At 38.4% G+C, this 57,671-nt stretch carries 49 protein-coding genes (2 of these 49 running past the window's edge); 47 read left to right on the top strand and 2 right to left on the bottom strand.

The genetic code is table 11. The features are described 5' to 3' along the window. The 10 genes from G628_RS18325 to G628_RS0114535 form a co-directional block, all read left to right on the top strand. Positions 1-1,800: the 3' portion of an Ig-like domain-containing protein gene (locus tag G628_RS18325; RefSeq protein ID WP_027209456.1), read on the top strand. The gene continues 2,535 nt to the left of window position 1, outside the view; 1,800 of the gene's 4,335 nt are visible here — the last part of the coding sequence; its start codon lies off the left edge, out of view; the stop codon is at positions 1,798-1,800. A 201-nt stretch (positions 1,801-2,001) separates the two neighbouring features. Further along, positions 2,002-6,675 (top strand): Ig-like domain-containing protein, encoded by a 4,674-nt coding sequence (locus tag G628_RS0114575; RefSeq protein WP_027209455.1) that lies wholly within the window; start codon positions 2,002-2,004, stop codon positions 6,673-6,675. 268 nt (positions 6,676-6,943) lie between these two features. Further along, the gene (locus tag G628_RS0114570) at positions 6,944-8,197 is read left to right on the top strand and encodes a glycosyltransferase family 4 protein (RefSeq protein WP_027209454.1); all 1,254 of its coding nucleotides are present in this window, start codon (positions 6,944-6,946) and stop codon (positions 8,195-8,197) included. A 26-nt stretch (positions 8,198-8,223) separates the two neighbouring features. After that, positions 8,224-9,312, top strand: a complete 1,089-nt coding sequence (locus G628_RS0114565) for a glycosyltransferase family 4 protein (protein ID WP_027209453.1) — start codon at positions 8,224-8,226, stop codon at positions 9,310-9,312. A 107-nt stretch (positions 9,313-9,419) separates the two neighbouring features. Next, positions 9,420-10,805 carry a sugar transferase gene (locus tag G628_RS0114560; RefSeq protein WP_027209452.1) on the top strand — a complete coding sequence of 462 codons (1,386 nt, stop codon included), beginning with the start codon at positions 9,420-9,422 and terminating at the stop codon, positions 10,803-10,805. 58 nt (positions 10,806-10,863) lie between these two features. Beyond that, positions 10,864-12,033: a glycosyltransferase gene (locus G628_RS0114555; RefSeq protein WP_155833828.1), complete on the top strand. Its 1,170-nt coding sequence runs from the start codon at positions 10,864-10,866 to the stop codon at positions 12,031-12,033. Between the two features lie 42 nt (positions 12,034-12,075). Then, entirely contained in the window at positions 12,076-13,041 is a 966-nt protein-coding gene (locus G628_RS17620; RefSeq protein ID WP_051199236.1) for a glycosyltransferase family A protein, read from the top strand. Positions 13,042-13,047: 6 nt separating this feature from the next. Beyond that, complete coding sequence (locus G628_RS0114545) at positions 13,048-13,995, top strand: glycosyltransferase family 2 protein (protein ID WP_027209450.1); 948 nt, start codon at positions 13,048-13,050, stop codon at positions 13,993-13,995. A 4-nt stretch (positions 13,996-13,999) separates the two neighbouring features. Continuing rightward, positions 14,000-15,439, top strand: coding sequence for a lipopolysaccharide biosynthesis protein (locus tag G628_RS0114540; RefSeq protein WP_027209449.1), 1,440 nt, complete (start codon positions 14,000-14,002; stop codon positions 15,437-15,439). Then, entirely contained in the window at positions 15,439-16,542 is a 1,104-nt protein-coding gene (locus tag G628_RS0114535) for a DegT/DnrJ/EryC1/StrS family aminotransferase (protein WP_027209448.1), read from the top strand. Before G628_RS0114540 ends, G628_RS0114535 begins: the two co-directional genes overlap by 1 nt. A gap of 20 nt (positions 16,543-16,562) precedes the next feature. On the opposite strand, the gene G628_RS0114530 is transcribed toward G628_RS0114535, so the two are convergent. Further along, positions 16,563-17,558, bottom strand: a complete 996-nt coding sequence (locus G628_RS0114530) for an NAD-dependent epimerase/dehydratase family protein (RefSeq protein WP_027209447.1) — start codon at positions 17,556-17,558, stop codon at positions 16,563-16,565. Between the two features lie 13 nt (positions 17,559-17,571). Next, positions 17,572-18,279, bottom strand: a complete 708-nt coding sequence (locus G628_RS0114525) for a WbqC family protein (RefSeq protein ID WP_027209446.1) — start codon at positions 18,277-18,279, stop codon at positions 17,572-17,574. A gap of 114 nt (positions 18,280-18,393) precedes the next feature. Between G628_RS0114525 and G628_RS0114520 the strand changes: the two genes are divergently transcribed. The 37 genes from G628_RS0114520 to G628_RS0114340 form a co-directional block, all read left to right on the top strand. Next, on the top strand, positions 18,394-19,653 hold the full coding sequence (locus G628_RS0114520) for a hypothetical protein (protein WP_027209445.1): 1,260 nt from the start codon (positions 18,394-18,396) through the stop codon (positions 19,651-19,653). A 64-nt stretch (positions 19,654-19,717) separates the two neighbouring features. After that, positions 19,718-20,956, top strand: a complete 1,239-nt coding sequence (locus tag G628_RS0114515) for a glycosyltransferase family 4 protein (protein WP_027209444.1) — start codon at positions 19,718-19,720, stop codon at positions 20,954-20,956. Further along, positions 20,928-22,103 (top strand): N-acetyl sugar amidotransferase, encoded by a 1,176-nt coding sequence (locus G628_RS0114510; protein ID WP_034501022.1) that lies wholly within the window; start codon positions 20,928-20,930, stop codon positions 22,101-22,103. The genes G628_RS0114515 and G628_RS0114510 overlap by 29 nt, the downstream gene beginning before the upstream one ends. Positions 22,104-22,146: 43 nt before the next feature. Further along, a complete protein-coding gene (gene hisH, locus G628_RS0114505; RefSeq protein WP_027209442.1) occupies positions 22,147-22,758 on the top strand; it encodes an imidazole glycerol phosphate synthase subunit HisH in 612 nt (203 codons plus the stop codon). 13 nt (positions 22,759-22,771) lie between these two features. Beyond that, a complete protein-coding gene (locus tag G628_RS0114500) occupies positions 22,772-23,548 on the top strand; it encodes an AglZ/HisF2 family acetamidino modification protein (protein ID WP_027209441.1) in 777 nt (258 codons plus the stop codon). A 4-nt stretch (positions 23,549-23,552) separates the two neighbouring features. Beyond that, positions 23,553-24,722, top strand: coding sequence for an N-acetyl sugar amidotransferase (locus G628_RS0114495; RefSeq protein WP_051199235.1), 1,170 nt, complete (start codon positions 23,553-23,555; stop codon positions 24,720-24,722). Positions 24,723-24,746: 24 nt separating this feature from the next. After that, complete coding sequence (locus G628_RS0114490) at positions 24,747-25,793, top strand: hypothetical protein (RefSeq protein WP_027209439.1); 1,047 nt, start codon at positions 24,747-24,749, stop codon at positions 25,791-25,793. 260 nt (positions 25,794-26,053) lie between these two features. Beyond that, positions 26,054-27,169 (top strand): O-antigen polymerase, encoded by a 1,116-nt coding sequence (locus tag G628_RS0114485; RefSeq protein WP_155833827.1) that lies wholly within the window; start codon positions 26,054-26,056, stop codon positions 27,167-27,169. After that, positions 27,166-28,671, top strand: a complete 1,506-nt coding sequence (murJ, locus tag G628_RS0114480) for a murein biosynthesis integral membrane protein MurJ (RefSeq protein ID WP_027209437.1) — start codon at positions 27,166-27,168, stop codon at positions 28,669-28,671. The genes G628_RS0114485 and murJ overlap by 4 nt, the downstream gene beginning before the upstream one ends. A 26-nt stretch (positions 28,672-28,697) precedes the next feature. Further along, positions 28,698-29,723, top strand: coding sequence for a sugar phosphate nucleotidyltransferase (locus tag G628_RS0114475; protein ID WP_242827240.1), 1,026 nt, complete (start codon positions 28,698-28,700; stop codon positions 29,721-29,723). Then, positions 29,713-30,372: an acetyltransferase gene (locus tag G628_RS0114470; protein ID WP_242827239.1), complete on the top strand. Its 660-nt coding sequence runs from the start codon at positions 29,713-29,715 to the stop codon at positions 30,370-30,372. Before G628_RS0114475 ends, G628_RS0114470 begins: the two co-directional genes overlap by 11 nt. After that, on the top strand, positions 30,373-31,365 hold the full coding sequence (gene neuB / locus G628_RS0114465; RefSeq protein WP_027209434.1) for an N-acetylneuraminate synthase: 993 nt from the start codon (positions 30,373-30,375) through the stop codon (positions 31,363-31,365). After that, complete coding sequence (neuC, locus tag G628_RS0114460; RefSeq protein ID WP_027209433.1) at positions 31,362-32,522, top strand: UDP-N-acetylglucosamine 2-epimerase; 1,161 nt, start codon at positions 31,362-31,364, stop codon at positions 32,520-32,522. The genes neuB and neuC overlap by 4 nt, the downstream gene beginning before the upstream one ends. Before the next feature lie 264 nt (positions 32,523-32,786). Then, positions 32,787-32,918, top strand: coding sequence for a hypothetical protein (locus G628_RS19270; RefSeq protein ID WP_278246554.1), 132 nt, complete (start codon positions 32,787-32,789; stop codon positions 32,916-32,918). 496 nt (positions 32,919-33,414) lie between these two features. Continuing rightward, on the top strand, positions 33,415-34,353 hold the full coding sequence (locus G628_RS0114450; protein ID WP_027209432.1) for a Gfo/Idh/MocA family protein: 939 nt from the start codon (positions 33,415-33,417) through the stop codon (positions 34,351-34,353). Further along, a complete protein-coding gene (locus G628_RS0114445; protein ID WP_027209431.1) occupies positions 34,350-35,111 on the top strand; it encodes an acylneuraminate cytidylyltransferase family protein in 762 nt (253 codons plus the stop codon). The genes G628_RS0114450 and G628_RS0114445 overlap by 4 nt, the downstream gene beginning before the upstream one ends. Before the next feature lie 13 nt (positions 35,112-35,124). Further along, entirely contained in the window at positions 35,125-36,135 is a 1,011-nt protein-coding gene (locus tag G628_RS0114440; protein WP_034501040.1) for a Gfo/Idh/MocA family protein, read from the top strand. Then, positions 36,125-37,357 carry a polysaccharide biosynthesis protein gene (locus tag G628_RS0114435; protein WP_027209429.1) on the top strand — a complete coding sequence of 411 codons (1,233 nt, stop codon included), beginning with the start codon at positions 36,125-36,127 and terminating at the stop codon, positions 37,355-37,357. Before G628_RS0114440 ends, G628_RS0114435 begins: the two co-directional genes overlap by 11 nt. Before the next feature lie 39 nt (positions 37,358-37,396). Continuing rightward, the gene (locus G628_RS0114430) at positions 37,397-38,548 is read left to right on the top strand and encodes an aminotransferase class I/II-fold pyridoxal phosphate-dependent enzyme (RefSeq protein WP_027209428.1); all 1,152 of its coding nucleotides are present in this window, start codon (positions 37,397-37,399) and stop codon (positions 38,546-38,548) included. A 22-nt stretch (positions 38,549-38,570) separates the two neighbouring features. After that, positions 38,571-39,638, top strand: coding sequence for a polysaccharide biosynthesis protein (locus tag G628_RS0114425; protein WP_026513913.1), 1,068 nt, complete (start codon positions 38,571-38,573; stop codon positions 39,636-39,638). Between the two features lie 3 nt (positions 39,639-39,641). Further along, positions 39,642-40,919 (top strand): NAD-dependent epimerase/dehydratase family protein, encoded by a 1,278-nt coding sequence (locus G628_RS17615; RefSeq protein WP_051199233.1) that lies wholly within the window; start codon positions 39,642-39,644, stop codon positions 40,917-40,919. Positions 40,920-40,934: 15 nt separating this feature from the next. Continuing rightward, positions 40,935-42,113 carry a non-hydrolyzing UDP-N-acetylglucosamine 2-epimerase gene (wecB, locus tag G628_RS0114415; RefSeq protein ID WP_027209427.1) on the top strand — a complete coding sequence of 393 codons (1,179 nt, stop codon included), beginning with the start codon at positions 40,935-40,937 and terminating at the stop codon, positions 42,111-42,113. A gap of 157 nt (positions 42,114-42,270) precedes the next feature. Next, entirely contained in the window at positions 42,271-43,251 is a 981-nt protein-coding gene (locus G628_RS0114410) for a hypothetical protein (protein WP_027209426.1), read from the top strand. Positions 43,252-43,332: 81 nt separating this feature from the next. Further along, a complete protein-coding gene (locus G628_RS0114405; RefSeq protein ID WP_027209425.1) occupies positions 43,333-43,575 on the top strand; it encodes a hypothetical protein in 243 nt (80 codons plus the stop codon). 198 nt (positions 43,576-43,773) lie between these two features. Beyond that, positions 43,774-43,995, top strand: a complete 222-nt coding sequence (locus G628_RS0114400) for a DNA-binding protein (RefSeq protein ID WP_027209424.1) — start codon at positions 43,774-43,776, stop codon at positions 43,993-43,995. 2 nt (positions 43,996-43,997) lie between these two features. Beyond that, complete coding sequence (locus tag G628_RS18320) at positions 43,998-44,870, top strand: macro domain-containing protein (protein ID WP_051199232.1); 873 nt, start codon at positions 43,998-44,000, stop codon at positions 44,868-44,870. Then, positions 44,860-45,888 carry a DarT ssDNA thymidine ADP-ribosyltransferase family protein gene (locus tag G628_RS0114390; RefSeq protein WP_027209423.1) on the top strand — a complete coding sequence of 343 codons (1,029 nt, stop codon included), beginning with the start codon at positions 44,860-44,862 and terminating at the stop codon, positions 45,886-45,888. The genes G628_RS18320 and G628_RS0114390 overlap by 11 nt, the downstream gene beginning before the upstream one ends. A gap of 92 nt (positions 45,889-45,980) precedes the next feature. After that, entirely contained in the window at positions 45,981-47,102 is a 1,122-nt protein-coding gene (locus G628_RS17605) for a radical SAM protein (RefSeq protein WP_034462065.1), read from the top strand. Positions 47,103-47,128: 26 nt separating this feature from the next. Next, a complete protein-coding gene (locus G628_RS19220) occupies positions 47,129-48,562 on the top strand; it encodes a WecB/TagA/CpsF family glycosyltransferase (RefSeq protein WP_242827238.1) in 1,434 nt (477 codons plus the stop codon). Positions 48,563-48,576: 14 nt separating this feature from the next. Further along, complete coding sequence (locus tag G628_RS0114375; RefSeq protein ID WP_027209421.1) at positions 48,577-50,223, top strand: O-antigen ligase family protein; 1,647 nt, start codon at positions 48,577-48,579, stop codon at positions 50,221-50,223. Positions 50,224-50,293: 70 nt separating this feature from the next. Then, positions 50,294-51,799, top strand: a complete 1,506-nt coding sequence (locus G628_RS0114370) for a sugar transferase (protein ID WP_027209420.1) — start codon at positions 50,294-50,296, stop codon at positions 51,797-51,799. 10 nt (positions 51,800-51,809) lie between these two features. Then, positions 51,810-52,901, top strand: coding sequence for a GDP-mannose 4,6-dehydratase (locus G628_RS0114365; RefSeq protein WP_027209419.1), 1,092 nt, complete (start codon positions 51,810-51,812; stop codon positions 52,899-52,901). Positions 52,902-52,915: 14 nt separating this feature from the next. Further along, positions 52,916-54,481, top strand: coding sequence for a DUF6056 family protein (locus G628_RS0114360; RefSeq protein ID WP_027209418.1), 1,566 nt, complete (start codon positions 52,916-52,918; stop codon positions 54,479-54,481). A gap of 3 nt (positions 54,482-54,484) precedes the next feature. Further along, positions 54,485-54,904 (top strand): sugar 3,4-ketoisomerase, encoded by a 420-nt coding sequence (locus G628_RS0114355; RefSeq protein WP_026655823.1) that lies wholly within the window; start codon positions 54,485-54,487, stop codon positions 54,902-54,904. An 8-nt stretch (positions 54,905-54,912) separates the two neighbouring features. Then, a complete protein-coding gene (locus tag G628_RS0114350) occupies positions 54,913-55,857 on the top strand; it encodes a glycosyltransferase family 2 protein (protein WP_027209417.1) in 945 nt (314 codons plus the stop codon). A 254-nt stretch (positions 55,858-56,111) separates the two neighbouring features. After that, positions 56,112-57,248, top strand: coding sequence for a DegT/DnrJ/EryC1/StrS family aminotransferase (locus tag G628_RS0114345; RefSeq protein WP_027209416.1), 1,137 nt, complete (start codon positions 56,112-56,114; stop codon positions 57,246-57,248). A 15-nt stretch (positions 57,249-57,263) separates the two neighbouring features. Beyond that, positions 57,264-57,671, top strand: partial view of a hypothetical protein gene (locus G628_RS0114340; RefSeq protein ID WP_027209415.1) — the beginning only. Its footprint extends 837 nt past the window's final position; only the first 408 of its 1,245 coding nucleotides appear in the window; its start codon is at positions 57,264-57,266; its stop codon lies off the right edge, out of view.

Genomic DNA, 57,671 nt, shown 5'->3' with positions numbered 1-57,671 from the left:
GTTGAAGCTTATGATATGTCCGAGAACCACGAAAGCGCAGAAGGAAACAAGTTTGGTGTAGATACTACAGTACCTGAGGTAACACTTACATTTGATGAGAACGATCCTCAGAATGACAAGTACTACAACAAGCCCAGAACAGCTACTCTCACAGTTACAGACTTCTCTTTCTACAACGAGGGAGAAACACTTGATATCGACCAGAAAGTTGGCGGTGCAGAAGTAGACGGATGGGCAAACACAGGCCTTAACACATACACACGTACAATTAAGTTTGCGGAAGACGGATTCTACAGCTTCAATTTCCTTTGCAAGGACAGAGCGGGAAATGAGTCAAAGAATGTTTATGAAAAAGAATTTGTAATTGACCGCACATCACCTGAAATAAATGTTACATACAACAAAATAGCTGTTGGAAACGAGAAGTTCTACAAGGACACAAGAGTTGCAAACGTAGACATTAAGGAAATGTCTTTTGCAGACAAGCTCGTTGAAGTTACACCTCAGTCTATTCCTGATGTTTCATCAGTGCCCGGACTTTCAGGATTTGCTTCAAACAACTTCAACAACGTTTCACACATCTCATTCAGTGAGGATGGAACATACGGCTACACGATCAAGTGCACAGACCTTGCAGGTAATACATCAAAAGAATTCACATCTGATGTATTCATTATCGACAAGACAGCACCTGAAGTAACATTCTCGGGAGTTGAGAACTACTCAGCAAACAACGGTGTGGTAGCACCTTCGGTAGTTTATGGAGACAAGTATATTGATATAGATGCATCCAAGGTTGCTCTTAAGGGCGCAAACAACGGCGGAGTAAACGTGGAATGTGCAATTAAGCCTATTGAGAACGGCTTCTCAGTTTCATACAGCGACTTCTCACATGATAAGAAGATGGATGATCTGTATGTACTCGAAGCAACAGTTCGCGACAAGGCAGGAAACGAGACCAAGGACAAGCTTGTGTTCTCAGTTAACCGTCACGGTTCGGTATTCGTAATCGGTGACGTTGCAAAGAAGTTCAACGAGAAGTACTACATAAATGAGCCCAAGGATATCACGATCACAGAGATCAACATCGACGAGCTCACACAGAAGAACGTTTCAATAAGCCGCGACGGAGATATCAAGGACCTCAGAAAGGGAAAAGATTTCTCAGTTAAGCAGCAGGGAAATGAAACATCTTGGAAGACATATACATACACAATTTCCAAGAACAACTTCAATGAAGACGGTGTTTATGCATTAACCGTTTACAGTAAAGATAAAGCTACAAACGTACAGGATAACAAATCAAGAGATGCAGAAGTATCATTTGCAATTGATATGACCGCACCCGGAATTGTTGCCGCAGGAATTGAACAAGGCGGAGTATACAAACAGGAATCACTCGACTTCAACGTCAACGTAACAGATAACATGGGCGTATCAAAGCTTTCTATCTGCAATAACGGAGAAGAAATTGATTCTTGCACAGGAGAAGAGCTTGAGGAAAAAGGCGGAGTAAGAAGTCTTACACTTAAGGAAGCCGATAAGGTACAGGAAATCACGGTTATTGCCGAGGACCTTGCTGGTAATAAGGAAACAATGGCAATTGGCGGAATACTCGTAACAACCAAGCAGGAAGTAATTGATGATAATAAGACTGCTTTGGATCCCGAGCCCGGACCGAAGCCCGGAAATGTACCAAGCCCTGCAAACAGCATGTCATATTTTGTATTTGCAATTGCTGCAATCGCAACATTGTCAGTCGGCGGCGGAGCAATCTGGCTTATTAGGATGAAGAAATAAATAAAAAAATAAATAACAAACAAAAGAGCAGTTTAACGACTGCTTTTTTGTTTGGAAAAAATAATTTCACATTTGTTTTTTCGTATGAAAATATATTGTCAACTGCGCAGAACTGCGGTACTATAAACGATGCTGGGCGTATTAGCCCGCATGCTTTTGGGGAAAAGCATATAAAGTCTGGAAATATCTTGGAGGAGAAGTATGATGTACACCAAAGTCAAGGCTATTGCGAAAAAAGTGCTTCCGGTTATGATGGTACCAGTTCTTTTATTCGGCAATTATGCCACAATCACGTCTTTTGCAGACGAACTCGAAATGTCTGCAGGAAATTCCACAGAAGAAAAACAAAAAACAGAAACAGAACAAAACAGTACAAGTACAGAAAATGGCCCTACAACGAATGGTCCTGTAATAATCGATGGAGAGGATAAGTCCAAACCGGTTGAGCCAAAGAGCGAGTCCGGAGCAGAACAGGATATTTCAAATTCCGGTGATTTAAACAAGCAGGAAGATGAAAAATTGGGCGGCGCATCAGAGCAGAGGGATGAAGCCGGCAACGATTTACCAAAGCAGAATGGCGTAGGTGCCGATGGTTCAACGGAACAGAATGGTAAAGAAACCGTAGAGCCAGGCAATGCAGAATCATACGATTTAGGAAAAATGGACGGAGCAAAAAGCAAAGATGTAGCTCGAAATTTGCTGACATCTATGGCTGTTATCGGTAATACCGGAAATCAATTAGATCTTTTGACAAAAGCCAAAGACGGAGTGTCTAATCAGGATAATCAGGCGAAGAATACCACTCCCTCAACTCCCAAAGTAAAAAAATGCAATATATCATTTAAAATTGAGAATAGAGCCGAAGGTGATTTTAAGCTTTATTTGGATGGTGATGAAATCGACGGTAATACATATTCTTTTGACGTGTCGGAAGACAGTGAGTCAAGAGAAATTGTTTTTAACTATGCACTTGCCGACAACTACAAGCTGGAAGAAGTTTCGGGCGGCACTATAGATACTGAAGAAAAAACTATCACATGTTCATACGAAGATATTGATTTCGGCGATGATAGTGAAAATGATGCCGGAAACAATAATGACAACGAAAACAATAACGATAATGATGCCGGAAACAATAACGACAACGAAAACAGTAGCGAAAACAATAACCACGACGGTGATGGCGAAAACAACACAGATAATACTAACAGCGGAAGCAATAGTGGAAGCCATGGACAGGAAGAACTCAGCAAAGATTACACATTCTCCGCTACAGTGATCAAGATCGACGCCGAAGGCCCTTCCATTGAATCACCTTCTATAAACACTGAAACGGGTGCGGTTCAATATGAAGGAAGCGACGGAAAAAGTGTTATAGCTTCATCAAATAACGATAATCTGGTATTTACAGTAAAAGTAAAGGACGAGAAGTCAGACGTTGACGAAAACGAAGTGTTTATTGTTGACTCGAAAGACGCAAAGCACCTACTGACTAAGCGCGAGAATGATGAAAACATCTATACCTGGTCACCAAGCGAGGTTGGCAACTATTCGATCAAAAAAGTAATCGCAAAAGATAAGTGGGGCAACGAATCATCCATTCCTAATAATGATGATGATGAAATGTCGGATCTCTTTAATTCTTTCCCGACAATCTGCTATTATCCGGAAGACGAGGAGAACAAGTTATCTGTTAACACTATCGATAATGAAGGAGAGTGGCAGCAGGTTAACTCAAAAACGTTTGGAATGACGATTGAGACTGAGAATAAAACAGTCAGAGAGATAGAGTCGGTAAAGATAAAGAAAACAGACGAGAGCGGAAATACGTCTGAAATTCCTGTCGATAAATCTCAGATACAGCGCAGCTTTTCAAATGATTCAAGTTCAGACGGAAAGCACTATTTCAGCGTAACAGTTAATATACCTGTAGAAGAAGGCGAAAAGATTTATGAAGTAAGCTGCCATTTTTACGGCGACAGCGAGAAAGACGAAAACGATAATGACATAGACTTATACAAGCAGGTTGCCACGAAGACTGTTAGAATCGACAACACGGCTCCATCAGCGGAGATTGTTGTTGAAGGTGATGAGAATGAGATTAACCTCACTTCATTTGGCAGATTTTTCCACGATTTTACGCGAGGATGGTTTGCGGCTAACAGCGATATAACTGTACTCATCAAGGTTCCGAGGAACTGCGACGGTGCGACGGATGTCAAGAAGGTCAGCGGTTTCGATAGCATAACATACAAGGTTAATTATGACGGTAAAGACAAAGTAGTAACCAAGAAAATCAACGACATTAACGCTTCTAAGAGCACGGATGAGTATTATGTGTTCGAGGAAAAGATAAGATCAACAGGCGAACTTAACATAGACGATTATAAAGTTCAAGTGCTCAGTATTTGCGACGCTGCAGAAAATGTCGCAGATCATGCGAAGGACAACAAAGAGTTTGGAAGGACAAGATTCATTATAGACAGAACTGCACCGACTATTGTTTATGATATCGACGGACAGGTTGCGCAGGACGAAAACAGACTTTATTTTGATGGCAGCGCACGCGGAAAGGTAACTATCGAAGATATCGATCTTAAGGTTGATTCAATCAAATTCAGAAACGAAGACGGATCGGTTAAGTATGTAGTTCCTTCTTATAATGAAAAAGACAGCACTGAACTTAGCAAGCGCATTTACGATTTCCTTCTCGAAAACGACGGTGCATACAAGATTGAGACAACTGCCAGTGATACCCTCGGACAGACAAGTTCTGAAACAAGCACAGAGATAGTTGTCGATAAGACTGCCCCCAAGATTGAGATAACCTATGATAAAGAAGCACCTTCCGCAGACGGAAACAAGTACTATCCTTCAAACGTTCAGATCACTGTAAAGGTAAACGATAAATGGCTTGATAAAACAAGTTCTTTTGTCCGTGTGAAAAAAATTGATGTGGCAGGCGGAGAAGTTGGTGTTGAGCCGCTAAATAACTGGAGCGGAGATCTTGGCGACGATGAACATGTCATAACATTTACAACTGACGGCGACGGTTTCTACCAGGTTTCGGTTGAAGCGAATGATATGTCAAAGAACCATGACAGCGCTGAAGGAAACAAGTTTGGCGTAGATACTACGGTTCCTGAAGTTACGCTTACATTTGACGAGAACGATCCTCACAATGATAAGTACTATGATAAGGCAAGAACAGCAACCATCACGGTTACAGATTTTTCTTTTAACGAAGATGAAGCGAAGCTTGCAATTGATGAGCAGATCGGAAAAGCATCTGCGAGCAGCTGGGCAAACACAGCGGTTAATGTATATACACGCACGGTAAGCTTTGAGCAGGACGGAAAGTATACGCTCAAGTTTAACTGTAAGGATAAGGCAGGAAACAGCTCCAATGAGGTTTCTGAGGCGGAGTTCGTAATCGACCGTACAGCGCCTGAGATAAATGTTTCATATAACAGCCTTACACCCGGAAACGGTAAGTATTACAAGGATACACGAATCGCAAATGTAAATATTAAAGAGATGTCTTTTGACGACAAACTTGTTGAACTGGCGCCTCAGCCTGTAAGCGACTTGGGTACAATGCCGGGACTTGGCGGTTTCTCGTCATCGGATGACAAGAACGTTTCGCAGATCTCATTCAGTGAAGACGGAACCTATGGATATATCATTAAATGTAAAGACCTTGCGGGCAACACGGCAACCGAGTACATGTCGGATATATTCATTATTGATAAGACAGCTCCCGAAGTTAACTTCTCAGGAGTTGAGAACTTCTCGGCCAACAACGGCGAGGTTGCGCCTACTGTAGTTTACGGCGATAAATACATTGATATTCAGGCATCTAAGGTTACTCTGAAGGGTGCAAACAACGGCCCTGTAAATGTCGGAAGTAGCGTGAAACAGATAGAGAACGGCTTTGCGGTTTCATACAGCGATTTTGCGCACGACAAGAGCATGGACGATCTGTACGTGCTTGAGGCGACCGTTTGCGATATGGCGGGAAATCAGACCAAGGACGAACTTGTCTTTTCCGTTAACCGACACGGTTCGGTATTTGTTGTCGGCGATGTTGCAAGGAAATTTAATGAGAAGTACTACATAAATGCGCCAAAAGACATCACGATAACTGAGATCAACATTGATGAGCTCACGCAAAAAGATGTTTCGATAAGCCGCGACGGAAGTATCAGAGAGCTCGTAAACGGCAAGGATTATTCCGTAAGCCGCCAGGGAAGCGATACTTCATGGAAGACATATACCTACACGATTGGTAAAAAGAACTTTGGAACGGACGGAATTTACTCCGTAACGGTTTACAGTAAGGACAAAGCTACAAACATCCAAGATAACAAGTCAAGAGATGCCGAGATCACCTTCGCGGTTGATATGACGGCTCCGGGAATTGTTACCGCAGGACTTGAAGAGGGCGGCGTTTACAAGCAGGATTCGCTTGACTTCAATGTAGACGTAACAGACAACATGGGTGTTGAGAACCTCACCATCTACAAGGACGGTCAGATCGTTAAGGCATGCACCGGTGAAGAACTCGAAGGAGCAGGCGGCGTAGAGACAATCACACTTAACGAGTCTGAGGAAAGACAGTCTGTAACTGTTATCGCACAGGACTATGCCGGCAACAAGGAGACGCTCGCAATCGGAGGTGTCCTTGTATCAACCAAGGAAGTTCCTGTCGAGACAGAGGATATTCTCGGTCAGAAAAAAGAGAATCCTCACAAAAAGAATGCGGCTAGAAACAGCTTATCATTCTTCGTTTACGCACTTGCTGCTGTGGCAGCGTTGTCCGTTAGCGGAGGAGCGGTATATTTACTTAAAGTAAAAAGTAAGGTTGAAAAATAAGATTATGTGATAGAATCTGTTTCGGGAGGAAGTTGGCTATTTTTGACTTCCTTCCGATTTTTCATATAATGTTTACAGCCATTTTCGACAGGTTGCGTGCATTGGCAGATTTGCTATAATGTAAGTGAAAAAATAGTGTTTTATGAATCAGCTGAAGATAATGAATAAAGCAATCGCAAGCCGATAAATATTAAAGCTTCGGGCACGCCCGGAGCTTTAATCAAGTGGCGGCAAAAATAAGAGGAGCACGGTAAACGGGTTTTTTATAATGAAAATACTTATGGTTAATAAATTCCTTCATCCAAACGGAGGATCTGAAACATATATATTTAAGCTGGGCGAAGCACTTGTGAAGCTGGGACATGAAGTCCAGTACTTCGGAATGGAGCATGAAGGCAGATGCGTAGGAAATGCGGTCAATGCCTATACTTCTGACATGGATTTCCATGGAGGTAGTAAACTCAGCAAACTCACGTATCCCATTAAGACAATATACAGCACAGAAGCTAGAAAAAAGATAAAACTTGTTCTCGATGATTTTGAACCTGATGTTGTTCATTTAAACAACTTTAATTACCAGCTTACGCCGTCGGTGATTCTTGAAGTTGTTAATTGGAGAAAAGAGAAATCAAGAGACTGTAAGATTATATTTACGGCGCATGATTATCAGCTTCTTTGCCCAAACCATATGTTTAATAATCCGCAGACGCACGAAAACTGTGAGAAGTGCGTGGGCGGACATTTTGCGAATTGCATAAAGGGAAGATGCATACACGGTTCTGCGGTCAAGTCGGTTGTCGGAGCTATGGAAGCGTATTTCTGGAAATATAAGGGAACATATAAGTACATTGATAAGATAATCTGTTGTTCGGAGTTTATGAAGACCAAAATGGATACAAATCCTGTATTTGCCGGTAAAACTATTGCGATGCATAACTTTATCACGCATGCCGATAAAGAAGCTGCGACGTGCGGTGAATCCACATTCTACAAATCGTCATCATACAACAACGCGCATGAAGATAAATATGTTCTGTACTTTGGAAGATATTCATGGGAAAAAGGAATCAAAACCCTCATCAAAGCGTGTGAGAAACTTCCTGATATAAACTTCATTTTCGCGGGAAGCGGTGAATATGCAGAAGAAATTGAGAAACTTCCCAATGGCAAAAATGTCGGTTTCAAAACCGGAGAAGAGCTTGATGCGCTCATAAGAAACGCAGAATTTACGATATATCCATCCGAATGGTATGAGAACTGTCCGTTCTCCGTTATGGAGAGCCAGGAGCGACTGGTTCCTGTAGTAGGAGCGAATATAGGCGGGATTCCCGAGCTTGTAGAGGATGGGAAGACAGGCAGACTGTTTAAGAGTGGTGATTCAAAAGAGCTTGCGGATACAATTAAGAATCTTTGGAACAATCCGGAAGAACTTGGCAGATACAGAGAAAACCTCAAAGAATTAAGACGTCTCGACGCAGATGAATACGCGAGGGAACTTTTAACCTTACTTGGTGAGCTATAAATATTGAGCAACGGAGAAAATACTACATGAAAATATTGTTTCTTCCAAACTGGAAAGTGGAACAATGCGAAGAAATACCAAAAGATAAGCAACCGCCTGATTATTATGTGAAATGGCAGGATTATTGGTTTTTCAGATATTTTACAGAGAAACCTGATGTTGATGTTCTTGATATTTCATCTGCAAGGTGGATTGAGAATTTTGAGAAAAATAAGATACGTTTCTATGTGATTCAGGCGCTTAAGGCGATTCCCAAGCTTAATAAGTATGATCTTATCATTTCACATGGAATGCAGAGCGGCGTTGTAATAAGCCTTTGGAGGCGATTTTTTAAGACAAAATCAAAGCACATTGTTTTTGATATAGGTGCATTTAACAGTGCGGCAGAGAGTGGCGCTGCACTTAAGTTGATGCAATTTGCCAGCAGGTCAATCGATGGATTTATTTACCATACAAGTAGCCAGATAAAATACTATGAGAAGTTTTTTCCATGGATTGTGGATAAGGCGAAGTTTATAAGATTTGGTACGGATGCTGATTATTTTTCTCCAAAAAAAAGTGAGTTGATTGAAACTTATGCATCTGGTGAAGGATATAAAGGTTTGGGTGAAATTCCATATTGTATCTGTGTTGGCTATTCCAAGAGAGATTGGGATACGGTAATCAAGGCATTTGAGCTGTGCAGGCCGGATAATCTCAGGCTTCTTCTGGTAGGGCATGTTGAAGATAAATATAAAGATATAGCCAATGTTGAACAGAAGGGCTTTGTTTCAATCGATGAGCTAAAAAAACTGATCATAGGTGCCCAATTTGGTATCCTTCCGTTAAAATCATATAATTATTCATACGGACAAATGACACTACTTCAACAGATGGCTATGGGGAAATGCGTGATCGTATCTAAAGTGCCGAGCCTTGTAGATTACTATGAGGAAGGCGTGACTGCGATTTCTTATGAGCCGGAGAATGCGGATGAGCTTGCAGATGCTATCAGGTGCGTGCATTCCAATGATGGTATGCGCAATGCGATTGGTAAGAATGCAGCCGAGTATGTGAAGAATATAAGTAACGAATGTACAATGGCAAAAGAAATAGAACTTTTTTTAAAATATTGAGATAGTATATTTTTGAAAATCAGAAATAATTATTCACAGAATTGTAATAAAAAAAACAGCTGAATATGTTATACTTCTAGGGGAAAAGTTTAGTTGAGGGTTTTTAAATGAAAAAGAATACGATACAGAAAAGATATATATATAGATTTATATGTACAGCACTTTTATGCATACTAGCAACAGGAATGTTTCTTGTTGCATGGTATAACTTTGTGTTTGAGAACAATCATACCGGAAATCTTCTTGGAACCGGAAATCTTGGCATGGCAATTGGAATATATTTTGTTCTATATTATTTTATCGGAAGGTCACTTAGAGTATTTAGGATTGGTGTTGATAGAAAGGCCAATCTATTGGCATCACAAGTAATGACAATATTTATTGTGGATTTTTGCGAGACTTTCATTTCTTGTGCTATTACGGGGCAATTTAGGTATTTCTTAATTTTTACAGTGATATATTTAATTCTGGCATTTGTACAAAGTTTTGTTTTATGTTTACTAATAATTCCGCTTGTAGATATTTACAGAAAGCTCTTTAAGCCACAGCGCATTTTGGAAATTTATTGTGATGATTCCAATGAAAAAACTGAGTTTATGAATGATCGACCGGATAAGTATAGGGTTGTTGATTCGATTAATGTTACAGAGGGGTTGGAGAAAATTTTCTCATGTGTATCACAATATGAGGCGGTTCTTCTTAATGATATTCCATCAGAACTCAAGAATGATATACTTAAGGAGTGCTTTAGAATAGGTAAAAGGGTATATTTTACTCCGAAGATTGCGGATATAATCGGCAAGAATTCTGAGAATATAAATCTTTTTGATACGCCGCTTTATTTGTGTAGAAATAGTGCTATGGGCATGTGTCAGCGTTTTTTAAAAAGATTTTTTGATTTGTTCTTTTCGATTTTGGCATTTGTTATATTGAGTCCGATTTTTATAATTGTTGCAATTGCCATAAAGCTTGAAGATAAAGGGCCTATATTTTTTAAACAAGACAGGGTTACTATTGGTGGGAAGGTTTTTAGCATCTTGAAGTTTAGATCGATGATTGTAGATGCTGAAAAGGATGGAAGACCTCACCCTGCGGGAGAAGCAGATGATCGTATAACGAGAGTGGGGCGTTTTATCCGTCCGACAAGGATTGATGAACTTCCTCAGCTTCTGAATATTATTGCGGGTGATATGTCTATTGTCGGACCTAGACCTGAACGAGTTGAACATGTAGAGAAGTACACAAATGATATACCGGAGTTTTCTTTTAGACTGAAAGTTAAGGGGGGGCTTACAGGAGTTGCACAGGTTTTTGGTAAGTATAATACAAGTCCGTTAAACAAGCTTAAGATGGATTTATATTACATAACAAACTATTCGCTTCTTCTCGATCTTCAGATTATTTTTGAAACTGTTAAAATTCTCGTTCAGAAAGAAAGTACTGAAGGGTTCTCAGAGGAAAAACAAAAAGAAATGCATCAAGCGCAGAAGTGATATAATTGTGGAGGTGGTAACACCTCCCTTTTTATGATTGAAAGAGTGGTATAGTATATTGGAAAATAAAATTAAAACAATTGCATATGACCTTATTACTGCCCAGCCTTCCTATGGCAGCAAGTTTCATGGTGGCGGAGAATATGTAAAAGCTGTTTTTGAAGAACTTGTGAACAAGTATCAGGGGAATGGGGCAGAGATTATCGCATTCTATGCAAAGGATAGATTTCTGGATGATTGGATAAAAGATATAATTAGGCAAAAAAATATAAAAACAGTATATATTGATTCTCCTAATGATATTATAAGCAAGATTTCAAACGGTGAAGTAAAGTGTGATGTTTTCTATTCGGCGGGTACCATAGTATTTGATAGAAGTGTGCTCCCAAAAGATATGGTTACGATAGGGACATTCCACGATCTTAGAGATTTTGAGGAGCCTGTAGATAATTATTCGCATATTTATTATGATGGAATGGTTGACAAAATCAAGCAATATGGCAAGTATGTCAGACGAAAATATCTTAGGAACAGAAATCAAGGCAGATATGCTGTATGTGCGGCCGGATATGACAAGATAGTATGTGTTTCTGAGCATACAAAGGCTATGATGGAAACTTATCTTCCTGAAACGAGAGATAAGATTGAAGGGGTGTTATATACTCCGAGTAAGCATTATATGGCCCCTAGAAACGATAAGATCAGTCTGAATGTTGGAGCAGATTATATTTTAATGATCAGCACCAACAGGTGGATAAAAAACTCATATAGAGCAATAATGGCATTGGATTATCTTTATGATAATAAGCTTATTGATAGAAAGACTGTACTGGTAGGCGGATTATCCAAAGCTATCGGGAAGAGTATAAGAAATCCTGATATGTTTGATATTATCCCATATGTTAATCCTGATGAACTTGAATATCTTTATTCCAATTGTGGCCTGTTTTTGTATCCGACTCTCAATGAAGGCTTTGGAATGCCTCCTCTTGAGGCCATGAAATATGGTAAGACATGTGTTATTTCTGCTTTGTGTTCTTTGCCGGAGCTATATGCTGGAAGTTCATATCTTATTGATCCGTATAGTGTAGAAGAGATGGCTTCGCATATACAGATGGCACTCAATAATCCTATAGATAGAACGGATATAGCAAATATATATAACAAGATTACGCAGAGACAGAGCGATGATCTTAGTAAACTGGCTGATATGATTGTCGGAATTTGAAATGGATTTTTTGGAATATATTTAGAATAGAGGATTAAAGATATGTATTATGCACCGGTGATAATTCCTACATTATGTAGATTTGATCATTTTAGAGAATGCATGGAGTCTCTTTCCGGTAATACCTGGGCAAAAAATACAGAAATATATATAGGATTGGATTACCCTTCTAAGGAAGAACATCGAGAGGGATATGAAAAAATCTGTATGTATCTGGAAGAAACAAGTTTTCCTTTTTTGAAGGTCAATGTATTAAAAAGAGAAAGTAACTATGGTGTATCGAGAAATGTTGAAGATCTGCGAAGTGTTGTCAGAGAAAAGTATGACAGATTCATTTTTACAGAGGATGACAATGTTTTCTCTGACAGATTTTTGGAATATATAGATACGATGCTGGAACGTATCAAGGACAGGGATGACGTTTTTGGAGTATGTGGCTATTCGTACCCTATTAACTACAATGTTGATGAACTTGACGATGTGACTGATGGGCAAAATAGCGGATACAGTTTTATGGTAAAAACAGCTTTTCCTGCTTGGGGATATGGAACATTCTTTGATAAAAGAGATAAGTTTCTGAGTGAGTATACACATGAGTTTCTGGTATGTAGCATCAAAAATGGAGTGAATGGGGAGTTGATAAAGAAACTTGGAAAAATATATACCGGGTGGTATGTGAACAGAGCTTGCGATAAGAATATTACTTATAATGACATAGATATTCAGTTATATGAAACAATAACCAATAAAATGAGTATTATGCCGCATAAAAGCCTTGTAAGAAATATGGGATGGGACGGAAGCGGAATCAATTGTCAAACAGGCAGATATGATTTTTCTTCTCAGGAACTGTATTATGAAGAATTTTCAGACAGTATCTTTCCACAGGATGATAACAGAGAAAAAGAAATATGGAAATTTATTAGCGGTTTAAATTCATTAGATAAAATTACGGAGCTTAAGATTAAGATAAAACATGTTCTTATAAAACTGGGAATAAAGAGATAAGAGAGTATGTTATCTGTAATAGTTGTAGACTATAACTCAATAGAAAAAACGCTCAAATATATACGTGATATAAGCAAAAAGCTGATTGTGGACGGGGATATCCACTATATTATTGTGGATAATCATTCCGATGTTGAGAACTTATGTGAAAATCACAAGTACTCACATTGCTTTAGCGGCAAAGAGAAACTTACGCACAAGAAAAGTGATGAATTCGAAGGTAAAAGAGTAAGCAGGTATTCTTTTGGCGGTAAGAGCCTTACGTACATATCAGCCGGAGAGAATCTGGGATATGCCAAAGGTAATAATCTGGGAATGCGACTTTCGGAAAAACTTTTTGGAGATGAGTATTACCTTGTATCAAATAATGATATTGAGATTTCGGACACGTTTGATTTTGGTAGGATAAAAGGAATATTTGACAGAAATACTGCTATTGCCGTTATAGGCCCCAAAATTGTAGGACTTGACGGAGAGGTTCAGAGTCCTAACCGTAAGCCGACAGCTTTTGGAAATCTTGTCATGACATACCTGTCAATGGCTACTCATGATAAGATCTTTAAATGGAATGATGTTGATTATACGGATGAGAGTAAGATTTGTTACAGGGTTATGGGTTCGTTTATGCTCATTCGTGCTTCTGCGATGTCTGAGGTGGGGATGTTTGATGAAAAAACGTTTATGTTCGCGGAAGAGATGATCTTGAGCGAGCGTTTGCTGCGGTGCGGATATCTGACATATTTCTATAACGGACTCTCGGTTATTCATGCCCACGGAGAAAGTGTTGATAAGTTAGAAGACAGGTCTGAACCGGTGAGGTGGGCACATGAATCATTATCTTATTATTTTAAGGAATACAGAAAAACTTCCGAAATCATAATCCGGTTCGGGAGAGTTGTATGTGGGCTGTATATAAAACTTTATAAGCTAAAAAAGAAGATTGCATCGAGGTAGTAAAGTGAGTACCGGTAACAAAAAGAAAGTTATTACAAATTTTATATGGAGATTTCTTGAAAGAATCGGGGCGCAGGGTGTTTCTTTTGTTGTATCGATAGTACTTGGAAGAATACTTGACAGAGATGTGTACGGAACAGTGGCACTTGTTACTGTTATTACAGCTATTTTACAGGTTCTTGTGGATAGCGGACTTGGAAATGCGCTTATCCAGAAAAAAGATGCCGATCACTTGGATTTTTCATCTGTATTCTATTTTAATATATGTGCTTGTGCGATTTTATATATGGGAATGTTCTTTGCTGCACCTTTTATTGCGGCTTTTTATAGAGAAAACGAATTGACGGCGCTGGTAAGAGTACTCAGCATTACCATTATAATTTCGGGTGTAAAAAATGTGCAGCAGGCTTATGTATCAAGAAAAATGATATTTAAGAAATTCTTTTTTTCTACTATCGGGGGAACGTTTGTTTCTGCTGTTGCAGGAATTTGGATGGCGCTTAGAGGATACGGTGTGTGGGCGCTTGTTGCGCAGATAGTGATAAATCCAGCCGTTGATACGATTATTTTGTGGATCACGGTGGACTTTAGACCCAGAGCGGAGTTTTCATTTAAGAGACTTAAAGGTCTTTTTTCATACGGATGGAAATTACTTGCTTCGGCTATGCTCAATACCGGATTTGAGAATATAAGAGGCCTCGTCATAGGTAAGATAAACAAGGTGCAGCTTGCGGATTTTAACAGAGGGCAGCAGTTTCCGACGTTTATTATAAATAACATAAATACATCTATAAGCAGCGTCCTTCTTCCGACGATGTCTGAGGAACAGGATGATATTACCAGAATTAAGGCGATGACAAGACGAGCTATCAAGACGAGCACGTATTTTATGGCACCTGCAATGCTGGGGCTTGCTGCATGCAGTGATATTTTTATAAAATTGCTTCTTACAGAAAAATGGCTTCCTGCTGTTCCTTTTTTGATCATATTTTGTATAGTGGATGTCTTTTATCCTATAGCAACGGCAAATCTAAATGCCATGATGGCGATAGGAAGAAGTGATTTGTTTCTGAAACTTGAAATTATCAAAAAGACATCCAATCTATTGATACTTTTAATAACGGTAAGACATGGTGTGATGGCAATTACATATGGTATGATTGTGGCGGAATTTATAGGTCAGGTAGTAAATGCCTGGCCAAACAAGAAACTCATAGGATATTCTTATTGCGAACAAATGCTTGATATACTTCCTACGCTGATGCTATCTGCAGTGATGGCAGCAGTTGTGTATTGTATAAGATTTTTGAATATAAATCTTTTGGCAATGTTGCTTATACAGATTGTGGCCGGAGTAGTATTTTATATACTTGGCTCCGTTATATTTCGGTTTGAGACCTTTAGTTATGTTCTTGGAATTATAAAAGATTGGAAGAAACAATAATGGAAAAAAAGATACTTGTAACAAAATCCTCAATGCCTCCGTTTGAGGAATATATGGATGAGATAAAAGATATATGGGTGTCACATTGGATGACAAATATGGGAGCAAAACACCGTGAGCTTCAAAAACAGTTAAAAGAATATCTCAAAGTAGAAAATATGGATCTTCTTGTAAACGGACATATGGCGCTTGAATTGTCGCTGCAGGCACTTGGGCTTTCAGAGGGGGAAGTTATAACAACCCCATTTACATTTGCGTCTACAACACATGCAATTGTGAGAAACGGTCTTACTCCTGTGTTCTGTGATATTGAACCTGTGACTTATACCATAGATGTTACCAAAATGGAAGAGTTGATAACAGAAAGAACTGTTGCGATTCTTCCTGTACATGTATATGGACATATATGTAACGTAGATGAGATAGAGAGAATAGCTAAGAAGCATAACCTTAAGGTGGTTTATGATGCGGCACATGCATTTGGCGAGACTGTAGACGGAAAGGGTGTAGGAAGTTTTGGAGATGTCAGCTGCTTTTCGTTTCATGCGACAAAAGTATTTAATACAATTGAAGGTGGTGCGGTCTGCTTTAAAGATGAACAATTTGGCAAAGATATTTACAGACTCAAGAATTTTGGAATAAAAAATGAAGAGGTTGTGGACGGAGTCGGAGCAAATGCCAAGATGAATGAATTTTGCGCTGCAATGGGACTGTGCAATCTTAAACATGTCGATTCTGAAATACAGAAGAGAAAAAAGGTTGTCGAAAGGTATCGTGAGCACTTGGAAGGTGTGAAGGGAATACAACTTGCAACATTTCAGGAAAATGTACAGACGAATTATGCTTATTTTCCCGTTGTGTTTGATAAGGATTTATTTGGAAAAAACAGAGATGAGATCTCTGACAGACTTTCAGATGACGGAATAGGGGCAAGAAAATATTTCTATCCTCTTACCAATGAATTTGACTGTTATAAAGGGCAATTTGATGTAAGTTGCACACCGATTGCCCTTAAGGTTAGTAAAAACATCCTTACATTGCCGTTATATGCAGATCTTGATATTGAAGATGTTGATAAGATCTGTAATGTTATATTGGGATAAGGTTTGCTATAACATCTGTTTTAATAAAATGATCCGGAATCCATATGGCGCTTAAAATCATTTAACATGGCAATATAATCGTATTGAGGATTATATCCAAGGTCATTGACTGCAGGTGTTATGTCCATAATATACTGTGGTGCATTAGGAAGATCGGGACGATAGATTATTCCCGATTTCTGGTCCGAAGAACAAAAGACTTCGATGATGCCCTTGATCTGATCCTCGAGCGTAGTGCCGATTCCGGTACCAACATTATAGTGACCGAAAGAACGGTCAACAAACAATGCAAGATAGAGCATACGGCAGAAATCTTTGACATAGATCATGTCTTTTTTTCGTGAGGGATCTCCCCATATTTCTATATCTTCGCCGGCTATAGCTTTGTCTATTATGGAGCGGTAGCCGATTTTTCGTATTTTCCCATCTACATAGAAACTATCGATATCAGACCAAAGATATATTGTAGGAAGTCTGAATATAAAGGCTTTTAGTGCATATTTAAGATTGTAGTGCCTGATCATATCTACTGCAAAATTCTTAGACATTACATAAATTGAATGATCGTTGTTAAGAGAATAATTTGCAGCCATATCTGCGTGAAGTACGGGATTTTTCTCTGAATACTCCTTGATGTCACCAAAACTTTGACTAAACAAAATTCTGTCGACATTTTTTTGGACACAATAGTCTAGAATATTAAGTGTACCTGTTATATTAACATCTATATACTTTTGGGGATTGTATCCTTCCATCCTTGCAGGCATCGCGCCGGCAAGATTAATAACTGCATATGGATTCCGAATGGTATCTAATATCTCAAAGTTACTCTTGGCGGAGATGTCTACTTGATAGTATTTAACGCCGAGAGCATCGAAATAATCTGTCTTTCGTGATCCTATAGCAATAAGCTCATAAGAAGAATCAAGATTATGTTCTTTAAAATATGATACAAAGTATTTGCCGGTATCACCGGTTGCGCCAAATACGAGAATCTGTTTTGGTGTATTGTTCATGTGAAATATCCTTTTATACTAATTCATATTGATTCAATAGTTCTTGAATCCGGTCTTTGGAATTGAACATCATTACATCAATTATAGATAAACCGGGAACAAAAGCGTTATCATACTGCTTATAAACAATGCCGTCGGTCTTTAGGAATCTGAGCTCAAGTCCGTTATCTGCAAAGTGTTCTTTGGAATAAAGCTCTTGACCGCCAATTGCATTAAGATATCTGTCACCGGACAGACGTTTTACTATATCGATAACTTTTGCTTCAGCAACAAGAGATGTATCTTTTTCAAGCTCTGAGGAAAGTATCAGTTTGGTGTGAATGTCAAGGTAATCGCAGATTTCCTGAATGGAAGAAAATAGAAATTTTGCGAGGTTTCCGTTCATTTTGGATAAGATGCGTTCCAAGACAGGATATGCTTCCTTATAGTACGGAGCGTTTTTGTAACAGCGCTGAAGCGTCATATAGAGCTTTTTTTCAAGTCTTGGATCGTCAAATATATCAATTTCGTTTATTTTCTTGTTGGGGCTTGCTTTGGATAACTGAACATTTATATAAAGCGGCTCTGAGTCTGACAATATCCTGTTTCTGTTGATCCATCCACCTTTTATAAAGTTGACGTCATCATATACCACGTATTCATCGACAGCATTCATCAGTTGCCAGTATCCGATATAAGGAAAAAAATACGGTTGCATGATTCCTATTGTTTTATTAGCCATAACTGCGCAATTCCTCCAAATAATCCATATAATAATACTTCAATTGTAGAATGAAAGCAAATATAGTATTATATCTCGGTAGGATTAAAGAATAGATGAGGAATTCACGTTGATATGAAAAATAAATATACGGATTATTCAAATGTAATAACTGATATTATGGCATTTGCTACAATACCATTATTTTTTGTATGGGGAATTATATATTCTTATGGATGGTTTGGAAGAAAATTTATACTTCCACTTCATATTGTGCTTATTTTTTGGTGTGTTTTTTATGTGGGTGTTTGTAGAAAGAATAGGCTGTCCAAGATATATAGGTATATTTTGGCGGGGGTGGGAATTATTGTTGTATCAAGCTTGGTCAATTCATATTTATTGTGGTTAGATGATAATATGCCGGAGATTGATTTGATGATGTATATATATATTGATATTGCGGCTTTTATCATAGCAACGATTTTGTATATTTGTAAAAAAGAACAATTTGAGGTTGGAATGAGTATGTTATCCTGTCTTGTGCTTGGGACGGGAATTTATGGCTATATTAGTTATTTTAGAGTTGTTAAATATTATGGGTGGTTGTATAGACCTTATTCAATATATGGTAATCCTATTCCGGCAGGACATATATTTCTTATATTTTTATGGATTCCGTTGCTACCTAGAGATAGCAGAGTGAGCGATGTAGTAAAAAAAATGGATTCTATAATAAGATTAATAGTCTATGTGCCATTCATTCTACTTACACAATCGAGAAGTATATGGTTTGGACTTTTATTTACAATACTTTTTTTTATCAGTAAAAATTTTCTGACTATTGTGCAAGAGTGGAAAAAAATACCCAAGTCATTGAAATATATAGTGGTGATATCTGTTTTTTTGATTTTGGTTGTTTTTTTTCCGCGTGTTTGTTGGATTATTGAGAATAGGTTTACAAATATAAAAGGCCAACAGCCATACAGACTTAGGATTAATTACATAAAGTATACGTTTCAACAGTTGATGAATAGTAACTTTTTGAAAATATTATTTGGGAATGGAGTGGCTACTTCAAGGATGATGATAGCTAATTCACCATATATGGAAGAGCAGTATAATATGTGCGATAATGCATACATGTCTATATTGTATGAATGGGGGATGGTATCAATAATTACATTGATAATAACTGATGTAAGCGCGTTAAAACTTGCTATAACTAATTCCAATAATAAGTTTGGTGTATGTTGTGCGTATGTAATAATGGCGTCTATAATACCAACTTTTTTTTATGATGTGCAGATGTGGTATACGGTAGTAATACCAATTATGCTGTGTGTACCAGCTGTTTTGGATGGAATAACTTGTCCAACTTCTTCTTTCAATGTATAATAAGATGACTTAGATTGCAATAGTGTATTACTACACTTAATAAACTTTCACAAGGAAAAAATAGATGAGTAAAAGAATCCTTGTAATATGCCAATATTTTTATCCTGAACAGTTCAGGATTAATGACATATGCACAGAATGGGTACAGAGAGGATATGACGTTACTGTACTGACCGGAATACCTAATTATCCGCAGGGCAAATTTTATAAAGGCTACGGCTTGTTTAAGAATAGAAAAGAAACATGGAACGGAATTAAGATAATAAGGATACCTCTTATTCCGAGAGGACATTCACCGATAGGGCTTGTGCTTAATTATTTTTCGTTCCCGATTTCAGGATTTTTTTGGAATATATTTACTAGAATACAGGCTGATTACGTATTTATGTTTGAAACTTCGCCGATGACTCAGTGCAAGATTGGTGTGAGATATGCCAAGAAACATAGAGCTCCGCTTTATTTATATGTTCAGGATCTTTGGCCTGAGAACGTTGAGATTGTGACAGGAATACATAATCCACTCATAATAAAGCCTATAGATAGAATGGTTGATAAGATTTACAAAGCCTGTAATGAGATATTTGTTACAAGTCCAAGTTTTGTAGAGGCGGTTGTGAATCGAAAGGTTCCTGTTCCGAGAGAAAAGGTACATTATTGGCCGCAGTATGCGGAAGATTTCTATAATGTGCTGGATAGAGAGGCTTCGATAAAGGAACTTGGCGACTCTGATGATGACAGTATCAAAGAGCTTATAGCTGATAATACATCCATGAAGATTGCTTTTACCGGTAATATCGGTTATGCGCAGGGACTTGAAGTCCTTCCGAAGACAGCAAAACTTCTCGGAGATACGAACGTTAAGTTTGTGATTGTCGGAGATGGAAGATATAAGAGTAAGCTTGTTTTTGAAATAGAAGAATTGGGTGTGAGAGACAAGTTTATACTGATAGACAGACAGCCTGCGGAGAAGATTCCTGCATTTCTGGGATTGTGTGATGCGGCGTTCATCTCATTTATGGATACGCAGCTCTTTACATGGACTATACCGGCCAAGCTTCAGTCATACATGGCTTGCGGAATGCCGATAATTGCATCTGCAAAGGGTGAGACTGAAAGAGTTATAAAAGATGCGGATTGCGGTGTATGCGTTGATATCGGAAATGCAGAAAAACTTGCTGAAGCAATAAAAAATCTTCCGGATTCATATAAAAATATGTATGGACCGAAGGCAAGAAAATATTTTGAAACTAATTTTACAAAGAAGAAACTGATAGATGAATTCGAAAAATATTACAGACAATAAGGAAACAGTTAAAATAAGACCGTATCAGAGATGCACAAGATGCGTTATGGATACGACTGATTCAAAAATAACATTTGACGAGAACGGTGTATGTGATCATTGCCGTAACTTTGATAAGAATATAGCGCCGTATTGGAAGCCAAAAGAAAATAAAACAGAAGAATTAATGCAACTTGCCGAAAAGATAAAAAAAGCAGGAAAAAACAGTGATTATGACTGCATACTTGGGCTTTCCGGCGGGGCAGACAGTTCATATCTTGCATATATTGCCAAGGAAGTTATGGGGCTTAGACCGCTGGCTTTTGTGGTTGATACAGGTTGGAATCTTAATGTGGCTGTTGATAACATTGAGAAGATAGTTAAGGGCCTTGACATAGATATGTACACTGAAGTCATTAACTGGAAAGAAATGGCCGATCTGCAGCTTTCATTTTTTAAGTCCGGAATATCTTCACAGGACTTTCCTCAGGATCACGCGATTTTTTCTGCCTTGTACAATTATGCTGTTAAACATAAGATTCACTATGTTCTTACGGGATCCAATAATGCAACGGAGTTTATTCGTCCGCCGGTCGAGTGGATATATATGAATGACCTGACCATGGCAATGGATATTCATAAGAAATTCGGACAGAGAGAATTAAAGACATATCCCACATGCGGAATGCTGAAGTACAAAGTATATTACAGATATTTTAAGCAGATGCACAGGGTGTATCCGCTTGATTATGTTGTTTATAACAAAACGGAAGCAGAACAGCTGCTCCATGAGAAGTACGGGTGGAATAAATACGAGAATAAACATTATGAGAATGTGTTTACCAGATTTTTTGAAGGATATTATCTTCCTCACAAGTTTGGATTTGATACTCGTAAAAATGTAATGTCCAATGAGATACTTGCAGGAACACTCACAAGAGAAGAGGCTTTGAAGAGACTTGAACAATCTCCGTATGATCCTGATCTTATGATGCAGGATAAAGAGTATATCGCAAAAAAACTCGGAGTTTCAACAGAGGAATTTGATGCCATTATCGAGGGACCAAATAAGACACCTGAAGATTACAAGAATTCTATGTGGATGATTCGACTCGGCGTGTTTGTTAATAAGCTACTCGGTATGGAGCGAAGGAATCTTAGAGTATAACGGACATTACAGTCAGACAATATATAGAAAAAGTGGTAAAGCAATGATAGGAATAATTGATTATGGGCTGGGTAACCTTGGCTCCATAAAGAATATGCTTAAGATAATCGGAGAGAAAGCAATTATTTCTTCCGATATAACAGAACTTGATAAATGCGATAAACTTATTTTGCCGGGTGTTGGTTCTTTTGATGCCGGAATGAGTAAGCTAAATGAAAGCAATTTAGCTGAATATATAAAGAAGGTGGCAACTCAGGATAAGAAACCTATTCTTGGTATATGCCTTGGAATGCAACTTCTGGGAACAGGCAGTGAAGAAGGTACTTCAAAGGGACTTGGCCTCATTCCGTTTTGCAGTAAGAAGTTTCAAGTTCACGATTTTAATTTGAAAGTCCCTCACATGGGCTGGGATATAGTTGATATCAAAAAAGATATACCGCTTACACGCGGTCTCACAGAAAAGAGACAAAGGTACTATTTTGTTCATTCATATCATGCAGTATGCGAGTCACAGGAAAATGTCATGATGACATGTGATTATGGTTATGAATTTGCGGCAGCGGTTGTGAAAGATAATATCATGGGCGTTCAGTTTCACCCGGAGAAGAGTCATAGCTTCGGAATGGCACTACTAACTAATTTTGTAGAAATGTAATCAGAGATTAATTATGTATAACAGACCACGTATAATCCCTGTTCTTCTGGTAGATGACAGGGATCTTATTAAAACAAGACAATTTAAAGAAAGAACATATCTTGGAGATCCGGTTAATGCCGTTAAGATATTCAATATTAAAGGAGTAGATGAATTATCCATATTGGATATAAGCGCTTCCAAGAATCATGGAGAACCAGATTTTCAGTTACTTAGCGATATAGCAAGTGAAGCATTTATGCCATTAAGTTATGGCGGCGGAATCACAAATATTGATCAGGTCAGAAAACTGCTTGCAATAGGATATGAGAAGGTTGTACTTAATACAGCACTTGTGGATAATCCCGAGCTGATAAAAGAAGCAGTGCGACTTTTTGGAAGCCAGAGTGTTGTTGCATCTATAGATGCAAAGAAGAACAAGAACGGATACGAGTGCATTATAGAAGACGGAAGTCGTAAGACAGGAATAGCACCGGCTGAAATGGCAAAGAAAGCATTGGAGCTTGGTGTTGGTGAGATAATAATCAATTCCATAGATAATGACGGGATGATGCAGGGATATGATATTGAACTTGTTAAGAGCATAGCTGATGCAGTTGATATTCCTGTAACTGCAATAGGCGGAGCAGGCGGAATTGATGATCTAAAAAAGGTACTGCAGGAAGGACATGCACATGCGGCAGCAGGCGGAAGTATGTTTGTGTTCTACGGAAGACTTCGTGCTGTGCTTATAACGGCACCTCGAGAAGAGGAATTGATAAAAGCCGGAATATATGATTCGGAAGGATAATAAGATGAGTGAAGTTGTCATAAAAAGTAAATACAGTAAGCCATATCAGATATGCAAATGTTGTGTAATGGATACGTCAGATGAAGATATTACATTTGATTCAAACGGCGTATGTATGAGATGCAATGAATATAAAGAACGTATAGAACCTGAGTGGAATCATGGCAAGGGACATGAGAAAGAATTACAGGATCTTATAAATGCTATTAAAGAAAGCGGAAAAGGAAAAGAGTATGACTGTATACTCGGCCTTTCGGGCGGACTTGACAGTTCTTACATGCTGCATCTTGCAGTAAAAGAGTGGGGATTAAGGCCATTTGTATTCCATATCGATGCCGGCTGGAATCTTCCTGTTGCTGAGACCAATATAAAGAAACTTACGGATAAGCTTGGAGTTGAGCTTCATATGGAGAAGATGGACTGGGATGAGATGCGCGAAATGCAACTTGCTTGGTTCAGAACAGGACTTGAAATGCTTGACGCTCCTCAGGATCATGCGTTTATTTCACTTATAGACAGATATTCATGTGAGCTGGGAGTTAAGTATATTCTCAATGGTTATAATATTTGCACGGAGATTATTGCAGATCCATCTTCATGGGAGAAAGGATCAGGCCCGACAGGTGACGGTACATATCTTAAGGATGTAATCCGCAAATATTGCAAAATACCGATCAAGAATTATACATTTACCAATGGATTTAAACATAAATTCTGGATTCCGTATGTTTTGGGTGTTAAGACATTAAAGCCGCTTAATTACGTAGAGTTTACAAAGGAACAGATGCTTGAAACTCTTAAGAAAGAATATGACTATGAGCCGTATTCGCAGAAGCATTTCGAGGATCTTATCACGAAATTCCTTGAAGGCTATTGGCAGCCTACAAGATTTGGACATGATATAAGAAGAGCTCAGTTATCAAGCCTTGTTGTAACAGGACAGATGACAAGGGATGAGGCTTTGAAAATTCTTGAGCAGCCGCCGCTTTCAGAAGAAGAGAGCAAAGAGTTGTTTGCAGAAGTTGCGAAGAAGCTTGAAATATCTGAAGAGGAACTTATGAAATATCATGAGATGCCTGAGTGTACAGATAAATTCAAGAGCCAGGAGAAAATCTATAATCTTGGTATCAAGCTTTATGAGAAACTCGGACTCGAAAAGAGGATCAGGAAATAGTCGGAAATATTGAGGTTTGAAGGATTGAGTAATAAGGAAAAAGAGATTTTTCTTAACGGAATAGATAATTTAAAAGCAATAGGTTTTGAAAAGCAATTAAGCTTTATGACATCAATGAAAATGTTCCTTTTTTATATATGCTTATGTGTTGTATCAAAAAAGCAAAGTGTAAATTCAGAGGTGTTTTTCATTAATGGATATTTTGAGGCTAAGAAGAATAATCCGGCAACTGAGAATTTTCAGAGAATCCATGTCAGAAAATTTACTGATTCAATAAAGGATTTGCGAGAGAAGGTTTCCATTGTTTCAACGATACCTGTAGGAAAAAGGTTTTGGATCATATTGTCTTCTGTTATGAGCACTCCTCGAGGTGGGCATAATCTCGGAAGATGGCTCGAATATCGCTTGTTGAGAGAAGCATTTGGTGGCAACAGATTTAATGCAGTATGTTCATTTGGACATTATGATGAATTTACATATTGGCTTACGGAATTATGCGCGGAGCATAAAGCGTCATACAGCATGTATCAGCATGGTGTTGTTACGGAGAAGATTATAATTCCCAATAAGATATATTGTGATGAAGTTCATTTATACAATAAATTCTCTGAAACAGTATTTAGAGATGTAATAGTGAAAAATGACAGTTGCAGATATTATATCGATGGTTTTAAGACTAATATAGAGTTTAAGCACATGGAGAAACAAGAAGGAAAAAAGTATGTAGGAATTGTGGATCAGACTTTTCCTGATTGGCTCACGGATATAACAGAGTGCATATTAGGATTGGAAGGATATGTTGCTGTTGTTATGCTTCATCCGCTTTCCGCAGGAAATATGTTTGAGGGAAAAGAATCAATTATCGAAACAAGGGATAAGTATGATAATTTGGATTGTATAATAGTTGATTTCTCAACGCTGGTGCTGGATTATATTAGTATTGGATATGATGGACCGATTATTTGTACAAGTAGAGAGGCTTGTGAGGGGCTTTTTGGAGAGTATGGACTTAAATATGTGGATAAGGAAAAGTTACAGAAATTCTTACCTAATGTTATAAAGGAGAGGTAATATAGTTGAAGGTAAAAATACCTAGAATACCGACAAAGGCAATTATTCCTTTGGTGAGTATTATTGTTTTATTTGGATTATATATATGCGAAATAGAACTTAAGTATTTCTTTTTTGGATTTGTGGTAATAATATATGCATTGTTATTTCCTAAAAAGCTTTTAAATCCCAAGAACATTGTTTTTGCATATTATTTTGTGTGGTATTGCCTGAGCCCGGTATTTTCGAATCGGTATAAAAATGTGTACGAGCAATATGGTGTGGAAAAAGTTAATCAGGCGTTTTTAATGTGTTTTGTGACATATGCTGTTGCGATGTTTACTTTGGAGTGGTTTCTGAATGATCTTGATAAAGATACGGATAGAATCACTGAAGTTAGAAAAGAAAAAAAAGATCGTAAAAAAAATGAAATAAGGATGGGAAAGGTTACTTTTTCAGTTGTATGTAGCCTTTTTACAATAGGTTTTTTTATATACGTTAAGAGAACGGGTGGGTTTTCGGCATGGATTAAAAGTGCGAATGATGCCTTTTTTAGTAGAGGTGGCGCTGGAATGTTTTATTTGCTATTTACACATGCGTTGCTTTTATTGTTGTTTTTTGAGGGGCAAAGGGGAATTACAGGATGGCGCGGATATTTTAGGCGTTTTTTGTATATAGTGCTTTTATGTGCGTCATATACATTTATAGGTAGTAAATCCACTACATTCATGATGATTCTGATGCTTATGGCAGATAAAGTCATTAAATTAGAAACATTAGATAAAAAGAGTATTTTGCTGATCGTTTTGGGATTGGTTATTTTTGTTGTCGGAATGATCGTCAGGCTGGGTGAAATAATGACAGGCAGTTTGATAACCGGTATAAATCAGATTCTGAATTATTTTGATACTTTTGAGAATTTTCTAATAATGACAAGAGACTATTCTCCTGATTTTCTGAGAACATTCTTTTTACCGTTAAACTGGCCGCTTGTAAAACTTGGAATTACAAATTTTTCGGAATTTTTTGATATGAGCGTATGGTTGACGATGAAGTATTATCCGGATTCCTGGATGAATGGGGGAACGATGCAGTGGCCTATAGAGGCTGATATGTATATGAGTTTCTATTATTGGGGGGGAATACCGCTATTGATAATATATTTTGCTACCATAGCATTGATATACAAAAAAGCACAGAATAGAGGAGCGTGGCAGTTTATCTATATTATTGAAGGGTTTTATATTCTTTCGCATCTTAGAGGCGGATTCTTGATCTATTGGTATTATTGGCTGATTCCGTTGTATATATGGTTGATAATAAAATATGATAAAAAACAATCATTGGAACCTATTAAAAGATATGAAATAAAAGAGGAAGAAGATAAGGTGTCGTGAAAAAAACAGTTCTTATTTTTACTATAGTTTCCGTGTTTGCAAAGATAATTGCATTTGGAAGGGAACTGGTTCTTTCAAATTATTTTGGCGCGGGGCAGGTCAGCGATGTATTCATTTTGTCAATGACTTTGCCGGTTACAATATTTGGATTTATTGCAACCGGTGTGACCTCGGGATATATACCGATGTATCAAAAGGCGAAGGTTGAAGAAGGCCGGGAAGTTGCTCTTAAGTTTACCAATACTGTAATAAATGCTTTGATAGTAATTTGCATTGCGATTACAGCTGTTTATTTCATATTTCCCAAACAGTTACTGGGGATATTTGCGAGTGGATTTGATGATAAGACTCTTGAGCTGGCAAGGCAGTTTACTAATTTCAGCATATGGGCAACGGTTTTTACGGCTATTGTTACGGTGCTGTCGGGATATCTGCAGATTAATGATCGGATAAAGATTACAGCGTTAGTGTCAGTGCCGCTTAATCTTGGAGTAATGATCACAATCATTGCTGCGAAGATAGTGGGGAATATTTATATTTTACCTATAGGATTTCTGCTGTCTTCGTTGATACAAGTTGTATTCTTGTGGATATGCAGTTGTAAAAGTGGATTTAAGTATTCAATCCTGCTTGAAGGAAGAGATAAATATTTTAAGATGTTTATGTCATGCTTGGCAGTTTTGATTCTTTCGGGATCGTTACAGCAGGTAAATGTTTTGATTGACAGAACGTTGGCAACAACTGTAGTTGTCGGAGGATTGTCGGTTTACGAGTATGGTAATAAAATAAGTGATTTTGTGATGGGGCTAACTATAATCCCAATCAGTGCTGCTGTATTTCCGATAATGACTAAATCCAAAGATGATTCGAAGGAGCTTTGCAAGATCCTTTCTGATGGTATAAGGTTATCGTCTCTGATAATAATACCTGCTTCTGTGATAATGGTCATGTTTGCAGATGTTATTGTTAAGATTCTGTATTACAGAGGGGCGTTTAGCCTCAATGATGTTATTAAAACGGCAGATGTTGTTAAGTACTATGGCGTAGGGCTTATAGCTTTTTCAATAAGAGAGATGATTATTAAGTGTTTTTATGCTGTAGGCGATACTAAGTCACCAATGATCAACTCTTCTATAGGTGTAGCGATTAATATTGTGCTTAATTTTATATTGTTGAGACTTTTGGGACTAGGAGGATTGGCTCTGGCAACTTCGATATCTGCCGTAATATGTGTTGTTCTGCTTTACAGAGCACTGAAAAAGTATCTTAAAGACATTGACATCAAAATAATCTTGGGCAGATGCGTTGTATTATATCTGGTTGCAGGAGTAGTGTGCTATGTAGCATTACTGATATATAAGAGGGTAAGTGGATATATCGGAGGTGTCATTATACCGTTTGTTATATCGATGGTATGTTTTTCTGTCGCTTATTTTATAATTTCTATAGCGACAGGAATGATCAGCGTAAATGAAATTAAAGTATTGCTGAAAAGGAAGTAAAACAGATGGATAATATCAGTATTTTTTTGGGAAAAGAAGACTTAACTATATCTGAAGCAATGCAGGGAATAGATAAGAATTCTTTTGGAATTCTGTTTCTTACAGATAGTAATGGCAGGATGTCGGGATGTATTACTGATGGTGATATAAGAAGGTTTTTATTGGCGGGAGGAGGTATGGAAGATCCTGCTATTGAGGCTGCGGAGCGTCATCCCAGATATGCTACGGATATGGAAGAAGCCGAAATTTTATATCATAAGAAAAATTATATTGTTATTCCAATTCTTAATGAAGACAGAGTAATAATAGATTTATATTGTGGAAAATCATTGACGGAGCATAGGACTAGAAATTCGTTAAAAGTGCCCGTTGTCATAAATGCAGGTGGAAAAGGTACAAGATTGGATCCGTTTACCAGAGTATTACCAAAACCTCTGATACCTGTTGGGGATTTGCCGATTATTGAGCTTATAATGCAAGAATATCGTTCATATAATTGTGATGAGTTTCATATTATAGTGAATTACAAGAAAGAGCTTATGAAGGCATATTTCTCAGATAATGAGGCAAATTACAATATTACTTGGTATGATGAAGAGAAGCCACTTGGTACCGGTGGAGGCTTGAGCCTTTTAAGAGGAAAGCTTAAAAATACATTCTTTTTTGCCAATTGCGATGCGTTACTTACTGCTAATTATGAGGAAATGTTGCAATTCCATAGAGAGAATAGAAATGTAATCACAATGATATGTGCTTATAAGAATATCAACATACCGTATGGAGTTGTTGAAATGGGAGAAAATGGCGTTATTACCAATATGAAGGAAAAGCCGTTAATGTCGTTTCTGACTAATACAGGGATTTATATTGTTGAACCTGAGGTAATTGATGATATAGATGATGACGAGGCTATTGGTTTTCCTGATATTATAGAGCGGGAAAAGCAAAAAGGAAAAAAAGTTGCTGTATTTCCTGTTAGTGAAAATGACTGGATGGATATGGGACAGCTACCTGAACTTGAAAAGATGAGGAAGAAACTATTTGAAGAATGAACCGGGAGGAATTGAATTGAAATCCAAATTGCTACTGATCGGTGGAGGCGGACATTGCAAATCTGTATTGGATTGTGTGCTTTCATTAGATAAATATTCGGATATAGGAATAATTGATTCTGAAATTGGTACGAAAATAATGGATATACCGGTTATTGGTAGTGATGACGATCTTCCAAATCTGTTCAAAAGTGGGTGGTCGGATGCGATTGTTACAGTTGGAAGCGTTGGTAATACAAGAGTAAGACATAAGCTCTATGAGATGTTAAAGGCTATTGGATTTAATATGCCGGTTATTGTTGATTCTACTGCAATTGTTGCCGATAAGGTAGAAATTGGAGAGGGAACATTTATAGGCAAGGGAGCTATTGTCAACTCGGAAACAAGTATCGGATGCTGTACAATTATCAATTCAGGATCAATTGTCGAGCATGAATGTAATATAGGGGCATTTTGTCATATAAGTACCGGCGCAACGTTGTGTGGACAGGTGAAGGTTGGCGATGATGCACATGTTGGCGCAGGAACGGTTGTACGTCAGTGTATAACAATTGGAAGTAATACACTGATCGGGTGTGGAAGTGTCGTTGTAGAAAATGTTCCCGATAAAGTTAAAGCATATGGTAATCCATGTAAGGTGGTAGAATAGATGAGTGTGTTTATAATTGCAGAAGCAGGCGTTAATCATAACGGAAGTTTTGATCTTGCGTGCAAGATGGTTGATGAAGCGAAGAAGGCAGGAGTTGATTGCATAAAGTTCCAAACTTTCAAATCAGAGAATCTTGTCTCGATAAATGCAAAGAAAGCGGAATACCAAAAGAAAACTACAGGCGGTGGTTCACAGATTGATATGCTTAAGAATTTGGAACTATCGTATGATGAATTTCTGAAATTAAAAGAATATTGTGACAAGGTAGGGATATGTTTTTTATCTACCCCGTTTGATTTTGACAGTATAGATTTTCTGAATACTATTAAAATGCCATTTTGGAAGATACCTTCCGGGGAAATAACGAACTATCCTTATTTAGTTGCCTTGGCAAAGACCGGGAGACCGGTTGTGATGTCTACCGGTATGTGTGATATGTCGGAAATAGCTGATGCTATAAAGGTGCTTAGAGTGAATGGAACACAAGAGATCAAGTTGCTTCACTGTAATACTGAGTATCCCACACCTTTTGAAGATGTTAATCTTAGTGCTATGAAGACTATGAAGGAAGCTTTCAAACTTGAAGTCGGATATTCGGATCATACAAAAGGAATTGAAGTTCCAATTGCCGCTGTTGCACTAGGCGCAACGATTATAGAGAAGCATTTTACATTGGATAGAAATATGGAAGGTCCTGACCATAAAGCAAGTCTTGAACCAAGCGAACTTGCTGCTATGGTATCAGCTATACGAAATATTGAGAAAACAATAGGTACAGGGGACAAGGTGCCTTCGGAATCAGAAAAGAAAAACAGAACGGTTGCCAGAAAGAGTATTGTTGCAAAGACTTCTATAAAAGCAGGGGATATGTTTACAGAGAAAAACATTACGGTGAAACGCCCCGGAACGGGAATCAGTCCGATGAGATGGGAAGAAGTACTTGGACAAAAAGCTATAAGAGATTTTGATGAGGATGAAATAATAGAGATATGAAGAGTATAGCGGTTGTAACTGCTACAAGAGCTGAATATGGATTGTTGATGCCTGTAGTAAAGGAATTACGTAAATATGAAAGTGATGATCTGAAAATTGATCTGATCGTAACAGGAACTCATCTCAGTGACGATTATGGTCATACTGTTGATGAGATAGAGAAAGACGGAATCAGAATCGATCATAAAGTATCTGTTTCGGTCAGATCGGATTCTGAAGAAGATATATCATCCAATCAGGCGGAAGTTTTGATTAAGTTTACGTCATTATTTGTAGCTGAGCACTATAATGCGGTTATTCTTCTCGGCGATAGGTACGAAACGCTTGCGATTGCTATAGCTGCGGGTAATACACTGACGCCTATTTTCCATTTATGTGGCGGAGATACCACAGAGGGTGCTATAGATGAATGGATAAGGCACTCAATTACCAAGATGAGTTATCTGCATTTTGTTACAAATGATGATAGCAGAAGAAGAGTAATCCAGCTTGGTGAGGAGCCGGGGCGTGTGTACAATTATGGTTCTACAAGTATTGATAATATATTAAATGCTGCAGATATGAGCAGGCAGGAAGCACTGGAAAGCGTTGGACTGCCTGATTGTAAGTATGCTCTTTGTACTTATCATCCTGTAACAATGGATAACGGAAGTGTTGATGAGCAGATAAATTCTTTTCTTGGCGCTGTTAAGAGTTTTCCTGATGTAGAGTTTATTGTAACCAAGTCTAACGCTGATCATGGCGGAGCAAGAATAAATGAATTGCTTGATGAAGCGGAGAAATGCATGGATAACTTACATGTATATACTTCATTGGGAATCCGCAGATATCTGTCACTAATGAAATATGCGGAGTTTGTATTAGGTAATTCTTCGAGCGGAATTATAGAAACTCCGGCATTTAAGGTCCCGACAGTTAATATAGGTGATAGACAGCGTGGCAGATTACAATCTGAAAGTATAATTAATTGCGGAGTAGAAACTGCTGATATAGTAGCTGCGATGAATAAAGCCATGGGCATTGAACATAAGAAATTGTGTAAAAATGTTGTTAGTAGGTACGGAGATGGGAATGCAGCTGGAAAAATTGCAAATAAAGCAGTTGAAATAGTTACAAGTGGGGGGATTGATTTAAAAAAGAAATTTTATGATATATAATGTTTGCTTTGAAATGCTTTTATAAATGTGGTAGTATTGAAAAAGTGCAAATTACTATAGTACGATGAGGGGTCTGCTATTCTTTTGACTTTAAGGAGTGACTTGTCCTTAAAGATAGATGTCTGATGTTTTATTAAGAATTTCATTTTTGTATTTTGATATAGTTAAAGAAGCTGAAGGGTGTAAAAATTTTTAAACTTAAAAGCTTGTGCTGAGTGCAATTACATTGATGAAATATATGAGTATTCCAATGAATTTTATGAAATGAAAAGAGTGGGAATGGGGGGCTATATGACCGGTATAGCCTTATCCATTGCGCTTATAGTGATCAATCTTCCGTTCAGTATAGAAGAGATGAAATTGGTATTGTCCGTAACAAGCTACATAAAAAAGTGATAACCAGAGCGTTTGGAGATTTATTATTTCTAAACGATGATGTTAAGAATAAGAATTATGATATATACAGGCTGGGACGACGACTTGATAGAGTGAGGTTTGCTTTTTTGTTTTTTTCAAAAAATGCAGGCAGGACAAGAGCGAAATTAAGAAAATTTTATCTGAGCAGGCTTTTTCAAATGAAAATAAAAGAAGAAAGTTAGAGCGTTTTCTTAATTTTCGGATTGCACATAAATGTTATTTTCAATGGGCTGTAAATGAGTTTATAGGTGAAATCTCACCCAAGAGAGTCTATGTAAGTTATACATATGATAGATTTGCACTGACTACAGAGCAAATATGCTATGATATTATAATGATTGTTGAGATTTAAACAGAAAGTAGTATTTAGGATTGCAAAATAGTGTTAGCCTTGTTACATGTTTTATTATATAGTATGTGACAAGGCTGATGTTATTATTTGGGAGAAAAGTTGTTGAGGTGACAAACTATGTGTATGGTAAAAAGTAGTTATAGAATTCTTATTATTGGATACGGTTCTATGGGACGAAGACATTCTTCAAACTTATTGGATATACTTGGTAACAGCGTTCATATAGATGTATTGAGGAGAAAAAGTAGTGGGGCGGGATCAGAGAGTGATTCTGACAGGAGGATTAGGTTTCTGTTTTCGGATGATGAGTTGGAAGAAGCTTATGATGCTGTTTTTATAACTAATCCAACATCGTTACATTATGAGACTATAAATAAATACCTGCATCTGAGTGATGCGTTTTTTATCGAGAAGCCTGTTTTTGTTACGGGAGAAGAGAATATAGCGCCTCTAATCTCTGTGCGCAAGCTATTTTATGTTGCGTGTCCTTTGCGATATTCCAATGTTATACAATGGCTTAAGAAGAATATTGACTTTTCTGTGGTTCATTCGATGAGAGTGATGTCATCAAGTTACCTTCCGGATTGGAGACCGGGAATAGATTATAGGAATACGTATTCTGCACATAAGGAAATGGGGGGAGGAGTTTCTATTGATCTGATTCATGAATGGGACTACATTAGTTATCTGGTAGGTTTTCCGAAGACTGTAAAAAGCATTATTGAGAGGAAATCAAATCTGGAAATTGACTCCGATGATATCGCGGTGTACGTTGCAGAGTATGAAAATATGCTTGCAGAAGTGCATCTTGACTATTTTGGAAGAAAAGCACTCAGGAGAGTAGAATTATTTGCTGAAGATGATACAATTGTAGCAGACTTGATTAATCAGAAGATTGAGTGGTTGTGCTCCGGAAAAGTTGTTGATCTATCTGAAGACAGAAATTCATATCAGAAAAAAGAACTTGAACATTTCATTGATATTATTGAAGGAAGAAGCAGTAATGACAATGGAATAGAGGAAGCATGCAAGGTATTAAGAATTACTCGAGGTGTATTATGAGAATTTTGTTTACTATATGTGGAAGAGCAGGATCTAAAGGATTCAAGAATAAGAATTTAAAAGAGATGAATGGTGTCCCGCTTGTTTATTACACATTATCTGTTATCCGACTTTACAAGCAAGCTCACCCTGCGGATGACATTGTGGTGGCGCTCAATACGGATAGTTTGCCGCTTGTTGATATTGTAAGAAAGCAGACTGTTATAAGTGACGTTGTATATGTGGAACGTAAATCTGAACTGGCAGGAGATAAAGTTGCCAAGGTTGATGTTATAAGAGATACATTCAGAGCTACGGGAAGCAATTATGATGTAATAGTGGATTTGGATATAACATCTCCGCTTAGAAGATTGGAAGATGTTGAGAATATAATTGCTACATACCAGGAAAATGCAGACTATGATCTGGTTACGAGTGTAGTTCCTGCAAGACGCAGTCCGTATTTTAATATGGTTGAAGAAAAAAGCGGCTTCTATAAGAAGATATGCGAATCAGGTTATACGACCAGGCAGGAAGCACCGAATTCATATGAACTTAATGCAAGTATATATGCGTACAGACCGCAGTTCCTTGATACAGACATTTTAGATACCATCTTGGATCATAAATGCGGCATCTCGGTTATGCAGGATTACCTGGTATTGGATATCGATTCTGAAGAAGACTTCTATATGATGGAGATTCTTCACAGGTATTATATTGAACATGATGAAGAGTTGAAAAAAGTATATGATCTGGCAAAAAGTTTTGAAAGATGAAATGGGGTTTTGGATGAGTGATATTAGTTCAATATTGGTAGTAGGATATGGTTCAATGGGAAGGCGCAGGATACGACTTGTCAAAGAGTTGATTCCTGATGCAAAGATTATTTGTGTAGACAGTAACGCCGATAGACAGGCGCAGGCTAAAGAAGCCGGATTTATAGTTGCGTCTACCATTGACGAAGGAATAAGTTATTCTCCTGATATAGCTTTTGTATGTACTTCTCCGGGAAGGCATGCTGATATAATAATAGAGCTTCTAAATGGCGGTATTCATGTGTTTACGGAGCTTAATCTTACGTCTGATAAATATGATGAGATCAAGGCTACGGCAGACAAAAACAATAAAGTTGTTTTTGTATCCAGCACTCTCATATATAAGCGGCAGATGGAAGTGTTCAGAGAAATTGTTTCTTCACAAAACAAACCTGTCACCTATATGTATCATGTAGGGCAGTATCTTCCTGATTGGCATCCGTGGGAAAGTTATAAAGATTTCTTTATAGGAAGAAAAGAAACAAATGGTGTCAGAGAGATAATGGCCATACAGTTGCCGTGGATCATACGCACATTTGGAAATGTTGCGGACGTTAAAGTTTTGCATCAAAGATGTACCGGACTGGATATTAATTTCCCTGATAGTGTAATATTAAGTATTGAGCATGAAAATGGAAATATCGGTTCGTTTCTGGTTGATGTCACCTCAAGAACGGCTGTGACCAAACTTGAGATAATCGGCGAAGATGTTCATTTGACATGGAATGGACATAATGATGATCTGTTTAAACTTAATCTTGAGACAAAAGAATTTGACCGAATTAAGGTATATGAGACGGAAGAGCACATTGAAGGATATTCTGATAATATTGCGGAAGAGCCATATCGGGATGAGATCAGAGAATTCTTGAAGGCTATTGAAGGTGAGGATATACGTTATGGTCTTTCAGATGACAGATATGTCCTTGAAATAATTGACAATGTAGAAAGAAATTATGGTAAGAGATATGAGTATGACATTTAATTTAGAATCATTTATAGGGGAATATGTAACAAAGCGCAATGCTTCTATGTTTAAACCTGATATAGAGGTCAATCAAAAAGCTCTTTCTGCTGCGATAAGTGGGAAGTCGGTTTTGGTCATTGGTGGAGCAGGTAGTATCGGTTCATCATTTATCCGTGCTATTTTGCCGTTTAAGCCGGCAGAACTTGTTGTTGTAGATACAAATGAGAATGCTTTGACAGAGCTTACAAGGTCGCTTCGTTCAAGCGCAGTTCTCAGTTCTGTTGTGCCGGATATATATTTGCCATATCCTATGGATTACAGTTCGGTTACTTTCAGAAGGATGTTCAACCATCATAAGAGAAGTAACGGCTTACGAGGTTTTGATATTGTAGCTAATTTCAGTGCGCACAAGCATGTCAGATCAGAGAAGGACATTTATAGTGTGGAGGCGCTTCTTAGGAATAATGTAATAAGTGCAAAAGGTCTTCTTGATCTTCTGGAGCAGAATCCTCCCGAGGTTTATTTCTGTGTAAGTACCGATAAAGCTGCAAATCCTGTAAACATTATGGGAGCAAGTAAGCGAATTATGGAGGATCTGATTTTTAGTTATTCTGATGTGTTCCCTGTTAAGACGGCGCGTTTTGCCAATGTGGCATTCTCTAACGGTTCGCTTCCTGCAGGATTCCTTGATAGAATCAATCAGAGACAGCCCTTATCTGCTCCTTCGGATGTAAAGAGATATTTTGTCAGTCCTCAGGAATCGGGGCAGATTTGTATGTTGTCTGCAATGCTTGGCGGCAACCGCAATATTTTCTTCCCTAAGCTTGATGAAGCTCAGATGACGACATTTGATAAGATTGCAGAGAACTTACTGACATCAATGGGATATGAAATTGATTATTGTTCGTCAGATGAAGAGGCAATAGACAAGGCTGATAAGTGGACTGAAGGATTGCCGTATCCGGTGCATTTCAGCGCGTCTGATACAAGCGGAGAGAAGGCTTTTGAAGAATTCTTTGTTGAAGGCGAAGCTGTTGATATGGAGAGATTCTCGTCTTTGGGCGTGATTACGGACAAGCAGATTCCGGATAGAGATAAAGTTATAAAGCTGATCAATACACTTGATGATGCTTTTGAGTCAGAAAGTTGTACCAAGGCTGATATTGTTAAAATTATCGGACAATATCTGCCAAATTTTGAACATATAGAGACAGGTAAGAGTCTTGATGGTAAAATGTGATTTTGCAAAGATATATAAGTAAGAAGGATAGGAAGAGAAATGATTTCGTTGGCAATACCGAATTTAAACGGAAATGAAAAAAAGTATCTTGATAACTGCATTGATACAACATTTGTATCATCAGTTGGAGAGTATGTTAATGAATTTGAGAAGATGGTGGCAGAATCAACAGGCAGTATAGGAGCGGTTGCAACAAGTTCCGGAACAACAGGACTTCATTCTGCTTTGACATCGGTTGGTGTAAAGCATGGAGAGTTGGTTATTATCCCGACTTTTACGTTTATAGCATCGGCTAATGCAATTCGTCATTGCGGAGCTGATCCATGGTTGATGGATATTAGTGAAGAGGATTGGTGTCTTAATCCTGTATTGGTTCGAAGTGAAATAGAAAAGCATTGTGAGAAACGTGCTGATGGAATGTTGTATCATAAAGAAAATGGTAAACGAGTTGCGGCACTGATGCCGGTGTATACTTTGGGAAATGTTCCTGATATGGAAGCATTCAGAAAGATTGCCGATGATTATGGTATTCCGCTTGTTGTTGATGCTGCTTGTGCGATCGGGGCAACATATGATGGAAAGAAGTTCGGTTCATTGGCGGATTTGAGTGTTCTGTCTTTTAATGGAAATAAAACCATTACATGCGGCGGTGGCGGTGCTGTTGTTGGTTGTGATCAGGATAGGCTTGATCATGTAAGACATCTTACTACGACAGCTCGCGTGTGGCCTGATTATGATTTTGACGAGGTTGGATTTAACTACCGTATGACAAATGTTCAGGCTGCTATCGGTGTGGCACAGATGGAGAGATTGGACAGTTTCATTGATGCTAAGCGCAGAGCTCGTGCATATTATGAGGAGAAATTAGAAAGCTGGGCTCAGGATAAGGGTATAACATTCTTCCCGACGACAGACGGATCATCATGTTGGTTTTCAGGTATCGTTTTACCTGAAGGAGCACATCTTGAGGACGCCAAGAGAGTATGTGCTAAATTAAAAGAATCAGAAATTGAGGTGCGTTCATTTTGGAAACCGGTACATCTGCAGAAACCATACGCTGATTGTCCTAAGAGTGATGTTTCTGTAGCTGAGAGCTTATGGCAGAGAATAATAACATTGCCTTGCAGTACTAATATTACAGAGGCTGAGTTGAAAAAGGTAACTGATAACGTGATTGAAATATTGAATTAAGAGATATTTGGGAGAAGTAATAATGTCAAGTATAAAGGAGTCATTTAAAGATAAAACATTAGTCATCACTGGAGGAACAGGATCATTTGGATCAACTGTTCTAAAGCATTTTCTGACCTCAGATATTGCGGAGATCAGGATTATATCTCGTGACGAGAAGAAACAGGATATGATGAGACATATTCTTCAGGCCAGGTATCCTGAACAGTTTTCTAAGGTTCAATTCTATATCGGAGATGTAAGAAATATAGATTCTGTACGTGATGTGATGTATGGGGCCAATTATGTTTTCCACGCTGCTGCGCTTAAGGAAGTTCCGTCATGCGAGTTTTTCCCTATGGAGGCAGTAAAGACAAATATTATCGGAACTGATAATGTTATAACAGCTGCAGTAGAGAATAAAGTTGAGCGAGTTGTATTCCTTAGTACAGATAAGGCAGCTTATCCTATTAATTCAATGGGAATGTCTAAAGCACTAGGTGAGAAAGTTGTTGCAGCAAGAGCACAGAAGGCTTTCGAGAGAGGCGGTACAGTTCTTTCCTGCACAAGATACGGTAACGTTATGTGCAGTAGAGGATCGGTTATTCCTCTTTTCATAGATCAGATCAAAGCAGGACGTCCTATTACAATTACAGATCCGGAGATGACAAGATTCCTCATGAATCTTGATGAGGCAGTTAATCTTGTTGCTTTTGCATTTGAGCATGCTGAACCCGGAGATCTGTTCATTCAGAAGGCTGATGCAAGTACAATTGGAGACCTTGCTAAGGGTGTCATGAAGGTGTTTGGAGAAACCGAATGCAAGGTTATCGGTACAAGACACGGTGAGAAGTTGTTTGAAACTCTTATGACAAGAGAAGAGAGACTTCGTGCTACTGATATGGGAGACTATTTCAGAATAGCTCCTGACGGAAGAAGTCTTAATTATGATCAGTTCTATGTGGAAGGTCAGGTTATGACTCAGGGCGATGAGGCTTATACAAGTCATAATACAAACAGGCTTGACGTGGATGGTGTCGTAGCTAAGATTATGGGCACTGATTATGTTAAGGAAGAACTTGAAGGAAGACCACACGCTGTGGAGGCATAAGTTATGAGAATATTGGTTACCGGATCTAACGGATTTGTTGGGCGCAATCTGGTATGGAATCTTAGGAACATACGAGATGGAAGAAATAATACAAGACCAAATCTGTTGATCACAGAAATATATGGATATGACTTGGGAACAAGCGATGAAGAACTTGAGCTTGCATGTGAGAGAGCAGATTTTGTTTTTAATCTTGCAGGTGTAAACAGACCAAAAGACCAGGCAGAGTTTATGGAAGGAAATTTTGGTTTTGCCTCAAAGCTTCTTGATACACTTAAGAAAAAGAACAACACTTGTCCTGTAATGTTATCGAGTTCAATTCAGGCTTCACTTATCGGAAGATTTGCGGACTCTGAGTATGGAAAAAGTAAGCTGGCAGGTGAGGAACTCTTTTTGAAATATCAGGAAGAGACAGGGAGTAAGGTCCTTGTATACAGATTTCCCAATTTATTTGGCAAGTGGAGCAAGCCTAATTACAATTCAGCGGTAGCAACATTTTGTAATGCATTTGCAAATGACCTTGAATACACGGTGAATGACAGAAATACTGAATTGGAATTGGTTTATATTGATGATCTTATTGAAGAGATGCTTGATGCTCTTGAAGGAAAAGAGCATAGATGCGATTATGACACTTCATCAGGAAGCGTTGATCCTATTGCAAATGAGACCGGTAAGTACTGCTATGTACCTACATCGCATCATGTAACTTTGGGTGAGATAGTGGATCTTCTGGAGTCATTTAAGACTGCGCCTCAGACACTTATGGTTCCGTCTATTCCGAATAATTCTTTTGCAAAGAAGTTATACAGTACATATCTGTCCTATTTGCCGGCGGAGAAGATGTGCTATAGTTTTAAATCCAACGTAGATAACAGAGGTACATTTACAGAGCTTATAAGAACTTTGGATCATGGACAGGTTAGTATCAATGTTGCTAAGCCCGGAATTGTAAGGGGAGAACATTGGCATAACAGTAAGTGGGAGACATTTATAGTTGTTTCAGGACATGGTCTTATTCAGCTTCGCAGAATCGGTATAGATCCTGAGACAGAAAAGGGATATCCTGTTATCGAATTTGAAGTGACAGGTGAACAGATGAAGGCAATTCAGATGATTCCGGGATATACACACAATATAATCAATCTCTCTAAAACGCACGATCTTGTAACCGTTATGTGGGCAAACGAGATTTTTGATCCCGGACATCCGGATACATTTTATGAAATAGTTAATAGAGATGGTGATGAGAAGATTAATCCTGAGAAAGGCAATGTTTAAGTTTAGGTGAATTAAATGAGCTCATATAATTGGAAGAATAATGGCAAGATCAAACTTGCAATAATTGTAGGTACAAGGCCGGAAATCATAAGACTTGCGGCAGTGATCAATAAATGTCGTAAATATTTTGATACGCTTTTGGTACATACAGGTCAGAATTATGATTACAATCTGAATGGTGTTTTCTTTAAAGACCTGGGGCTTGCCGATCCCGAAGTATATCTTGAGGCTGTTGGAAATGACCTTGGAGAGACTATGGGAAATATTATTGCCAAGTCATATCAGTTTTTTGCAGAGGCTAAACCTGATGCTGTTCTGGTTCTTGGTGATACTAATTCCTGCCTGTCTGTTATAGGAGCAAAGCGCCTTCATATTCCTATTTTCCATATGGAAGCAGGAAACAGATGTAAGGATGAGTGTCTTCCTGAAGAAACCAATAGAAGAATTGTTGATATTATTTCTGATGTTAATCTTGCATATTCAGAGCATGCACGCAGATATCTTGCTGATTGCGGACTTCCAAAGGAGAGAACTTATGTAACGGGAAGCCCTATGGCAGAAGTATTGTCTGATAATCTTGATAAAATAAAGGCATCTGATATTCACACGAGACTTGGACTTGAAAAAGGAAAATATATCCTTCTCTCTGCACATAGAGAAGAGAATATTGATACTGAGCAGAATTTCCTTAGCTTGTTTAATGCTATAAATGCAATTGCTGATAAGTATGATATGCCAATCTTATATTCATGTCATCCTAGATCCAAAAAGCGCCTTGAGCAGATGAAAGCAGACGGTAAGTTCGAACTTGATTCCAGAGTTATACAGCATGAACCGTTGGGATTCCATGACTATAATTGTCTTCAGATGAATGCTTTTGCTGTAGTGTCAGACTCAGGCACTTTGCCGGAAGAATCATCATTCTACACATCAATTGGTCATCCGATTCCTGCCGTATGTATAAGAACTTCCACCGAGCGCCCCGAGGCTCTTGATAAAGGATGCTTTGTTATCTCAGGTATAGATGAACAGGGACTTGAGCAGTCGGTTGAACTTGCAGTTGAGATGGTTGAAACAGGTGATAACGGAATTCCGGTTCCTGATTATGTTGATACCAATGTGAGCACAAAGGTTGTGAAGATTATTCAGTCTTATGTAGGTATTATAAATAAGATGGTGTGGAGAAAGCAGTAATCCATGAGATTATTGAGAGGTTTTGGGCGTACAATAAAAGATATTGCAGAGCAGTTATAAATAATGGATCATGTCAAAAGTTTTGTTGAGATATTCCGCATATAGTTGACAATTAGATGGTCTTAAGAAAAAGAATTATTTGAGGAGTGTGTACGTGATGGAAAATTATAGGGATAATTTGGAACTGAATCTTAAAGATTTTTTTCATTATATATTTAAGTTTTGGAAGAAGATTGTTATATTTGCCGTAATTGGAACTTTGCTTGGTGTAGGATACAGTTTTATATGTGTTGATAATACAAAAGTGGAACCAGAGCTTTCGGATGAACCTGTATTAACTGATGTTGAATTACAGAGGGTTAATACTGCGGTTGAAGCTTATCAGACTTACCAAAAGATTTATGAGACAGTAAGGCAGGATATTAATGCTAATATAGATAAAATTGGTGCAAACGGTGAAATGGATAAGGATATTGCTGAAGCATTGAAATATAAGACTGAGGTGCTTGGTATGGCAACATCAGGGCAGTTTGGCTCGGAACAATCAGTTTATAGTTTGCTTAGTGAAGATGAAAAAAAAGTATATAATAAATTGATTGGAAGAGAAAAGAAAGAGGACAAACAAGTTCAAAGTGAAAATGAAAGCAATTTTACGGTAAGGAATTCTTTGGCTGGATTCATATTTGGCTCGTTTATAATGATGTTCATACTTGCTGTAAAATATCTTTTATCTCCAATGCTTAAGACAGAAGATGACTTGCGTACAGCATTTAAGCTTCCGATTCTGGGCTCTGTTGACAAGCAAAATGATGAAGGACTTGCAGTTATTTGCAGTAGTATCATGGCACTTGCAAATACAGGAAGGGCAAAGGATATTTTACTGTGTACATCATTGTCTCAAGGATGTACGCCGGATTATATTTCACGTATAAAAGTTTTTCTAAAAGAAAAAGAGGTTTCAGCCGATTCGGCGTTGAATATAATAAGTGATCCGGCTTCAATTGATAAAATATCCAGATATGATGGGATTGTTTTCTTTGAAAGCATCGGAGAATCAGTTTATGAGAACATTGCTAAAGAAATTGAGTTATCGGAGAATCTCGGATTAAAAATTCTTGGCGCTGTAGTAGTAAAATAAATGAAAAGCCCAGTGTCAAAGTCTTCATCAGAATCATGAAGAAGCTGCTGGCTCTGATCAGTATTTTGGGGACTTGTTTATTTGTACCAGCTTCTGCTGGGCAGTTATAATGATTCTCAGGCATATGAAAAGCTATATGAGAATTATCTTGATGCTGTTATAGATGCTGATAATAAAGGGGAAGCCGAGGTTGTACTTGTTGCGCCTGATTGGAATCCTATTTCAGAAGAGAATATAGATTATTATGAACTATTGGCAAAATATATGTCGTCAACTTTGTATAAGTATGGGATGACCGGTAAGCTTATGAAAATATCATTTTGACTCAGACTAAGCCTTCTTTGTCAAAATGGTATGGAAAAAGCAGAAGCAATAACACAAAAAGGAACTCAAATGATCTGAGTTCCTTTTTGTGTTATTGGGATACGTTTTAATATATATTTGAGTTGGTGATTGGAAATAAATACAAATGTTGAAGTAATAAATGTTTCTGTTTATACTTGTGGGTAAGGAGAAAGAAATATGAGCATTGATAAACAACTTAAAATACTTGCAATAAAAAATGATATAACTATATCTGAAATAGGTAGAAGGCTTGATAAGTCGCCACAGGCTTTTGGACAAAAGTGTAAAAGAGATAGTTTTACGGTTTCCGATTTGAGAGAAATTGCAATGGTGACAGGGTGTAAATTGGAGTGCGCATTTGTGTTGCCGGATGGTGAAAGAATTGAGTTGGGGGATTAAAGATGATCAGATATTTGGATGGAGATATATTTACCGGTCCTGCGCAGACAATAGTTAATACAGTGAACACGGTCGGTGTTATGGGAAAGGGTATTGCGCTTGAGTTTAAGAAGCGCTATCCTGCTATGTTTGAGAGCTATAAGCTTGCATGTGAAAAGAAACGACTAAAAACAGGGCGCTTGATGCTTTTCTATGAGGCTGATCACTGGGTACTGAATTTTCCAACAAAAGAACACTGGAGATCACCATCAAGGCTTGAATATATTGAGCAGGGGCTTATTAGGTTTACAAAAATTTATGCAGAGTATGGAATTACTTCAATCGCATTTCCTAAACTTGGATGTGGTAATGGAGAGCTTGATTGGAAAGATGTAAAGCCTCTTATGGAAAAATATCTTAAGGATTTACCGATTGATATCTATATCTATACGGGGGTGATTAAGGATGTTATACCGGAACACAAGAATCAGACTGATATTGTAAACTGGCTAAGACAGAATGCAAAAGATTTGTCATTTAACGGCCTATGTGATGATATTCGATATAACTGCTCTATAGTTCCATATTCTTTTGATTACGACGGAAGTACTATTAGCATTATATGGAATAATGGAATAGTCTTTTCACAGAATGGCAAAGAAGATCAGTTTTTATCTGAAGATGATCTCTTTGAATGTTGGGATTATATTCGTAATAAGGGAATAGTAAAAAGTGATGAAAAAGTCTTATGGAATTATTTTTATGGATTGATGTTTGCTTTGGGGTATCTTAGCAAGGTTGTTATTAATGATGACGATATGCAAGTGAATGGATATCAATTAAATTCCGGCCTTGGCAGATCTTACTCTTTGGAAGGAATAAACAATGTACAGTGAAATAATAAAAAAGAATTTTGACAGATCATATGTTAGATGGTGGCCGAGATATGCGTACCATTATACAGATATCAGTAATGCTGTTGGGATTTTAACGTCCGGTAGGATTTATAGCAGAATAAATGCCGGTAATTTGAAATTGATGAAAAATGATAATGCAAGCAGACAGGTGATTGACATGACGAGTCCGGAAATTACTTCGTATGTAAGATTTTATTTTCGGCCGTTAACACCAACACAGTTTCATAATGAAGGATTTAAACATTATAAACTCAGATATGATGGTGATACAAATGCAAATGTTCCTGTACCGGTGTTTCTTATTTTTGACCTCAATAAGTTGTTAAGTGATCCGAATACACAATTTTCAGGAATCAGTCAGGCGGGTTATGGTACAACGATGTATAATACTGTTTCTGATTTTGAAAAGTTGGATTTTGACAGAATTTACGGAGGGGGAGTTCCTTTAAAAGAGGATGTAGCATACAGACATGCAGAAATAGTTTGTCATGAGTATTATGAAATAGATAAATCTATTGTTGGCATAGCGTGTAGAAATGAAGTTGAGAAACAGACTTTGTGCAATATGCTTTGGGAGAAAAATCATCGTACTTTCTATAAGTATAAAGAAATGATAAAAGTAATGAAGGATGATATGTTTGAAAGCAATGGCTTGTTCATTTCTGATTGCGATTATCACGGGGATTCTCTGGGGATAAGATTTTCAAATACCAAAAGCAAGAGGGATTATTTACATAGAGCTATGAAACAAAATCCTGAAATAGATATTGATTCGTTACAAGTATCAATGAGGGTTGTGTTTGATTGGATGACTAGAAATGGTGGACTTTATCATCGAGAGATCACCCGAAGTATAGATTATAACGATACTCAAACAATAGTAGTATCTAAGATTCCGGTTATTCGTGGAGCCAAAGAGCTTTGGGTAAGAATTGATATTGAAGAGAAAAATATGAGTTTTTTGAAATATCAGCTTGGTGCAGGTGAGGTGTTGTAATTTATAATGCGTTCTATAGATTATGCATGACAAAGTTAAACATACACTGTAAGATAAAATGGTGAAATCATACTGAAACAAAGGTAATAAAAATGTCAAAGAAATTAAACGGAACGGTTATAGTTACATACAGATGCAATGCGCGTTGCAACATGTGCAACAGGTTCAAGGCGCCGTCGAGACCTGAGGATGAGATATCAATTGAGACGATAAAGAAGCTCCCGGAGATGTATTTTACAAATATTACAGGCGGAGAGCCTTTTATTCGTGAAGATATAAAGGATATAGTAAGAGAGCTTAGGAAAAAGAGTGACAGAATAGTTATATCGACCAATGGCTTTTTTACCGATAAGATAATTGACTTGTGCAAGGAGTTTCCCGATATCGGTATCCGCATTTCAATCGAGGGACTTGAGCAGACGAATAATGAGATCAGAGGACTTCCCGATGGCTTTAACAGAGGCTATACGACACTTAAGAAGCTCCGCGAGATGGGGATGAAGGACGTGGGATTCGGTATGACGGTGCAGGACAGGAACGCACCCGATCTTTGCGAGCTTTATAAGCTTTCCGATGAACTTGACATGGAGTTTGCGACAGCGTCACTTCATAACAGTTTTTATTTCGTTGAAGCCAAGAATATAATTAAGGACAGACCGATGGTTGCGCAGAATTTTGAAAATCTGGTCAATATGCTCCTTAAATCAAACAGCCCCAAGAAGTGGTTCAGAGCATACTTTAATCACGGGCTTATCAATTATATTTACGGGCAAAAGAGACTTCTTCCCTGCGATATGAGTTTTGATACATTCTTTATCGATCCCTACGGCGATGTTATGCCATGTAACGGAACAAAGGATAAAGAAGTTATGGGTAATCTGAATGATCAGACCTGGGATGAACTCTGGAACAGCGAGCAGGCTGAGCGTGTGAGAAAAGTTGTGAGATGTTGTGACAGGGACTGCTGGATGATAGGATCTGTTTCTCCCGCTATGCACAAATATATCTGGGTTCCCGCATGGTGGGTAATACGCCACAAGATCAAGGCGCTGTTTATGAAGAAGCCTTACTCAATGTATGAACTTAAAGTCGTGCGCGATTACAGGGATGGCAAGGTGTCCAAGGAGGAACTCGATAAGTGCAGTACTTGTGACTTTAATGCGGTTGCCAATAACGGACTTAAGGATTGCGGCGGATGTGGTTGCGATAAATAATAGCTTAGGAGATTCACACATATATAATGAATAATTATAAAAAACAAAGGTTTCCTGTAAAAAGAATATTTATTTTGGACGAGACAGCTCTTTTACTGTCCTGGTTTTCGGCATTCATAATAAGATATGGCGAGCTGGCGACAAAATGGTATGAAATGTTTGACGGACTGTACGTTTCGGTTGTTGTTATTTGCTGTATCTTACAGGTAATCGTGTTTTTGTTATATGACTGCAGAAAAGATCATATATTCTTGCAGGATCCGTTTGAGAACCTGATGTCGGTCCTTACAGGAAAATGTGCGATCATTATATTTTTATTGATGTATCTGTATGCCATGAAAAGCGACTCTTCAAGAATTGTTATAGGTTTGTTTTTTGCTCTTGGCATCTTTTATTCCTATATTATCAGGATGATATACAGGAAAAAGAACAAGGAAAGATTTCTTTCCATGGGAGACAGAAAGACTTTCAAAGTTACGCTTCCTGTTACGGATATTGTTGATATCATTGAGAAATATTATGTATCCGGCTGTGACGATATGCTGCTTATCGGAGCTGAAAAAAATGATGAGTCGGCAAAAGAGCTTCTGAAAGAGGCGGAAAGGCGCGGAATACGAACATATATTGCTCTTGACTTAAATAAGTATAATGTACGATCCGGAATAGTAACCGATGTAGATGACTATGCATCAATTCCTGCATCTGTGCGAAGCGAACGCTTTGATGTGTTTGGGATAAAATATGCGGTTGCAAGGACGGAAGAAGCAGTCTTTCATGTGTTTACTCATTTAGAAGAACTTTCGGGAAAATATATCTGTTTTTCCAATGTGCATACTTCTGTTATGGGAAGGGAGAATCCCGAGTACAAAGAGGTTCTTAACAGCTCGGCATTTACTTTTGCGGACGGTAATCCTATAGCAAAGCTTCAGCAAAAAGAAGGATATATCGGAGCTGAAAGAGTTGCGGGGCCTGATTTCATGGAGCATATGTTCAGAGATACGACGGATGGAAGCGTATCACATTATTTCTACGGATCGTCGGAAGAAACAATTAAGGAACTTCGCAAGAACCTTCTTGAAAGATATCCCGGGATAAATATTGCCGGAATGTATTCGCCTCCGTTCAGGGCTCTTTCCGAAGAGGAAGATAAAGCGGATATTGAGATGATAAATTCATCGGGGGCGGATATAGTCTGGATAGGACTTGGTGCGCCCAAGCAGGAAAAATGGATGCTTGCGCATAAGGATAAAATAAACGGCGTTATGATGGGCGTCGGTGCAGGCTTTGATTTCCACGGAGGAACAATTAAAAGAGCTCCTGTCTGGATCAGGAAGATTGGATTTGAATGGCTTTACAGACTTTTTCAGGATCCCGAGCGACTTTTTAAGCGCTACTTTGTGACCAACACAAAGTTTATTTGCTATTTGATAAAGGATTCTTTTAGCAAAAAGAAAAAATAATAAGGATAAAGTATATGACTGAATTAAAGATAAGAATGCAGAGAATGCTTTTGGCGTTACATGGCAAGGAAGAGATAGGGGAGAGGATATACTTACTTTTCTTTGCTATAGCGGTAGGATCGAGAGCTTTCGGATGGTATGACGGAATGTCGCAGATCAAGGCAGTTTTCGTTATATGTGCATTCTTATTTTTGTGTAAACTATTGGTTACAGGACACACTGCCAAGGAATATGCGGTTATTGGGGCACTTATGCTTGTTGCCGGACTTGTATATTATCATACGGGGCACAAAGGTCTTATAGAGTGTTTCATGATGATGCTCGGAATGAAAAAAGTTGAGGCCAAAAAAGTGATCGGATGTGGAGCGCTGGTTGCGGGGCCTCTTATTCTTTTCAGGATCTTTACGGGAGCATTTGGACTTGCGGCTGAGAAATACTATCCCCAGACAAGGGACGGAGCGGGAACAATGTTTAGGCATGCTTTCGGATACGCTCATCCCAACACACTTCATATGAACGCGATAATGCTCACAATGATGAGCATATATCTTGTTACGGTTTGGCTTAAGGGAAAAGAAAATGCAAAACGCCTTCTTTTCATGGCTTCGCTGGCGGGTGTTATGTTTAATCTGTACATCTTTCAGTACTCGGGCAGCAGGACGGGCGTGCTTGCATGCGTTCTTTATGTCGTGGTAAATTTCTATCTTTTTTCTGTAAAGAAAATGAGATTTTTTGAAAAAATCGTAAGTTATGCGGCATTTCCCGTAACGGCTTTTATTTCTATCGTGCTACCGCACATACTTCCCGATAAGCTCTTTGACTTTTTTAACGGCAAAATATTTAATACAAGATTTGCGCTCGCAAAATATTTTTGGAGTAATAATAGTTTATCGTTGTTTGGAACAAGGCTGATAAATCCTGATGAGAGTTACAGAACCTACGGGATTGATATGTCGCAGTTATATCTGTTTTTGCAGCTTGGAATAGTGGCTTTTGTTGTCATGTTTGTGCTCACGACATTTCTAATGAACAGGTGCATTGCAAATGACAGAAGAGCAGAGATTGCGATCATGATGGCAATGCTGTTTATAGGAATCTGGGAACCTCTTTTGTATAATCTTTCTGCAAAAAATTTCACATATGTGTTCATGGGAAGTGCGATATATGAATTCTTAAGCTGTATCGAAGTGGCTGAAAACGAAGGTGCCGCAAATGAAAGAGCTTTTGGTGGGGAAGAGGTCGGTAAGAATGAGGATGATCGTGTAAACGGAGGTGTGACTGACAAAGCTTATGTCGTAGCTTTGATAAAACGTATCGCGATAGGGGCTTTGGCAGGAGCTGCTATGGCGGTTATCTATGTTGCGCTTACCAATGAACCCACTGCTTTATATGGCGCAAGAGAAAGAGATGAAAGCAATAAGAGTCTTGGCATGACGCCGGAGTATTATACATCTGAAGAGATAGATGATTTCAGGAAAAAAGGCGATATTGTTCTTGACTATGCGGGCGAAGATAAGCCTATGTACAAATATGATGAGACGCTTGCTGTGGGAGAGTACAGGAAGAAGATCATGAGTGTCGGCGTCTGGACGGGGATAGCTGTTTTTTCTGCATATTGCGGAGTTGGAGCGGTTCGAAAGAAAAAAGACAATATTGGGTGATACGCCTTAGCATGAGCGAGAGAACATAAAATAGGGTGATTATTGCGAAATCATGCTATAATGGTTCAGTATGAGTAATAAAAATAAAACATTTCAAACGTACATGCTTTGGCTGATAGATATGGCATGTATCATAATTTCATATGCATTTGCCACATGGCTTAGATACAGTGATTATATGTTGCATGTATTTTGGAGCAGATTCCCAAATATAGAGGGGTACGGAGATGAGACAGAACATCGTCTTGTATGTGTTGTCTTTCTTCTGTTTTGTGTTGTCTATTCTTTTCTTGCTGACTGGAACAGGGATTTTGCAGTAAGAGGATATATCAGGGAGTTCTTTTCCATTGTAAGATTTATAACTGTAATGTTGGTGGCATCTTCTGTTGTTATATTCTTATTTAACTGGGGAAAGAGTGTATCGAGACTTTTTGTTGTCATATTCGTATTTTTAGATATTCTTCTGACTTATTTTGCGCGAATAATCTTTAAGGATATATTTAGGAAATACATTTCGAGTGATAACAATGCGGTTCGTGTGGTTGTCGTAGCCGAGAGGAATCTTATGGAAGATACCGTCCGCAAATTGATCGGTAATGCCGGTAATCTTGGCTATAAGATTGTAAGAGCTTATGCAGCGGATGCAAAAGAGGAGAGCACGGGCGGTATAAGTAAAGAAAAAGCAGATACGCAGAAATCATCAAGTGATCCGTGGTACATAGACGGTATACATGTCCATGACGGAATAAATAATCTGACATCGCGTCTTATAACGGATCCCTTCGATGAAGTATTTATAAATACTCCCAATATTCCGCAGAAGGATATGAAAGATATCATTCAGGGATTTGAGGAGATGGGAATCACAACTCACTATAATCTGGAGCTCCCGGGATTTGGCAAGGCCAATACGCAGTTTGATGATTTCCTCGATTACTCGGTTCTTACGTATTCGATGAACAGAACAAGTTATAAGCGTCTCTTTATAAAGAGAGGACTTGATATACTCGGTGGCATCGTAGGACTTATCATTACAGGCATCGTGACACTTTTTCTTGCACCTGCGATAATGATCGACTCAAAGGGACCTGTTTTCTTTTCCCAGACAAGAATAGGGAAGAACGGAAGGCGTTTCAAGATATATAAGTTTAGGTCAATGTATATAGATGCCGAGGAGCGCAAGAAGGAACTTGCCGATAAGAACGAGATGAGCGGACTTATGTTCAAGATGAAGGATGACCCCAGAATTACCAAGGTCGGTGCCTTTATCAGAAAGACAAGCCTTGATGAGCTTCCACAGTTTCTTAATATCTTAAAGGGTGAGATGAGTCTCGTGGGAACAAGACCGCCTACGGAAGAAGAATTTAAGAATTATAACGAGCATTACAGAAGAAGGCTTTCCATGACTCCGGGGCTTACCGGACTTTGGCAGATAAGCGGAAGAAGTGATATCACTGACTTCGATGAAGTGGTTAAGCTTGATCTTGAGTATATTGATAATTGGAGCCTTACTGAGGATATCAGGATAATTTTGAAGACTGTTTATGTCGTGCTCTTTGGAAGAGGAGCCGAATAAGAGGTTAAAAATGTTAGCAAGTAATATAGATCTTAGCGGAAAAAGAGTTTTTGTAACGGGAGCAGCCGGTTTTATCGGATCGAATCTCGTGCTTGAACTTATAAGAAAATATAAAGATACAGGTATTTCTATTCTTGGAATAGACAATATGAACGATTACTACGATGTAGGGATCAAAGAGGACAGACTTAAGAAGATTGATGAACTTACAGGCGGGGATTCTAAGTCTTTTACACTTGTAAGAGGCAGCATTTCAGACAGAAGTGTTATCGATAAGATCTTTAAAGAGTTTAAACCTGAAGTTGTCGTAAATCTTGCGGCTCAGGCGGGTGTCAGATATTCGATTGAAAATCCCGATGCGTATATCGATTCCAATATTATCGGATTCTACAATATTCTTGAAGCGTGCAGACATTCCTATGATGAGGATGTAACAGATGACTCATATAAAGGCGTTCTTCATCTTGTATATGCTTCAAGCTCAAGCGTTTACGGAAGCAACAAGAAGATTCCTTACAGCGTTGAGGATCAGGTTGACAACCCGGTATCTCTTTATGCTGCGACTAAAAAATCAAATGAGCTTCTTGCCCACGCTTATTCAAAGCTGTACGGAATTCCTTCAACGGGACTTAGATTTTTTACGGTTTACGGACCTGCCGGAAGACCGGACATGGCTTATTTTGGATTTACTAACAAGCTTGTCAAGGGAGAGACCATCAAGATCTTTAACTTCGGTAAGTGTAAAAGAGATTTCACATATGTTGACGACATCGTTGAAGGTATCGTGAACGTTATGAAGAAGTCTCCCGATGAAAATGAGAACGGTGTAAAGTATAAAGTTTATAACATTGGGAACAACGATCCCGTCAATCTTTTGGACTTCGTCGATATCCTTCAAAAAGAACTTATATCTGCGGGAGTTCTTCCAAGTGATTATGATTTCGAGGCACACAAAGAGCTTGTACCTATGCAGCCGGGCGACGTTGAGATTACATATGCCGATGTGACGGCTCTTGAAAATGATTTTGGATTTAAGCCTTCTACTTCGCTTACGGAGGGACTTAGGAAATTCGCAAAGTGGTATAAAGAGTACTACGGCTAAGGAGTATAACGTAGATGTTTGAATACAAACTTCCTGTTTGGAAAAAAGAGATATCCGCAAAAAAGTTAAGCATCTTTTTTACGGTTGCGTATATTTTGTGTGTGGTTCCCATGCTGATTATGGCGTTCTATAACTTTCCCAGTGCAGATGATTTTTCTATGCCGAATTGGCCGCATCGTTGCTTTGTAGAAACGGGAAATGTATTTTTGTCCATAATAAAAGCCGTTGAGAAGGCCGGTTATGTATATCAGGTTGATGAAGGGTATTTTTTCTCAATTTTATTGACAACACTTGCTCCTGCGGCATATGGTGAACAGTTTTATTTTATCGGAACTTTTTTGGTTCTGGGAATGCTGACATTCGGAGTGTGCTTTTTTTTCGATGCTCTTTTTGTAAAAGTATTTAAGGCAGATAAATATCTTGCTAATACGGCGGCGATGATAACGCTTATTATGTGCACTCAGTTCATTGGCGATACTGAAACCAGAGTCGAGGCTTTTTACTGGTACAGTGGTGCAATAAATTACACGTTTACTTTCGGAATGGCATTTTTCTGGTTAGGGCTTCTGATCGGATGCGTATATGATGAAGATGCCGGGAAGAGAAAGCGCATGTTTATATGGGCGTGCATTTGGGGTGTTTGCATGGGGGGAGCAAATTTCATGACTGCTCTCGAGCTTGCGATATGTTCCGTGCTTCTTTTGATAATAATTTTTTTGGAAAAAAAGAATGTTATAAAATTATATGATGCAGATGACAGAATGAGTAAGAGCTTTAGGCAGCTGTATATTCCTGCAATATGTAATCTTGTCGGTTTTGTAATACTTTTGATCGCGCCCGGTAATTACGTGAGAAAGGAAAGTACCAATGGATATCCGCCGGTGAAGGCAGTGCTCATATCGCTATATTCAACGTTTGATGTTATTATTAATAAAATGATGAGGTGGGAAACATTGGTGTTCCTGCTCTTATTGGTTCCCATATTTTGGAAGATGGGAAAAAACATCAAATACAGATTCAGGCATCCTTTTGTATTTACGGTTTTTGCTTATGCAATGATATCGGCTAATATGACACCGGTGTATTTTGGAACGGGTGATATGGGATCCGGAAGAGTGCGTGCGCTTCCGTGGATGGAATTTGTAATACTTGCGGCTCTAAATATTTTTTATGTTACAATCTGGATAAGGCAGTATCTTGAGGAAAATTACGGCCTGAAGTCAAAAGGTTCTGAGGATGATTTTTCCGGAGCTTCAGTGTCTGTTGTTATGACATTGCTGCTTCTTTTTGTATTCGGATCGGTTCTTTGTATTAAGCCTGATTATCATTATTATTCGGTGACATCATGCCTATATGATCTTGTATCCGGGACAGCTGCGGGATATAAGGCTGAGAACAAAGAAAGACTTAAAGTGTTGCATGATTCTTCGATAAAGAAAGTTGTTTTTAAAGAACATCAATATAAACCTGAGATACTGTATCATTTCGATATAGGGGATGGTCCTGTAGATTGGGCATATAGTTTTACACTGGGGTATTACGACAAAGACGAAATTGTAATTGAGAAGATAGAAAGGTAAAAAATGAGAAGTGACTTTGACGAGAACTATAAAGTTCTTGAATTTAAAGAGTTCGGAGATGAGAAGGGAAACCTTGTAGTTGCCGAAGGGTCGGGCTTTGACATTCCTTTTGATATCAGAAGGGTTTTCTATATATACGGATCTGAGAGGGATATCAAGAGAGGCAATCACGCCAACAGATATACCAGGTTTGTGCTTATAAACGTAAGCGGAAGCAGTAAGGTTCTTATCGATGACGGCAAGAAGAGAGAAGTTGTGGCTCTCGATAAGCCCAGAATGGGGCTTTATCTGGGACCAATGGTGTGGAAGGAAATGTATGATTTTTCACCCGATTCGGTTCTTCTTTGCCTTGCAAGCGAACATTACATCGAGAGCGAGTACATTCGCGACTATGATGAATTTATAAAAGAAATTAATGGGTAAAAGATATTATGAGTAAACTTTCTATTGTTATTCCGGTTTATTACAACTCGGATACACTGGAGCTTTTATATGACGATCTCAAAGAAAAAGTTCTCGGTAAGCTTGAGGAATATGAGATAGTTTTTGTTGATGACGGATCGGGAGACAATTCCTGGGAAATCATCAACAAGATTGCCGCTATGGATAAAAATGTCATAGCTACAAAGCTTTCAAGAAACTTTGGGGAGCATGCGGCGCTTCTTGCGGGACTTTCCGTTTGTACAGGTGACTGCGCCGTTACCAAGCAGGCCGATCTTCAGGAAGATTCAACGCTTATCCTTGAGATGTACGAGAGCTGGAAACGCGGCAATAAGGTAGTTCTGGCTATCAGAGGCTCAAGAGATGAGAACGCCGTTAAGAAGTTTTTTGCAGGCTGCTATTATTGGCTTGTAAGAAAGACTATCAACAAAGACATGCCTCAGGGCGGATGCGACTGCTATCTTGTAGACAGACAGGTAATCAAGGTGCTTGAGATGATGGATGAAAAAAATTCATCTCTTACACTTCAGGTTATGTGGGTAGGCTTTAAGACAGAGAAAATTTATTTCCATAGAAAAGACAGAGAAGTCGGCAAATCCCGCTGGACCCTCGGAAAGAAAATCAAGCTCGTTGTGGATTCAATGATGAGCTTCTCATATTTCCCAATCAGATGCATGGCGACGGTAGGTTTTGTATTTGCGTTGTTATCGCTGATAGGTATCATACTTACCATAAAAGAAAAGCTTACAACAGGAACCCCGATACTTGGATACGCATCTCTTATGAGCGTTGTCCTTTTCGGATTCGGACTTATTTTTATCATGCTCTCAATGCTTGGTGAATACATCTGGCGTACACTTGAGGAATCACGTAAACGCCCTCCGTTCATCATCGACGAAGTACACCGCTCACAAGACGATAAGGGTGAGAAGTGATTTTTGCGCATGAAAAAATTAAGAACAAATGGAATGTAGTTACTAAGTGAATATGTTGAAACCATATATATGTAAATATTTGCACGAGTTGATGATTTCCAAGATGAAATATCAGAAAAAAAGTCGAATGCTTTGAATGACCATGAAATGAGACTTTTTTTCTGATATGAATCTATGGAAATCACAACGAGGAAACATTTACATATATATGGTTTCAATATTTGAACTCAGTAACGGAAAGGCACCATCAAAGTATGGAAAAAATCATGCAGGGCCGTATGGACCGCGGATATTTCAGATATCAGAAAGAATATGAGGAGAAGGCTCTCGAGGTTCTTCGCTCGGGATGGTACATCCTTGGAAAAGAAGTCGAGAAATTCGAGGAAGAGTTTGCTTCTTATGTAGGAACGAAGCATTCGGTAGGAGTTGCAAACGGACTTGATGCTCTCTGGCTTGCCTTTAGAGTACTTGGAATCGGCAAGGGCGATGAAGTCATTGTTCAAGGCAACACCTACATCGCAAGCGTAATGGGAATAACCATAAATGACGCGACACCTGTATTTGTTGAGCCTGATGAATACTATCAGATAGATGCAGATAAGATTGAAGAGAAGATAACGGACAAGACTAAGGCAATCCTCGTTGTCCATCTCTACGGTCATGCCGCAAACATGGACAAGATCTGTGCTATCTGCAAGAAACACAACTTAAAGCTTGTTGAAGACTGTGCACAGTCTCACGGAGCAAAATATAACGGCAAGATGACGGGATCTTTTGGTGACATCGGATGCTTTTCTTTTTACCCGTCCAAAAACATGGGGGCTTACGGAGATGCAGGCGCTATAACCACTGACGATCCGGAGCTTGCAAGACTTGTTAAAATATACAGAAACTACGGAAGTGAGAAGCGCTACTACAATATGGTGGTCGGTGCAAATTCAAGGCTTGATGAACTTCAGGCTGGACTTCTTAGGGTTAAGCTTACTCACATGGACGAGATAACAAAAGAAAGAGAAGAACTTGCGAACTACTACACAGTAGGAATTGATAATAAGAAGGTGATAAAGCCGTCTGTTGCCGATAATGCAACCTGTGTATGGCATCAGTTTGTACTTAGAGTTCCGACGGAAGGTGCCGGAGAAAACGGTAAGGAAGCATCTTCGGAGCGCGACAGATTAAGACAATATCTTGAAGATAATGGCATCATGACTTTGATCCATTATCCGATCCCGCCTCACATGGCACAGGCGTATGAATATCTGGGTGTGCCCGCGGGAAGTCTTCCGATCACTGAGCGCTTTGCTTCGGAAGTAATATCGCTTCCGATGTATACGGGACTTACAAGAGATGAGCAGGACAGAGTTATCGCCTGCGTAAATTCTTTTAAATGACGGAGAATAATATACATGAAGAAAGAACTTGCATTGGACAAACTCATAAGAAACCTTATAGATAAGTATTTATTCGAGATAGCTATCGGATTACTTATTCTTATTTCTGTATTCATAAGGTTCAAACTGGCGCCCAATACAGAGCTTTCTCCGGATTATAATTTTTATTATAAAGAATGGGTTGAGTTTTACAGACAAAACGGAATCATCAAGGGACTTTCAAACGCTCCCGGGGATTACTATGTTCCGTTTAACGTGATCTATGCACTGTCTTCGCTTTTTCCTTGCGAAGCATGGGTGCCGCTCAGCATTGTTCCTGCAATATGTGAATTTATATCAGCGTTTTTTATCTACAAGATTTTTTATCTTCTTACGGAAAAAAAGCGCTGCTCTGTTTTTATCGGTGTTATGACGCTGTACCTT

Source organism: Butyrivibrio hungatei NK4A153, assembly GCF_000424465.1.
GTDB lineage: Bacteria > Bacillota > Clostridia > Lachnospirales > Lachnospiraceae > Butyrivibrio > Butyrivibrio hungatei_A.
The sequence above is the reverse complement of the archived record's forward strand: the minus strand, read 5'-3'. Positions and strand labels throughout refer to the sequence as shown.

Excerpts from the sequence above, each read along its gene's own strand:
- G628_RS19220 (WP_242827238.1), top strand. The coding sequence starts at position 47,129 with ATGAATAATTATAAAAAACAAAGGTTTCCTGTAAAAAGAATATTTATT.
- G628_RS0114570 (WP_027209454.1), top strand. The coding sequence starts at position 6,944 with ATGAAAATACTTATGGTTAATAAATTCCTTCATCCAAACGGAGGATCT.
- G628_RS0114575 (WP_027209455.1), top strand. The coding sequence starts at position 2,002 with ATGATGTACACCAAAGTCAAGGCTATTGCGAAAAAAGTGCTTCCGGTT.
- G628_RS0114440 (WP_034501040.1), top strand. The coding sequence starts at position 35,125 with ATGAGTGATATTAGTTCAATATTGGTAGTAGGATATGGTTCAATGGGA.
- G628_RS0114430 (WP_027209428.1), top strand. The coding sequence starts at position 37,397 with ATGATTTCGTTGGCAATACCGAATTTAAACGGAAATGAAAAAAAGTAT.
- G628_RS0114425 (WP_026513913.1), top strand. The coding sequence starts at position 38,571 with ATGTCAAGTATAAAGGAGTCATTTAAAGATAAAACATTAGTCATCACT.
- G628_RS0114400 (WP_027209424.1), top strand. The coding sequence starts at position 43,774 with ATGAGCATTGATAAACAACTTAAAATACTTGCAATAAAAAATGATATA.
- G628_RS0114495 (WP_051199235.1), top strand. The coding sequence starts at position 23,553 with ATGAGTGAAGTTGTCATAAAAAGTAAATACAGTAAGCCATATCAGATA.
- G628_RS17620 (WP_051199236.1), top strand. The coding sequence starts at position 12,076 with ATGTATTATGCACCGGTGATAATTCCTACATTATGTAGATTTGATCAT.
- G628_RS0114370 (WP_027209420.1), top strand. The coding sequence starts at position 50,294 with ATGAGTAATAAAAATAAAACATTTCAAACGTACATGCTTTGGCTGATA.
- G628_RS18320 (WP_051199232.1), top strand. The coding sequence starts at position 43,998 with ATGATCAGATATTTGGATGGAGATATATTTACCGGTCCTGCGCAGACA.
- G628_RS17605 (WP_034462065.1), top strand. The coding sequence starts at position 45,981 with ATGTCAAAGAAATTAAACGGAACGGTTATAGTTACATACAGATGCAAT.
- neuC (WP_027209433.1), top strand. The coding sequence starts at position 31,362 with ATGAAGAGTATAGCGGTTGTAACTGCTACAAGAGCTGAATATGGATTG.
- G628_RS0114560 (WP_027209452.1), top strand. The coding sequence starts at position 9,420 with ATGAAAAAGAATACGATACAGAAAAGATATATATATAGATTTATATGT.
- G628_RS0114365 (WP_027209419.1), top strand. The coding sequence starts at position 51,810 with ATGTTAGCAAGTAATATAGATCTTAGCGGAAAAAGAGTTTTTGTAACG.
- G628_RS0114525 (WP_027209446.1), bottom strand. The coding sequence starts at position 18,279 with ATGGCTAATAAAACAATAGGAATCATGCAACCGTATTTTTTTCCTTAT.
- G628_RS0114375 (WP_027209421.1), top strand. The coding sequence starts at position 48,577 with ATGACTGAATTAAAGATAAGAATGCAGAGAATGCTTTTGGCGTTACAT.
- G628_RS0114520 (WP_027209445.1), top strand. The coding sequence starts at position 18,394 with ATGAAAAATAAATATACGGATTATTCAAATGTAATAACTGATATTATG.
- G628_RS17615 (WP_051199233.1), top strand. The coding sequence starts at position 39,642 with ATGAGAATATTGGTTACCGGATCTAACGGATTTGTTGGGCGCAATCTG.
- G628_RS0114515 (WP_027209444.1), top strand. The coding sequence starts at position 19,718 with ATGAGTAAAAGAATCCTTGTAATATGCCAATATTTTTATCCTGAACAG.
- neuB (WP_027209434.1), top strand. The coding sequence starts at position 30,373 with ATGAGTGTGTTTATAATTGCAGAAGCAGGCGTTAATCATAACGGAAGT.
- G628_RS0114510 (WP_034501022.1), top strand. The coding sequence starts at position 20,928 with ATGAATTCGAAAAATATTACAGACAATAAGGAAACAGTTAAAATAAGA.
- wecB (WP_027209427.1), top strand. The coding sequence starts at position 40,935 with ATGAGCTCATATAATTGGAAGAATAATGGCAAGATCAAACTTGCAATA.
- G628_RS0114500 (WP_027209441.1), top strand. The coding sequence starts at position 22,772 with ATGTATAACAGACCACGTATAATCCCTGTTCTTCTGGTAGATGACAGG.
- G628_RS0114350 (WP_027209417.1), top strand. The coding sequence starts at position 54,913 with ATGAGTAAACTTTCTATTGTTATTCCGGTTTATTACAACTCGGATACA.
- G628_RS0114535 (WP_027209448.1), top strand. The coding sequence starts at position 15,439 with ATGGAAAAAAAGATACTTGTAACAAAATCCTCAATGCCTCCGTTTGAG.
- G628_RS0114345 (WP_027209416.1), top strand. The coding sequence starts at position 56,112 with ATGGAAAAAATCATGCAGGGCCGTATGGACCGCGGATATTTCAGATAT.
- G628_RS0114410 (WP_027209426.1), top strand. The coding sequence starts at position 42,271 with ATGGAAAATTATAGGGATAATTTGGAACTGAATCTTAAAGATTTTTTT.
- G628_RS0114545 (WP_027209450.1), top strand. The coding sequence starts at position 13,048 with ATGTTATCTGTAATAGTTGTAGACTATAACTCAATAGAAAAAACGCTC.
- G628_RS0114530 (WP_027209447.1), bottom strand. The coding sequence starts at position 17,558 with ATGAACAATACACCAAAACAGATTCTCGTATTTGGCGCAACCGGTGAT.
- G628_RS0114450 (WP_027209432.1), top strand. The coding sequence starts at position 33,415 with ATGGTAAAAAGTAGTTATAGAATTCTTATTATTGGATACGGTTCTATG.
- G628_RS0114435 (WP_027209429.1), top strand. The coding sequence starts at position 36,125 with ATGACATTTAATTTAGAATCATTTATAGGGGAATATGTAACAAAGCGC.
- G628_RS19270 (WP_278246554.1), top strand. The coding sequence starts at position 32,787 with ATGAAAAGAGTGGGAATGGGGGGCTATATGACCGGTATAGCCTTATCC.
- G628_RS0114445 (WP_027209431.1), top strand. The coding sequence starts at position 34,350 with ATGAGAATTTTGTTTACTATATGTGGAAGAGCAGGATCTAAAGGATTC.
- G628_RS0114355 (WP_026655823.1), top strand. The coding sequence starts at position 54,485 with ATGAGAAGTGACTTTGACGAGAACTATAAAGTTCTTGAATTTAAAGAG.
- G628_RS0114360 (WP_027209418.1), top strand. The coding sequence starts at position 52,916 with ATGTTTGAATACAAACTTCCTGTTTGGAAAAAAGAGATATCCGCAAAA.
- G628_RS0114390 (WP_027209423.1), top strand. The coding sequence starts at position 44,860 with ATGTACAGTGAAATAATAAAAAAGAATTTTGACAGATCATATGTTAGA.
- hisH (WP_027209442.1), top strand. The coding sequence starts at position 22,147 with ATGATAGGAATAATTGATTATGGGCTGGGTAACCTTGGCTCCATAAAG.
- G628_RS0114565 (WP_027209453.1), top strand. The coding sequence starts at position 8,224 with ATGAAAATATTGTTTCTTCCAAACTGGAAAGTGGAACAATGCGAAGAA.